Raw genomic sequence first — 57,671 nt, forward strand, 5'->3', positions numbered from 1 at the left:
CGGCGGTCCGACTCCGCGTAGCCGACTACGACAGCTGGATCGGCGAGAGGCTCGACGCCAACATGTCGAGCGTGATGGGACGCCCGACCGTCGCGGACCCGGCCGGGTTCTCGGCGACGTTCGACGCGTGGACGGACTCCGTGGTCGCGGACGCGCTCGACATGGCGTCGGGAGGCTCGGTCGGTGCCGCGTACACCGCGCTGCTGGCGGGGATCGACAGCGCGGCCGGCCCGCAGCACGCCTTGAGCGGAGTCGCCTATCAGGTGGTGGATGTCGCGCGTGAGATCGAGGGGCGTGCCGACGGCGGGGGAGGCCATGTGGCCCAAGCCTCGCCGGCCGTGGGCGCGCCCACTGCGACCACATCAACCGCATCGTCCCTGGATCACGAGGAGGTGCCCGCATGACCGCGACCCTGGAGATGACGGTCCCCGCAGGCTGGCACCTCGTCGAGCCAGGCGACGGGCCGCGCTCGGCGGACGTCGCCTCGGTCGAGCTGACGAGAGCGGTGCCCGCGGCCGAGCGCGAGCGGTGGCGGCGGACCGTCGCCGGCGCGCTCAGCGAGGGGTTCGCCGCCGCGGACGGCGAGGATGTCGAGCTGCTGTCGATGCTCGTCCCCGGCGGGGCGATCGGCCTCGCGCTGCCGATGACCGTGGCGGTGCTGCGCCTCGGGATGTCCACGGACTCCGCTCACGACGCGAACGCGGCGCTCGCGGGCCTCGTGGCTCACGACGCGACCGCACGCCTGCTCGCGACGGACGCCGGACCCGTCCTGCGGACGCATGTGAGCGCCCGGCTCGGTCCAGCGCACGCCTCGAGGCTCGGACTGCGGCCGCAGGAGGTTCCCGAGGCCGAGTCTCTGCGCGTGCGCTACCTGCTGCCGCCCCGGGGGCGGGGACGGTGGCTCGCGCTGGTGCACAGCATCCCGGTGGTCGATGAGGTCAGCGTCGAAGCGTGGCTGGAGCTGTGCGACGCGCTCGTCGTCGCGGTCCGATGGAGGCGCGAGGAGTGAGGCGTGCTCAGCCCACGAACCTGTACCCCACGCCGCGCACCGTCTCGATCGCCTCGGCCCCGAGCCGTCCCCGCAGGTAGCGGATGTACACGTCCAGGACGTTCTCCTTGGACGCCGACCCCCAGACGTGCTCGAGCGCCTCCGCGCGGCTCACCACCTCGCCGTGATGCGACATCAGCAGCGCGGCGAGCTGGAACTCGCGCGGGCTCAGCTCCACGGGCTCGCCGTCGCACTCGAGCTCACGCGCACCCATGTCCAGCAGGCAGCGGCCGACGCGGATCACGGCGTCCTCCGCCGCATCGTCACGACGCCGGGCGCGCAGCCGGATCCGCGCGAGCAGCTCGTCGAAGCTGAAGGGCTTCGGCATGTAGTCGTCCGCGCCCCGCTCCAGCCCCCGCACCGTGTCCTCGGCAGAGGTCCTGGCCGTGAGGATGATCACCGGGAGGTCGGAGCCGCTCGAGCGCAGCCTGCGCAGGACGGTGAACCCCTCCATGTCGGGAAGCCCGATGTCGAGCACCATGATGTCGAAGTCGCCCTCGCCCGCCCGCGCGAGCGCGTCGCGCCCGGTGCCGACGCGCGCGACCTCGATGTCCGCGGCGCGCAGGCCGTCGGACAGCGAGCTCGCCAGTCGGTCCTCATCCTCGACGAGCAGCAGCCTGGTCATGCCCCATTCTCCGGCGCGGCCGGCGCGGCCGGCGCGGACGGCGCGAAGGGTGACGCCGGCGACGGCCCGTCACCGCGCGGAGCGTAGGCGGGCACGACGATCGTGAAGCTCGACCCCTCGCCTGGCGCCGACTCGATGTCGAGGCGCCCCTCGTGGGCCTCCGCGATCGCGGTGACGATCGGGACGCCGAGGCCCGAGCCCTCGCCGCCGACCTCGACGCGCCCGAACCTCGCGCGGATCCTGGCGATGTCCTCCGGGGCGATCCCGACGCCCTCGTCCCTGACCCACAGCCGGAACTCGGCGCGCGCGTCGTCCGTGACGCTGATCGCGCTGCCGAGCGAGATCGTCGACTCCGGCGCGGAGAACCTCACGGCGTTCGCGCACAGCTGGAGCCACGCCTGCGTGAGGCGCTCGGCGTCAGCCTCGACCTCGCCCTCGGCGACGGCCTCGAGCACCCAGCGGCGCGGCCCGAGCGGCTCGGCCCTGATCAGCGCGAGCTCGGTGAGCTCGGACAGATCCACGGGCCCCAGGCGGAGGAACTCGGGACGGTCGGCCTTCGCGAGCGTCGTGAGGTCCTCGACGAGGCGCGTCATCCGTGAGACCTCGTCGAGCAGATCGTCGCGGGTGGCCATCACCGCGTCGGAGTCGCGCGGCTCGACGAGCTCGAGGCGCGTCCGCATGATCGTGAGGGGGGTGCGCAGCTCGTGCGACGCATCGTCCAGCATGCGGCTCTGCTCGGAGAACGCGCGCTCGATCCGATCGAGCATCTGGTTGACGGTCTCGGACAGCCGCGCGAGGTCGTCGTCGCCGACGATGGGGATCCGCTCCGACAGATCCGTCGTCGAGATCCTGCGCGCGGTCGTGTCGAGCAGCCTGATGGGCTCGAGCAGCCTGCTGACCGTGACCCAGCCGAAGCCTCCGATCGCGAGCAGCGAGAGGACCGCGACGACCGCGTAGACCTGGAAGCTGTCGGCGAGCGCGGCGATGGTCGCGCCGCGGTCGACGGCGTACACGACCACGCCCTCCACGTCACCGTCGGCGTTCTGCACCGGCATCGCGACGTAGCGGTAGTCCGCCTGGTCGGTCGTGATCGCGCGGACCTCGGGGGACCCGCCCGCGGCCGCGAGCGCCGCCGTGAGGAGCTCGCCGTCCGACTCGATCGGCAGGATGTCCGTGCCGCCAGGGATGAACCGCGGCACCCCGTCCACGAGCGCGACCGCGCTCTCCGATGGGGTAGCGACGACGCGTCTGATGGCCTCGCGCATGATCGACTCGGTGTCCTCGAACGCCTCGCCCGTGGTCGGATCGCCCTCCTCGACGAACGCGACGAGGTCGTTGGCCTTGCGGGCGAGGTCGCTCTCGATGGACGCGTCGATGCGTCCCCTCTCGATCACGTACGCGGTCGTGCCCGCGACGGTCAGAGCGACGCCGGTGAGCACGGTGAGGTAGATGAGGACCCGCGCCCTCACGCTCACCCCGCCGCGCGGACGGGTCACCGCATCGCTCATGGGCGCGACCACCCTTCGTCGCCCCCACGCTATCGCCTTCGCCACGGTGGGCATCTCGCGCACCGTGGCGATCGCGTCGGAACGGACGATGCGGCCGGCCGTGTCCGACAGCGCTTGGCGGATGCCGCGCGTCCCGGAAGCGGGCAGCAGGGCCGTCATCGCTCCCGCGAGCAGCGTCGGCAGCTCCTCGATGAAGCGCGCCGTCTCGTGGATCACGCGCTCGACGGCGACGCGGGCCCGGCCCAGGGGCGTGGCGCTCAGCCGGGCGGTGCGGCGGCGTCCGGGTGCGCGAGAGGCCGCACGCTGCTCGCGTGCGGCCTCAAGCTCACGGATGGTCTGCGTGCTCACGGAGCGCCGAGGTCAGTCGTCCCAGCCGTGGTCGTCGCCGCGCTCGGAGCGGTTCTCGCGCGACTCGCGCTCGCGGGCGCTGTCGCTGTCGCTGTCGTCGTCCGAGTCCTCATCGTCCCAGCCGTCGCGGTCCTGGTCCTTGACCTGGTCGCGGTCCTGGTCGTCGTCGCAGTCCTCCTTGGTCGAGTCCTCGGTCGAGTCGTCCGTGGCCTCGACGGCCGCTGTGGCGGCCTTGTCGTCGTCCTTCTTCGCGGCCGAGTCGTCGGTCGTGTCGTCATCGCTGTCCTCGTTCGTGTCCGCGAGGTCGACGACCTCGTCCTCGACGACCTCGACCACGTCGGCCTTGACGGCCTTCTCGTCGGCCTGCGCGTCGTCGTCGTCCGTCGCGGAGACGCTGGGCGACGCGCTCACGGACTGGTGAGGGACGGCCACCGCGTCCTTGATCGCCTCCGTCTCGGAGGAGTGGGAGCCGCCGACCGCTGCTGCGGTGAGGCCCACGGCGATGAGGATGCCCGCGGTGGCGAGGAGGGTCAGGAGAAAACGCGAGGTCGTTGTCTGCATGCTCCCAGTGTTGTCCGCCAAGTCTGAGAGCCGTCTCAGGTGCGGGTCGGGGTCGGGGTCGGGGCCTGGGCAGGGCGGAGCGGGGCTGCCGCCGGCCCTGTGGGCTGCCGCTCTTCTTGCAGGACCCCGGTGCGCGTCGCGGGCCGTGAACCGGGACGGCCCGCGACGCGGGGGCGACGGCCGCTGAGCACCAGGGGGGGCGGTGCACGCGTCGCGCGTCGCGAGAGGGGCAGGACAGGGGCGGGCACGATGGCTGAGCCACCCCTGTCCTGCTTTCGGGGGCCCGAGCTGAGGGGGTGTCGGACCCACGAGTGTCCGCGGCACGGAGGAGCCGCGGTGGGCGGGGCATCGACCGTCCGTGGTCGCCCCGCTCCTCAAGAGTCGCAGGGCGACTCTGAGATCGTTCTCAGAATCGTGACGAACGTCACATTTCGCGCATCAGTTGTCGTCGTGCCGGGTCCAGCGAAAGGTCCTGACGGCGAGCACGAGCCCGATGATCACCCACGCCGCGAGCACGATCGCGCCGGTCGTGAGCTCCCAGCTGCCGCGCGCCTCGACGGCGGCGAAGTCCTCGGGCAGGAACACCGACCGCATCCCCTGCGCGAGCCACTTGAGCGGGAAGATCTCCGCGACGTGCTGGAGGAACGTCGGGATCTCCGTGTACACGAGGAACACGCCTGAGGTGAACTGTAGGAACAGGACGATCGGCGTGATCACGGCCGAGCCGGACTTGGCGTTGCGCAGCAGCGTCGACATGGCGATGCCGAGCGTGGTCGCGGCGGCCGTGCCGAGCAGGAACACCCACGCGAACGTCCACCAGTGGCCCGCGTCCGTCGGCAGCGTGACGTCGTAGAGGACCACCCCCATCGCGATCAGCAGCGACACCTGCACCGCGGACACGAGCAGCACCTGCGCGACCTTCGCGGCGAAGTACGACGTCGCGGGCAGCGGGGTGCCGTGGATGCGCTTGAGGACGTCCTCGTCGCGGTCGATCGAGATGGTCATCGCGAGCGACTGGAAGCCCGTGTTGAGGATGCCCGAGGCGACCATGCCCGCGAGGAAGTACTGCGCGAACGTCACGCCGGGCGCGATCTCCTCGCCGCCGAACACCGACCCGAACAGGAGCAGCAGCATCATCGGGAAGAAGAAGATGAACACCATCTGCTCGCGGCTGCGGAAGAACTCCTTGAGCTCGACGCTCAGCCGGGCCCGGGTCATCGACATCCACGTCGGCGTGGACGATGCGGTGGTGGCGGTCATGACGTCGCCTCCTCGGTCTCGTCGGGATCAGCGGAGGCGGCGCGCTGGGTGTCGCCGATGAGCTGCAGGTACACGTCCTCGAGCGAGGGATGGCGCACCTCGAGCGCCTCGATCTCCCCGGGGGTGCGGGAGAGCAGGTCGCGCAGGAAGGCGGAGGCGGTCGCGGTGTGCTCGACGCGATGCGCGCCGTCCTCGACCCAGCTGATCTGGGCGTCGCTCGCACGGGAGCGCAGGCCCTCGGGGGTGTCGAGCGCGACCAGGCGGCCCGAGGCGATGATGCCGATGCGGTCGGCCAGGTGGTCGGCCTCGTCGAGGTAGTGCGTGGTGAGCACCACGGTGGTGCCGTCCTCCCTGACGGACTCGATGAGGCCCCAGAACTGGCGGCGGGCCTCCGGGTCGAATCCCGTGGTCGGCTCGTCGAGGAACACCAGCTCGGGGCGCCCGATCAGCGCGAGGGCCACGTCGAGCCGCCGACGCTGACCGCCGGACAACGTGGCGGGCTTCGCGCCCGCCTTCTCGGTGAGCCCCACCGCGGCGAGCATCTCGTCCACGTCGAGGGCGTTCGGGTACAGGCGCGCGGCGTACTGAAGCGACTCGCGAGCGGTCAGGAGGCCTCGCTCGGAGGTGCCCTGGAGCATCACCCCGACGCGGTGTCGCCACTGCTTGGACGCGCTCTGTGGATCCGCGCCGAGCACCTCGACCTCGCCCGAGGTGCGCTTGCGGAAGCCCTCGAGGATCTCGACCGTCGTCGACTTGCCGGCCCCGTTGGGGCCGAGCAGGGCGAAGACCTCGCCCCGGGGGATCTCGAGGTCCAGGCCGTCGACGGCGTGCAGGTCGCCGTAGTGCTTGTGCAGATCCGTGACGCGGATCGCGGGTGCGCTCATGTGGTCGAGCCTAGCGAGACGGGCTGACGCGTCCATCGTCCCGTCGGAGGACTCGCTCCCCAGCGTGAGGCGACGGCCCCCGGACGCACGGAAGGGCCGCATCGTCCCTGTGAACGATGCGGCCCTTCCGGAAGAGGCGGGCCTACTCGGCCAGCAGCGACTGGATGCGGCCGACGCCCTCGGCGAGGTCCTCGTCCCCGAGCGCGTAGCTGAGGCGAAGGAAGCCCGAGGGGCCGAAGGCCTCTCCGGGCACCACGGCGACCTCGACCTCGTCGAGGATGACACCGGCGAGGTCGGCGGACGAGGTGATCTCCTTGCCGCGGACGGTGCGGCCGATGAGCCCCTCGACGGACGGGTACGCGTAGAACGCGCCCTTGGGGGTCGGGCACACGACGCCGTCGATCTCGCGCAGCATCGACATCATCGTGCGGCGGCGACGGTCGAACGCCGTGCGCATCTCGTGGACCGCCTCGAGGCCGCCGTCGAGCGCGGCGATCGCGGCGCGCTGCGAGACGTTCGCGACGTTCGACGTCAGGTGCGACTGGAAGTTCCCGGCCGCCTTGATGACGTCCATCGGGCCGACCATCCAGCCCACGCGCCATCCGGTCATCGCGTAGGTCTTGGCGACGCCGTTGAGGACGATGGTCTGGTCGGCCAGGTCCGGAACCAGCTTGAGGATGGGGGAGAAGACCGCGTCCTCGTACAGCAGGTGCTCGTAGATCTCGTCGGTGAGGACCCAGATGCCGTGCTCGAGCGCCCACTCGCCGATCGCCTTGGTCTGCTCGGGCGAGTAGACGGCGCCGGTCGGGTTGGACGGCGAGCAGAACAGCAGCGCCTTGGTGTTCTCGGTGCGCGCGGCCTCGAGCTGCTCGACCGTGACGAGGTAGTCCTGGTCGGCGCCCGCGAAGACCTCGACGGGCACGCCACCGGCGAGCGAGATCGCCTCGGGGTACGTGGTCCAGTACGGCGCGGGCAGGAGGACCTCGTCGCCCGGGTCCACGATCGCGGCGAACGCCTGGAACACGGCCTGCTTGCCGCCGTTGGTCACGAGCACGCTCGCGGGGTCGATCTCGTAGCCCGAGTCGCGCAGCGTCTTCGCGGCGATCGCCTGCTTGAGCTCGGGCAGGCCGCCCGCGGGGCTGTAGCGGTGGTTCCTCGGGTCCTTCGCGGCGGCGACCGCGGCCTCGACGATGTAGTCGGGCGTGGGGAAGTCCGGCTCACCGGCGCCGAAGCCGATGACGGGGCGGCCGGCGGCCTTGAGGGCCTTGGCCTTGGAGTCCACGGCGAGCGTGGCGGACGGCGCGATGGCGCCGAGGCGGGCAGAGACGCGGCGAGCGGGAGCAGTCATGGCACCATTGTTCCACCAACGGCGTTCGCGACGATGCGGGCGCCTGGGGACCGGGTTCGCATCTCGGACGGAGATCGCGTACTATGGCTCCTCGGCACTTGACAGTAGCCATGATGGTCCGCGCCCTGGTGCGGACAGGTGGTCAAGAGCCTCGGGGCCCAACCCCCGAAGGGCAGTGGCGCAATTGGTAGCGCATCGGTCTCCAAAACCGACGGTTGGGGGTTCGAGTCCCTCCTGCCCTGCGTTCAGCGGACGCGTCCTCCGCGACGCACCCTCCACACCACGCAAGCAAAGGAATTCTCGGTGAGCGAATCCGTCGTGACCGACACTGGAGATAAGGACCCGCGCCACGAGTCGCGCGAGGGCCGGAACATCTTCGGTCGCATCGCGCTGTTCGTGCGCCAGGTGGTCTCCCAGCTCCGCCTGGTCGTGACGCCCACGGTTCCCGAGTGGATCCGTCTCATCGGCGTGGTCCTGGGATTCGTCGCGGTGATGATGGCGCTCGCGTTCTCGCTCGACTTCGTGTTCGGGTGGGGCGCGTCATTGGTGTTCGGCGACTAGCCGAGTAGTGAAGGAGTCGAGAGACCGTGAGTGACGAGAAGATCGACGAGGCGCTGAGCGCCGTCGAGACCGTGGACGAGGACACCGTCCCCGCGGTCGACGAGGCCGACCTCGGCGACGCCCCGATCGACGCCATCGTGACCGGCGACGACGACACCGTGCCCGCGGAGCCCGAGGCCCCCGCCGAGGAGGCCGCCATGGCCGAGGAGGCCGAGCCCGCGATGGACGAGGACCTGCGCGCCTCGCTGCGCATGCAGGAGGGCGACTGGTTCGTCATCCACAGCTACTCGGGCCACGAGAAGCGCGTCAAGCAGGCGATCGAGCACCGTCGCGAGAGCCTCAACATGGAGGATCACATCTTCCAGGTCGAGGTGCCGATGGAGGAGGTCGCCGAGATCAAGAACGGCCAGCGCAAGAAGGTCACCCGCGTGCGGATGCCCGGATACGTGCTGGTCCGCATGTACCTCGACGACGAGTCGTGGGGCACCGTGCGCAACACGCCCGGCGTCACCGGCTTCGTCGGCCACGCGCACCAGCCCGTGCCGCTGACCATCGACGAGGTGTACAGCATGCTCGTCGGCCCCGAGACCGAGGCCGCTGGCACGTCCGACGAGAGCGGCGAGGCCGCCCCGTCGAAGCCGACCGTCGAGGTCGACTTCGAGGTCGGCGAGTCGATCACCGTCATCGACGGCCCCTTCGCGACCCTGCCGGGCACGATTTCCGAGATCAGCGTGGAGAGCCAGAAGCTCCACGTCCTCGTCTCCATCTTCGGCCGGGAGACCCCGGTCGAGCTGTCGTTCAACCAGGTGCAGAAGCTCTAGTCGAACGACGCACATGGCGGCGGCCAGCCGTCATTCAAGCAAGTAAAGGACCCGAAACAACATGGCAGCCCCTAAGAAGAAGGTTGCCGGCCTGATCAAGCTTCAGATCCAGGCCGGTGCCGCGAACCCTGCTCCGCCTGTCGGCCCCGCACTGGGCCAGCACGGCGTGAACATCATGGAGTTCTGCAAGGCCTACAACGCGGCCACCGAGTCGCAGCGTGGCAACATCATCCCCGTGGAGATCACGGTCTACGAGGACCGTTCCTTCACGTTCATCACGAAGACCCCTCCGGCCTCGCAGCTCATCAAGAAGGCTGCCGGCGTCGCCAAGGGCTCGGGCGTTCCGCACACGCAGAAGGTCGGCTCGCTGACCGACGCTCAGGTGCGCGAGATCGCGGAGATGAAGATGCAGGACCTCAACGCGAACGACATCGACGCCGCGGCGAAGATCATCGCCGGCACCGCCCGCTCCATGGGCATCACGGTCGAGTAAGACCGCATACAGACATCCAGTGGGAGGGCCGCGTTGGGCCCGCCACCACGACTGCAAAGGACAAGCAGATGACCACGCGCTCCAAGGCTTACCGCGACGCAGCCCAGCTCGTCGACCGTAGCCAGCTCTACACCCCCACCGAGGCCGTCGGCCTCGCGATCAAGACGGGCTCCAAGAACACCGACTCGACCATCGACGTCGTGTTCAAGCTCGGCGTCGACCCGCGTCACGCCGACCAGATGGTCCGTTCCACCGTCATCCTGCCTCACGGCACCGGCAAGACCGCTCGGGTCCTGGTCTTCGCCAATGGTGACAAGGCGGATGCCGCTCGCGAGGCGGGCGCCGACATCGTCGGCGGCGATGAGCTCATCGCCGAGGTGGCCGACGGCCGCCAGGACTTCGACGTCGTCGTCGCGACGCCGGACCTCATGGGCAAGGTCGGCCGACTGGGCAAGGTGCTCGGTCCCCGCGGCCTCATGCCGAACCCCAAGACCGGTACGGTCACCATGGACGTGGTGAAGGCCGTCACCGAGATCAAGGGCGGAAAGATCGAGTTCCGTGTCGACAAGCACGCGAACCTTCACACCATCCTCGGCAAGGCCTCGTTCGGTGAGCAGAAGCTCGCCGAGAACTTCCAGGCCGTGCTCGACGAGATCATGCGTGTGAAGCCGTCGGCCTCGAAGGGTCGCTACATCATCAAGACCGCGATCTCCGCGACGCAGGGCCCCGGCATCCCCGTGGACGCCCTCGCGAAGACCGAGGCGTAAGCCTCGCGCGTCTGACGCGATATCGGGCCCGACCCTTCAGGGGGTCGGGCCCGATTTGCGTTTGCTGGGGGCGTCACGTAGAGTTGCCACGCCCAAGACCGCGGGTTGTCGGATCTGGTTCGCCAGGAACGACCGAAGCTCCACTGAGGTGGGGACCGGCGCAGGTGAGAAAGTAGCACTCCGTGTGCGAACCCTTGGGCGGCCTTGCGGCCGCCTTTCGTGTGTTCGGCGCGTGTGAGCCACGGCCCCGCCTGCGCGGGGCCTTTCCTGTATGTGGGGCGGGCACCGGCGGTCACTTTCCCTGAAAGGACAACTATGGCGACGCCCGAGAAGGTGGCGGCAGTCAAGGAGCTCGCGGACCAGTTCCGTGCCTCCAACGCTGTCATGATCACCGAGTACCGCGGCCTCAGCGTCCCGCAGCTCGCCGAGCTGCGCGTGGCGCTCCGCGGAGAGGCGACCTACACGGTCGCCAAGAACACTCTCACGGCGCTCGCGGCCAAGGATGCAGGCGTGGAGGGTCTCGATGACCTCCTGTCCGGCCCCTCGGCCATTGCGTTCGTCACCGGTGACCCGGTGGCGGCTGCAAAGGGTCTGAAGGCTTTTGCCAAGGCGAACGACAAGCTCATCATCAAGGGCGGCGTTCTCGACGGCAATGCGATCTCGGCTGACGAGATCAACAAGCTGGCGGACCTCGAGTCCCGCGAGGTGCTCCTCGCCAAGGCAGCCGGCGCCATGAAGGCGTCGCTCTTTGGTGCTGCGTACCTGTTCCAGGCGCCGCTCGCTCAGGCAGCGCGCGCCGCAGACGCCCTGCGTGCGAAGCAGGAAGACGCGGCCTAAGGGCCGCACCCCACTACACACCTCTGCTTCACGCAGGCTGAAAGTTAGGAAGTCATCATGGCTAAGCTCACCACCGCCGAGCTCATCGACGCGTTCAAGGAGCTCACCCTCATCGAGCTGTCCGAGTTCGTGAAGGCGTTCGAGGAGACCTTCGAGGTCACCGCCGCCGCCCCGGCCGCCGTCGCCGTTGCCGCCGCCCCCGCGGGCGAGGCCGCTGCCGAGGTCGAGGAGAAGGACGAGTTCGACGTCATCCTCGCCGCCGTCGGCGACAAGAAGATCCAGGTCATCAAGGAGGTGCGCGCGCTCACGTCGCTCGGCCTCGGTGAGGCCAAGGCTCTTGTCGACGGTGCCCCGAAGGCCGTCCTTGAGGGCGCCAAGAAGGAGGACGCCGAGAAGGCCAAGGAGGCCCTCGAGGCCGCCGGCGCCACCGTCGAGCTCAAGTAATTCCCGCGGCGCCGCGCTGCGCGCGGCATAGCCGCTGCTTGACTCAAGGCCGGGTCACCCCTCGCGGGGTGGCCCGGCCTTCGTCTTCCCGCCAAGACCGTCCTTCTGACCGGACAGTCCTTCCGCCTGGACGATGCGAATCCTGCCCTCGCCAGAATCCTCACCCGGGCACGGCATCGTCCATGGAAGCGCTCCGGTGCGACCCGCATCGTCCCTGCTCCGCCGATCAGCGGCCGCATCGTCGCCGTGCGAGCGCCCTGCCGCCGGCATGTCGAACCAATCTCAACCGCGACACTCCCGCGACGCGCCGTGACGACCCTCGCCACGCTGGCGTGTCGGACCTGAGATTGGTTCAGACTGTCGGCGCGAGGCGGGGCGAGGTCCGTCCTCGCCGGCTGCCATGCACCCCGCACGGATCCGGATCCGACACCCCGTCGACACGCCGACGGATCGTGCGACACGCCCGCGCGTCGCACGGGAATCCGTGCGCAGCGCATGGGGGAGGGGCGCCTGGACGATGCGTCGCCGAGCGCGCGCTGATCAGGCCCGATACGGTGGGAGCCGTATCCACAAGCGATCGTGAACTTGGTGACACTTCTGCACCGACCCGCGCGGCACCCTTGACGAGCGGCGCAACGAGGTGGACAATCACTTGTTTCCGCGCTAGTCTAGCGACCGCGCTGTCTTTTGCCTTGCCCTCAGATGCCTACCCGGCGTGCGACCGTCACCCGACGGAAACGCCCCGGGATCCGGTGGAGCCGTGGCTGGACGACGTGTACACGCACGATCATCACAGGGAAGGACCCGCCCTTGGCTGCCTCGCGCACCCCTTCGGCAACCGCCATCTCCAACCGCTCCGCGTCTCGACGCATCTCCTTCGCTCAGCTTGCTGAGCCGATCGGGGTTCCCAACCTTATCGGTCTGCAGACCGAGTCCTTCGACTGGCTGCTCGGCAACCAGCTCTGGCAGGACCGCGTCGCAGCCGCCAAGGAAGCGGGCCGCAACGACGTCCCGGAGGTTGCCGGACTCCAGGAGATCTTCGAGGAGATCTCTCCGATCGAGGACTTCGCTCAGACCATGTCGCTGAGCTTCTCGGACCCGTACTTCGAGGAGCCGCGCCACACTCCCGAGGAGTGCAAGGAGAAGGACTTCACCTACTCCGCGCAGCTGTTCGTGACCGCGGAGTTCATGAACAACACCACGGGCGAGATCAAGTCGCAGACCGTCTTCATGGGCGACTTCCCGCTCATGAGCGAGCGCGGCACGTTCATCGTGAACGGCACGGAGCGCGTCGTCGTCTCCCAGCTGGTCCGCTCGCCCGGCGTGTACTTCGAGCGCACCCCCGACAAGACGTCCGACAAGGACATCTTCACCGCGAAGGTCATCCCCTCGCGCGGCGCATGGCTCGAGTTCGAGATCGACAAGCGTGACGCCGTCGGCGTCCGCGTCGACCGCAAGCGCAAGCAGCCCGTCACCCTGTTCCTCAAGGCGCTGGGCCTCACCGACGAGCAGATCGCCGAGGAGTTCGCTGACTTCCCGGCCGTCCTCGACACCCTGTCCAAGGACACCGTCCACGCGCAGGACGAGGCGCTCGTCGACCTGTACCGCAAGCTCCGTCCGGGCGAGCCCCCGACGGTCGAGGCTGGTCAGAACCTGCTCGACAACTTCTACTTCAACTCCAAGCGCTACGACCTCGCGAAGGTCGGCCGCTTCAAGCTGAACAAGAAGCTCGGCGTGGGCAAGGCCCTCGGCGACTCGACCCTCGGCGTCGACGACATCGTCGCGACCGTCAAGTACATCGCAGCGGCGCACGCGGGCATGAAGACGCTCACGATCGGTGAGACCGAGCTCCAGGTGGAGACGGACGACATCGACCACTTCGGCAACCGTCGCATCCGCGCGGTCGGCGAGCTGATCCAGAACCAGATCCGCACCGGCCTGTCGCGCATGGAGCGCGTGGTGCGCGAGCGCATGACGACGCAGGACGTCGAGGCCATCACGCCGCAGACGCTCATCAACACGCGTCCCGTCGTCGCCGCGATCCGCGAGTTCTTCGGCACGTCGCAGCTGTCGCAGTTCATGGACCAGAACAACCCGCTCGCGGGTCTGACCCACAAGCGCCGCCTCTCGGCGCTCGGCCCGGGCGGTCTCTCGCGCGACCGCGCCGGCATGGAGGTCCGTGACGTCCACCCGTCGCACTACGGCCGCATGTGCCCGATCGAGACCCCTGAGGGTCCGAACATCGGTCTGATCGGCTCGCTCGCGTCGTTCGGTCGCATCAACCCGCTCGGCTTCGTCGAGACCCCGTACCGCAAGGTCGTCAAGGGCCAGGTCACGGACCAGGTCGACTACCTCACGGCGGACGACGAGGACCACTTCGTGATCGCCCAGGCGAACGCCCCGCTCGACGAGAAGGGCTTCTTCGTCGAGGACCGCGTGCTGGTCCGTGGCCGCGGTGGTGACACCGAGGACGTCCCGAAGGACGGCGTGGACTACATGGACGTCTCGCCGCGCCAGATGGTGTCGGTCGCGACCGCCCTCATCCCGTTCCTCGAGCACGACGACGCGAACCGCGCCCTCATGGGTGCGAACATGCAGCGCCAGGCCGTGCCGCTGGTCCGCTCCGAGGCGCCGCTGGTCGGCACCGGCATGGAGCGTCGCGCGGCGGTCGACGCCGGTGACGTGGTCGTGGCGAGCAAGCCGGGCGTCGTCACCGAGGTGAACGCCGACCTGGTCACCGTCGCCAACGACGACGGCACCACCGGCTCGTACCGCGTGGCCAAGTTCGAGCGCTCGAACCAGGGCACCAGCTACAACCAGCGCGTCCTCGTCAACGAGGGCGACGTCCTGGTCCAGGGCTCGGTCATCGCCGATGGCCCCGCCACCGACGAGGGCGACCTCGCGCTCGGCCGCAACGTGCTCGTCGCGTTCATGTGCTGGGAAGGCCACAACTACGAGGACGCGATCATCCTCTCGCAGCGCATGGTGCAGGACGACGTCCTCTCCTCGATCCACATCGAGGAGCACGAGGTCGACGCCCGCGACACCAAGCTCGGCCCGGAGGAGATCACCCGCGACATCCCGAACGCCTCGGAGGAGGTGCTCGCCGACCTCGACGAGCGCGGCATCGTCCGCATCGGCGCCGAGGTCCGTGCCGGTGACGTCCTCGTCGGCAAGGTCACCCCGAAGGGTGAGACCGAGCTGACCCCGGAGGAGCGCCTGCTGCGCGCGATCTTCGGCGAGAAGGCCCGCGAGGTGCGCGACACGTCCCTCAAGGTCCCCCACGGCGAGTCCGGCACCGTCATCGGTGTCCGCGTCTTCACCGAGGAGGACGGCGACGACCTGCCCGCAGGCGTGAACCAGCTGGTCCGCGTCTACATCGCGCAGCGTCGCAAGATCATGGAGGGCGACAAGCTCGCCGGCCGCCACGGCAACAAGGGCGTCATCTCGACGATCCTGCCGCAGGAGGACATGCCGTTCCTCGCGGACGGCACGCCGGTCGACGTCATCCTGAACCCGCTGGGTGTCCCCGGCCGTATGAACGTCGGTCAGATCCTCGAGACGCACTCGGGCTGGCTCGCGAAGAACGGCTGGGACGCCACCGACGCCACGGGCGAGTGGACCGACCACCTGCCCGACGGCGCGCGCAAGGCGGAGCCGGGCAACCCGATCGCCACCCCGGTGTTCGACGGTCTGCACGAGGACGTCCTCAACGGTCTCCGTGAGCACATCAACCCGAACCGTGACGGTGACCGCCTGGTCAACGAGAACGGCAAGGCGCAGCTCTTCGACGGCCGCTCCGGCGAGCCGTTCCCCGAGCCGATCACGGTGGGCTACAAGTACATCCTGAAGCTTCACCACCTGGTGGACGACAAGATCCACGCCCGTTCCACCGGTCCGTACTCGATGATCACCCAGCAGCCGCTGGGCGGTAAGGCGCAGTTCGGCGGCCAGCGCTTCGGTGAGATGGAGGTGTGGGCGCTCGAGGCTTATGGCGCCGCGTACGCCCTCCAGGAGCTGCTGACCATCAAGTCCGACGACGTCACCGGTCGTGTCAAGGTCTACGAGGCCATCGTCAAGGGGCAGAACATCCCCGAGCCGGGCCTTCCGGAGTCCTTCCGCGTGCTGATGAAGGAGATGCAGTCCCTCTGCCTGAACGTCGAGGTCCTGAGCCATGACGGCTCCGTGATCGAGATGCGCGAGTCCGACGAGGACGCGTACCAGGCCGCCGAGTCGCTCGGCATCTCCCTGTCCAGCCGCCCCGACGCCTCGAGCGTCGACGAGATCTGATCTTTCGAGAGGTAAGGAATCGACAGTGCTCGACGTCAACGAGTTCGGCGACCTCCGCATCGGTCTGGCCAGCGCGGAGCAGATCCGCGAGTGGTCCCACGGCGAGGTCAAGAAGCCCGAGACCATCAACTACCGCACCCTGAAGCCTGAGAAGGACGGACTCTTCTGCGAGAAGATCTTCGGCCCGACCCGCGACTGGGAGTGCGGCTGCGGCAAGTACAAGCGTGTCCGCTACCGCGGCATCGTCTGTGAGCGATGCGGCGTGGAGGTCACCCGTTCCAAGGTGCGTCGCGAGCGCATGGGCCACATCGAGCTGGCCGCGCCCGTCACCCACATCTGGTACTTCAAGGGCGTCCCGTCGCGCCTCGGCTACCTGCTCGACCTCGCCCCGAAGGACCTGGAGAAGGTCATCTACTTCGCGGCGTACATGGTCACGTCGGTGGACGAGGACGGCCGCCACGAGGACCTTCCCCAGCTCCGCAACGAGCTGGAGAAGGAGAAGAAGTTCATCGCCAACCAGCGCGACGTGGACATCAACAACCGTGCCGAGAAGCTCGAGAAGGACATCGCCGAGCTCGAGGCCGAGGGTGCCAAGGCCGACGTGAAGCGCAAGGTCAAGGACGGCGCCGAGCGCGAGATGGCGAACCTGCGCAAGCGCGCGGACGCCGAGATCGAGCGCCTCGACGCGGTGTTCGACCGCTTCGCGTCCCTCAAGGTCCAGGACCTCGAGGGCGACGAGCTGCTCTACCGTGAGCTCTCGCGTCGCTACGGCTCGTACTTCAAGGGCTCCATGGGTGCCGAGGCCATTCAGCAGCGCCTGAAGGACTTCGACCTCGAGGCCGAGGCCGAGCTGCTGCGCGACATCATCGCCAACGGCAAGGGCCAGCGGAAGACCCGTGCGCTCAAGCGCCTCAAGGTGGTCAACGCGTTCCTCACGACGACCAACTCGCCCGTGGGCATGGTCCTGGACGCCGTCCCGGTCATCCCGCCGGACCTGCGTCCGATGGTGCAGCTGGACGGTGGCCGCTTCGCGACCTCCGACCTCAACGACCTGTACCGCCGCGTCATCAACCGCAACAACCGCCTCAAGCGTCTGCTCGACCTCGGTGCCCCCGAGATCATCGTGAACAACGAGAAGCGCATGCTGCAGGAGGCCGTTGACGCGCTGTTCGACAACGGCCGTCGTGGTCGCCCCGTCACGGGCCCCGGCAACCGTCCGCTGAAGTCGATCTCCGACATGCTCAAGGGCAAGCAGGGTCGCTTCCGTCAGAACCTGCTCGGCAAGCGCGTCGACTACTCGGGCCGTTCGGTCATCGTGGTCGGCCCGAAGCTCAAGCTGCACCAGTGCGGTCTGCCCAAGCAGATGGCGCTCGAGCTGTTCAAGCCGTTCGTGATGAAGCGCCTCGTGGAGCTCAACCACGCGCAGAACATCAAGTCGGCCAAGCGCATGGTCGAGCGTTCGCGTTCCGAGGTCTGGGACGTGCTCGAGGAGGTCATCCGCGAGCACCCGGTCCTGCTGAACCGTGCGCCCACCCTGCACCGTCTGGGCATCCAGGCGTTCGAGCCCCAGCTGGTCGAGGGCAAGGCCATCCACCTGCACCCGCTCGTCTGCGGCGCGTTCAACGCCGACTTCGACGGTGACCAGATGGCTGTGCACCTGCCCCTGTCGGCGGAGGCGCAGGCCGAGGCCCGCATCCTGATGCTGTCCTCGAACAACATCCTCAAGCCGTCGGACGGCCGTCCGGTGACCATGCCCTCGCAGGACATGATCATCGGTCTGTACCACCTGTCGCTGCTCAAGCCGGGCAGCAAGGGTGAGGGCCGCGTGTTCGGTACCGAGGCCGAGGCGATCATGGCGCTCGACGCCGGCGACATCACCCTCAACACGCAGATCCAGCTCCGCGTCGACGGTGACACCGTCCCGCCGCGCGGCTGGGTGGCGCCCGAGGGCTACGTCGAGGGCGAGCCGTTCATGCTCGAGACGACGCTGGGTCGGTCGCTGTTCAACGGCACCCTTCCCGTGTCCTACCCCTACGTGAACCGCAACGTCGACAAGAAGGTGCTGGGCGACATCGTCAACACCCTCGCGGAGCGGTACCCGAAGGTCGAGGTCGCCGCCTCGCTCGACGCGCTCAAGGAGGCCGGCTTCTACTGGGCGACCCGCTCGGGCGTCTCGATCGCCATCAGCGACGTCGCGACTCCCGCCAAGAAGCAGGAGATCCTGGCTCGCTACGAGGCTCAGGCCGAGAAGGTCCAGGACCAGTTCGACACCGGTCTGATCACCGACGACGAGCGCCGTCAGGAGCTCATCGAGATCTGGACGCAGGCGACGAACGAGGTCGACCGCGAGATGCGTGCCTCCTTCCCGGAGTACAACACCGTCCACACGATGGTCGGCTCGGGTGCCCGTGGTAACTGGATGCAGGTGCGTCAGATCGCCGGTATGCGCGGCCTGGTGGCGAACCCGAAGGGTGAGATCATCCCGCGTCCGATCAAGTCGAACTACCGCGAGGGCCTCTCGGTCCTCGAGTACTTCATCGCGACGCACGGCGCCCGCAAGGGTCTCGCGGACACGGCTCTCCGTACTGCGGACTCGGGCTACCTGACCCGTCGTCTGGTCGACGTGTCGCAGGACGTCATCGTCCGCGAGGAGGACTGCGGCACCGAGCGCGGCCTCAAGATGCCGATCGCCCAGGTGCTCGGCTCGGGCGAGCGCGTCAAGCACGAGCGCGTGGAGACCTCGGTCTTCGCCCGCACGCTGGCCACGGACGTCGAGGACGCTGACGGCAACGTCATCGGCAAGGCGGCGTCGGACATCGGCGACGTCATGCTCGACCAGCTCATCGCCGCCGGCATCGACGAGATCAAGGTGCGCTCCGTGCTCACCTGCGAGTCCGCCGTCGGTACCTGCGCGAAGTGCTACGGCCGCTCGCTCGCGACCCGCGAGCTGGTGGACATCGGCGAGGCCGTCGGCATCGTCGCGGCCCAGTCGATCGGTGAGCCCGGCACCCAGCTGACGATGCGTACGTTCCACACCGGTGGTGTGGCGTCCGCTGACGACATCACGCAGGGTCTGCCGCGTGTCCAGGAGCTCTTCGAGGCCCGCACCCCCAAGGGTGAGGCCCCGATCTCCGAGGTCGCCGGTGTGCTGCGCGTGGACGACTCGGAGGCGACCCGTCGTCTCATCGTCACGCCCGACAACGGTGACGAGCCGATCGAGTACCCGGTCACCAAGCGTTCGCGCCTGCTGGTCCAGGACGGCGAGTCCGTCGTGGTCGGCCAGCAGCTCGTCGCGGGTGCCGTGGACCCGAAGAACGTCCTGCGCATCCTCGGCCCGCGTGCGGCTCAGAAGCACCTGGTCGACGAGGTGCAGAACGTGTACCGCTCGCAGGGTGTGGAGATCCACGACAAGCACATCGAGGTCATCGTCCGTCAGATGCTCCGTCGCGTGACGGTGCTCGACTCGGGTGACGCCCCGCTGCTGCCGGGTGAGCTCGTCGAGCGCGCCCGCTTCGAGCAGGCGAACCGTGCGACCGTCGTCGCGGGCGGCAAGCCCGCCTCGGCCCGTCCGGAGCTCATGGGCATCACGAAGGCGTCGCTCGCGACCGACTCGTGGCTGTCCGCGGCCTCGTTCCAGGAGACGACGCGCGTCCTCACCGAGGCGGCGATGTCCGGCAAGTCGGACCCGCTGATCGGTCTGAAGGAGAACGTCATCCTCGGAAAGCTGATCCCCGCCGGTACGGGCCTCGCCCAGTACCGCACGGCGACGATCAACCCGACCGAGGAGGCCAAGTCCAACCTGTTCCCGTCCTTCGGGTACGAGGAGTGGGACGGCCAGTACTTCTCGGAGGGCACCGGCGAGGCCGTGCGCCTCGAGGAGTTCGACATCCCGCGCGACTAGTCGCTCGATCCACGCAGAGCCCGGTCACCGTCAGGTGGCCGGGCTCTCGTGCGTCTCGGGGCGGGCCCGCGGACGATGCGGGGGCTCAGGGACGATGCGGTGCCAGCGCGCTCGCGGCGCGCCACAGCGATGCCGCCCCGCACACCGTCACGACGACCTCGCTACCGCATCGTCCCCGTGCTCAGGCTGTGGACTTTCAGTCACGGCGCCCCCGGGTTCCTGTCGCCGGGCCGGTGGGAGCCGATGAGCGAGGTGAAGGCTCCAGCTGAGGGAAGGGGGTGCCGACATGAGTACGTTCCTCGTGTGGTGGACCGGGATGTCCATCGTGCTGTGCTCAGGCATCACCGCATGGGCGATGCACCGGGCGCGCTGGTAGGCGCCTGCGCGCCCCGCGTCAGCCGAGCACGATCGCGGCGACGACTCCGAGGGCGACCAGTCCGATGCCGGAGACGGCGCTGACGACGATCAGCGCGGCGATCGTCGCGCGTGCGCCGCGTCTGCTGCGTCGGGAGACCGAGCGCAGCTCGCTGGCCGCTGGACGGGCGCGCTGCGCCCGCATCTCAGGGGAGCCAGGCGACGGAGGACCCGCAGGAGCGTCGGCGATGGACGGTGGCGTGGTGGTCGCGGGCCTCGTCGCGGGCCCGGCTCCCTCATGCAGCGTGAGCGTCGGCGGCGGAGCGATGACGCGCCGACGGCCCGCCACCCTGTCGTCCCGCAGCACCGCACGGCGGCTGCCGGGGAGCGTGGCGTCCTGATCCTGCGGCGCCCTTCGCGGCGCCCTGACGACGAGAGGCTCCGGGGCGTCCGGCGTGGGCGCGGCGAAGCGCGAGGCGAGGACCGTCGCGTCATCGTCGTCTTGCCTGCCGCCGCCGCGGCGAGGCGACACGACCGTGCGGTCCACCTCCGCATCGTCCTGCTGGGCGGTCGGGAGGTCCGGCGAGGCCGCCGAGCCCGGGCCTCGCGGGGACACGATCGTCTCGTCGTCATCGGAGGGCGGCTCCGTCCGACCTTCGTCGGTCGTCACTTGCGGGTCCGCAGGGTGTCGGAGGTGACGTCGTCGGTGCTGGTCTCCCGTGCGCCGTCGGCGCCGGACAGCACGTCGACCACCACGACCGTGATGTTGTCGCGCCCGCCGCTCTCGTTCGCGAGCCCGACGAGGCGTCGCGCGGCGTCGTCGGGTCGGCCCGACATCGTCAGCACCGCCCTGATCGTCTCGTCCGCGACCTCCCCGTACAGACCGTCGGAGCACAGCAGGAGCCGCTCCCCGTTCATCGCGGGGACGAGCCACGCGTCGGCGGCGCTGTCGGTCGCGCCGATCGCGCGGGTGATGACGTTCCTGTGGGCGAAGGAGGCCAGCTCCTCCTCGCGCATCTCGCCCGCGTCGACGAGCTCCCTGCCGAGCGAGTGATCCACGGTGATCTGCTCGAGCTGAGTGCCGCGGTGGCGGTACACCCGCGAGTCGCCCACGTTGAGCACGAGCCAGGCGGGCTGTCCCTCATGCTCGGTCAGGACGATGCCGGTGACGGTGCTCCCGGCGCCGACCGTGGTCGCGGCGGCGACCTTGGCGACCCGGGCGTTCGCCTCCCTCAGCGCCGCCTCGACCTGGCCGTACGTGCCGTAGCCCGGGCCGGGCACGAGGTCGTGGAACGAGGCGACGACGGCGGCGCTGGCCTGGTCGCCCGCCTCGTAGCCGCCCATGCCGTCGGCGACGATGAACGCGGGACCGTCCGCCAGGTAGGAGTCCTCGTTCTGCGGGCGCACGAGCCCTGCGTCTGTCGCCGCACCGACGCTGAGCGTGACGGCGGCGAGGGAAAGGGTGGTCATCGAGCGGCTCCTCGTGGGTCAGTGCTGCGCATGCGTCCGCCTGCCGGTGTTGACGAGCGCGGGTACGGGCTGGGGTGCTGGCCGGGCACGGCGCAGCACGGAACGAAGGCTGAGAGTGGCGCGCAGGCGCCGCCACCGCGACCCGCGCCGGGCAAGATCCTGGCGCTCGGCGTCGACGAGGCGCCACGACTCGCGCGCGGCCTCCGACGTCGGGGCGTGGAGATCGAAGACGGCGCGGTCCGCCATGGCGGCGAGCACGAGAGCGCGGTCCCGTTCGAGGAGGTCCGCGAGCTCCCCGCGGGTGAGACGCTCGGGCACGTCGAGGCCCGCGTCGACGTACGCGTCGACCATCTCCTCCCAGGCGCCCACCACCGCGACCTCGGGCACCTTCGCGCGGCGGCGCCTGGACCGCCGGATCACCTTGGCCACCGGCAGGACGAGGAGCGGTGCGGCCAGGAGCGCGAGCGTCAGGGAGAGCGCGAGCCCCGCGAGCGCGATCCGCAGCGCGACCGGCTCATCCTCCTGCGCCGCCTCGTCGTCCGTGGCCGCGTCCGCGGTCTCGTCGCCCTGGACGGAGGGAGGCTCGATGACCTCGCTCGCCGGCATGTCCGCATCCGTCGCGTTCTGGGGCAGGCTCTCGCCCTGTCGGATGCGGGTCGGGGTGGACTCGAACTGCGGCGTCGCGTCGAGGACGGTCCAGGCGTCCGTCGAGTCGGCGCGGACCTCGACCCACGCGGTGACGTTCGCTCCGGTGCAGGTGCCGTCGCACGCCGGCACCCCATCGCTGGCATCCGCCTGCCCCAGGCGGATGCCGACGACGACGCGGGACTCGAAGCCGAGATAGCGGGCCAGCACCGCGGCGGAGGCCGCGAACTTCTCGTCGTCGCCGACGGCGGCGACCAGCAGCTCGTCGGACGGGTCGTCTCCTGCGCGCAGCTCCTGGTCGAGCAGGCTCTGGAAGAGCGCCTCGACGTGGGCGCTGGTGTGTCCCGCGCGCACGGGCTCGAAGACGTACGGGCCGCGCGAGGACAGGTCGGCGATCCAGGACTCGGCACCCGCCTCGCGCGCGGCGTGGCTCAGGTAGCCGCGCTCCCTCAGCCGCGACACGAGCTCGATCAGGTCGGCGCCGGTGCGACCCACGGACTGCTGGTCGACCCAGGCGGCAAGCGCCGGGTAGTCGTCCTCGCTCACGGTGGCGTCGCCGCCGGTGGCCGTGGCGAGCGTCGCCGTGCCGTCGTCCTCGGTGGCCGCGATCGTGTACGAGTCGCCGGCGACGAGGCCGAGCCCCGCGTCGACGGTGTCGAGCGCCAGCATCGCGGTGTCGAGGTCCTCGTCGGCGTAGTAGGCGTCGGCGAGCTCGCTCGCGCGCGCGCCGAGGAAGCGGGGCGCACCGCCCGACGCGGTGGCGACGGGCACCCACACGCCGGTGTACGCCGGGCCGATCGTGACGGTCAGGTCGGCCGACTGGACGGTGGGCCTGCGGGCGAAGGAGGCGGCGTCCGCATCGACGGTGAACGACTGCCCCTCGTACGAGTCGAGCGTCGCGATGCGCAGCCGCTGGCCGTCGAGCGCGCCCGAGACCGTGAGCAGCACGGCGTCGTAGGAGGCGTCCGTGAACCACGAGCGGTACGCGCTGAGCGGGCTCGGCTGCGCGGCGATCACGGAGGCGGGCACCACCTCGTCGCGCAGCGCCGTGCGGTCCTCGGAGGCGACGGTCGCGGGCGCGATGCCGAGGCCCACGTAGACGGCGGCGGCGATGAGGGCGGTGGAGACGAGCCGACGGCGCGCGGCCAGGCTCATGGAGCCTCCGCGCCGCCGCACGGTCGCGGCCTGGGACCGTGCGATGCGCAGCGCGTCCGAACGGTCCAGGCGGGCCCTGCCGAGCAGCCAGGCCGCGCAGACCGCGACGGCGGCGGCGACGATCGTCGCGCGCGTCGGCTCCGGCACGGTGAACGGGCCCCACTGCGCCGACGCCTCGGGAGTCGAGGAGCCGAACGCCATGCCGAACGCGGGCATCGCGAGGAGCGGCAGGACCGCGAGCGACGCAGTGCGGCCGCGCCCGGTCGCGAGGACGGTCGCGCCCCATGTGCATGCCGCGACGAGGGCGAGGAAGGGAACGAGCAGCGCCTGATAGTCGCCGACGGGGATGGTGATCGTGAGGAGGTGCTTCCAGCCGGTGACGACGGACGCGAGGGCCGCGACGAGCGCATCGGCGAGACCGCCAGGGTCGCTGAGCGATCCCGGCATCGTCGTGGGGACGACCGCCACCGCGAAGGCGGCGACGACGAGGCCCGATCCTGCCCACGTGCTCCATGAGCGCGCCCTCGTGAGCAGCGCGGGGCCGACCCCGATCACCGCGCCGACGCCCGCCACGATGACGAGCCGAGGCGTCTCGTACACGGGCCACGCCGACCACACGGCGAGCGCGACGCTCGCGGCGACGGCGGCGAGCGTCAGCGCGAGCGAACGGGGAGAGGGAAGCGGCATCACACGCTCGCTCTCAGAAGCAGGTGGCCGAGGTCCGGCAGCATGCCCACGGTCGCGATCCGCATCTCGCGCGCGGTCTTGAGGGACGGCTCCGCCCCGGTCTCGCAACGCGCCACGATGACCTGGACGTCGGCGGGGAACGACAGCGCGGCGCGCCTGAGGTCGGCCCAGGCGTGCTGTGCTCCCGTGACCAGGAACACGAGGGACAGCTCGGGCGCGGCCTGCAGAGTCATCGAGGCGACCTGGTCGAGCGGCATGACGTGGGCGTCGGACTCGAGCGGGCACATCGCGTCCAGGAGCGCGCGGGAGGAGACGGTCGGCAGGGTCGTGAGCGAGTGGATCCTGCCGCGGTCCTGGTCAGCGATCTCGCCGCTCGTCGCCACCACGACCTCGCGGCCGTCCCGGACGGCCTGCGAGCCGAGCGAGGCGACGACGGAGACGGCCATCTCGAAGTCGTCGTCAGAGGCGTAGGCGCCCGCGTGCAGGTCGAGGACCACGGCGATCCTGGAGCGCCTGGTCTCCTCGTACTGGCGGACCATCAGCCGCCCCGTGCGGGCCGTCGACTTCCAGTTCACGTGCCGGCGCGAGTCGCCAGGAAGGTACTCGCGGATCGCATGGAACGACAGGTCCGAGTCGACGATCGTGCGCGTCACCTGACCCTCGAGGTCGCGGATGAGCCCCGCGCTGGTCGAGGGGATGGACGTCGTCACGGGATGCACGTAGATGGTCTGCTCTCCCGGCCACGTGTGGTCGCGGCGCAGCACGCCGAGCGGGTCGCCCCGCCCGATCGTCATGGGCCCGACGCTGATGATGCCGCGTCGCGCTGCGCCGATGGTGAGGGTCTCCCGATGCGACGCGTGCGGACGCAGGAACGGCACCTGGGTCTCGACGAGGCCGTCGCCCACGGGCACGTCGAGGACCGCGGGCAGCGACGATCTGCGGCCGCGGTTGGTGATCTCGAGGGTCGCGCTCAGGTCGGTCCCGGCGACGACGCGATCGCGCTCGAGGTCCAGCTCGACGGCGTACGTGTGGGTGCCGAGCAGGAAGGGCACGCACACGAGCAGGAGCATCGCGGCGCCGGCGGCGACGATCGCGCCCTCCGACCAGTGCCAGGCGAGCGCCGCTCCGAGACCGGCGACGGCCGCGCCGAGCAGCAGCCAGCCGGCGGGGCTGACCGTGCCGTCCACCGCGTCCCAGGCCCGTCGCAGCGCCTCCGCGCCGCGGTCGATGGCCGTGCGACCGCGCTCGACGCCCGCAGCGAGGCCGCGGCGCTCGCTGTCGTACCGCGTCACGGTCGCGCCCGAGGAGGGCGTGCCGGTGGCGCGGTAGCTGTGGGAGCCGGTGCGGTCGGTCATGTCGGTCAGGCCTGCCCGTTCTCCGCGGGCGGGGGCACGTCGAGCAGGACCTGGCCGATGACGTCGGCAGCCCCGACGCCGTCGAACTCCGCCTCGGGCTCGAGGATGATGCGGTGCGACAGCGCGGGGATCGCGAGGTCGCGCACGTCATCCGGCGTGACGTAGGTGCGGCCGTGCGCGGCCGCCCACGTCATCGCGAGGCGGGACAGCGCGATCGCGCCGCGGACGGACACCCCGAGCCGCACCTCGGTCGCGCGCCGCGTCGCGTCGACGAGCCGGATCACGTAGTCGGACACGAGCGGGCTCACGTGCACGGTGAGGCCCATCTGGATCATGCTCGTCATCTGGTCAGGGGCGAGGACGGGAGCCGCCTCGCGCCGTCCCTCGGGGACGCCCTGCAGGATCCGCATCGTCGCCGCGTCGTCGGGGTAGCCGATCGAGGTCTTGACCATGAAGCGGTCCAGCTGCGCCTCGGGCAGCCGGTAGGTGCCTGCCTGCTCGACGGGGTTCTGCGTCGCGATCACGAGGAACGGGGACGCTGCGGGACGGGTCACGCCGTCCACGGTGACGTTGCCCTCCTCCATCACCTCGAGCAGCGCCGACTGCGTCTTGGGGCTCGCCCGGTTGATCTCGTCGGCGAGCACCACGTTCGCGAAGATCGGCCCTGGATGGAACTCGAACTCGCCCTGCTTCTGGTCGTAGACCGTGATGCCCGTGACGTCGCCGGGAAGCAGATCGGGCGTGAACTGGAGGCGCGAGGCGCTGCCGCTCTGCGATCGGGCGAGGGCGCGCGCGAGCGCGGTCTTGCCGGTTCCGGGCACGTCCTCGAGGAGCACGTGCCCGCCGCTGAGCTGGGTCGCGAGGACGAGCTCGATGACGTGGCGCTTGCCGAGGATCACCTGCTCGACGTTGTCGGCCACGGTCGCGAACGTCTGCGCGTACCACTGTGCCTGCTCGGTGGAGATCGTCATGGATTCCTCTCGTCGGGGGATCGCGTCATGAGCCCGTGCTCGCGCTCGGGGAGGGGTCGGGGGAGGGGTCGGGGACGATGCAGCGCTCGAGCGGGTAGCGGAGCTCGGGCAGGTCGGCGAACGCGGCGCGGAAGCGCACGACGTACTCGTCGTCCGCCTCGTCGATGCTCACGGTGGCCGCGCCCTGGGCGGCGCCGGAGATCGTCACGAGCGTCGCGGGGTCGTCGCCGTCGGAGTAGCACGCGGTGGGGAACTGCACCGTCACGGTGGTCGGCGGGGAGTCGTTCGCGGGCTCCACGTCCGTCTCCTCCCCGCACAGCGTCGTGTCCTCGGTGCGGCAGTAGGCGGCGGTGATGGTCTGAGTGGCTGCGGCGGACAGGGAGAAGCGGGTGCTCGGTGAGCCTCCGTCGTACGTGTAGACGACGGTGAAGCCCTCGAGCGCGTCCCACGTCGGCGCGGTGACGGTCGTGAACGACGCCTTCGCCCCCGCCCACGTCGGGGTCGTGCCGACCGCGTACTCGGTGTCGCCGGTCGGGGCAGACGGCGCGACCCACGTCAGGTACGTGTCCGCGGAGGCGAGCCACGCGGCTCCGAAGCCGTTGGAGACGCAGACGCCGACGTGGTACCTCTGATTCGCGGTCAGCCCGCTCACGGTGGCGCTGGTCGAGGTCGCCGAAGCGCCGGTGACGACCGCTTCGCCCGAGCCGTTCATGGCGCATGACGGGGTGCTCCCGAGCCAGGCGGCGGTGACGATGCTGAGGGATCGTGACGAGTAGTTCGCGTCGATGCTCGGGTGGGAGACCGTCAGCGACGTCCCAGAGGCCGTCGCGGTGACCGTCCCGGTGCCGAAGCGAGGCTTGCCCGCGACCGTGACGCTGACGGAGATCGTCTGCCCCTCGCTGCCGCCGGTGGTCGGCGGCGCGTAGCGGCTCACCGGGACCACCTGGATCTGCTGGGCGCCCACGGGGAGGACGATCTCGGCCTGCGTCGTCCCGCCGGTGCGCGTCACGGTCTCGTCGGTCGTGACGATCTGGAACTCCTCGACGTCCGCGGCCGCGACCATGGTCAGGGTGACGACGCCGTTGTCCACCGACGTGCTGCCGGCACGGTAGACGGTCTGCGCGGAGAGCTCGTCGATCAACGGCTGGTCGTAGGCCCAGGTCGTCACCCCGGAGGTGGACAGGGACTCGCCGACCTCGTTCACGGCCCTGGCCGTGTAGGTGTGCTGCTCCCCGTTGGCGAGCCCGCCGACGGTGCACAGGTAGGCGGTGGGCCCCGAGCGCACGCAGTCGGCCGGCACCTGCGTCGTCCCCTCGTACAGTGCGACCCCCGTGAGCGAGGGGTGCGACTGCGCGGCCTGGCCGAGCGACACCAGCAGCGTCACCCAGTCGGCGCCGTACGACTGGGTCGTCACGCTCGAGGGCGCCGCCGGGTAGCCGAGCACGTCGATGGTGAGCGTGCCGCGTCCCGTGCGGCCTTGAGCGTCGACGACGGTGAAGTCCACGACGCACTCGCCTCCGGAGGGCTTCGCGCTCGAGGGCCAGGTCACGGTGACCTGGCTGTCGCTAGAGACGTGCACGGTCGCGACGGCGCAGCGTGCCGAGGTGTCGGCCGAGGCGCCGACGCCGACGAGCTCGAGCCCGGCCCGTGGTGCGCCCTCGAAGGGGTCGTACTCGCCCTCGACCCCGACCACCGTGAGCGTGCAGGCGCCGTCAGAGACGTCGCACTGGCGGGTCAGCGTGGCGCCGATGGGGGCATCGGGCACGGCGGAGCCGACGACGAGCGTGATGGTCGAGGACAGCCCGCCGTAGGCGCGAGAGGTCACCGTGACGGTCTCACGGGTGCCGGGCCGCGCGTCGGCCTTCGCGGCGACCGTGAGCACGTCGCCCGACTGCGTGACCGTGAAGGCGGAGCCGGAATAGGAGGCGGCCAGGTCGAGCGAATCGATGTCGCCGACGCGGTCGCCCTCCCACGACACCATCTGGTCGAGCATCTGGATCGTCTCGGTGGTGCCGGGGACGACGGTGCGGCTGAGCGCGCCGAGGATCGCCTGGGGGTCGCTCGGCACGATGCTGAACGGGAGGGGCACGACCGACCACGTGGACTGGCCCGCGACGCGCACCACGAGCGAGCAGGTGTCGCTCCATGGCGCCTCGCGGCCCGCGGAGTACGTCACGGCGTCGTCGCCGACGGCGGTGCAGGACGCCGCGGATCTCTGCACGGCGAACGAGGAGCCCTGCTGCACCTCGATCTCGTCGTTCGCGCCGACGCCGAGCAGCTCGCGGACGGCGACCTCGACGCTGTCGTCCTCGCCGACCTCGATCGCGGACAGCCCGGTCGCGGTCTGGATGCGCATGTCGTCGAGCGCGGGGATGCGGAGGAAGCCGTAGCCGACGGCCTCGTTGCCAGCGAGGTCGGTGCCGGTGAGCACGAACGGGACGACGGTGGCCTCGTCCGGCAGCGAGCCGACGATCCTCGTGCCCTCGACGGTGAAGCCCTCGGGCGCGCCCTCCCACAGCGACAGCGTGAGGTTCGAGACGTCGCCGGTGACCCAGGACACCTGTCCGTCGACCACGTCGATCCCGTCGGTCTCGAGGCTCGCGCGGTTCTCGAGGGTGACCACGGTGTCGGACACGGCGATCGAGTCGGGCGCGGGGTCGTCGGCGACATCGACGACGATGAGCCCCTCGGAGGTGCTGAAGGACGACTGCGACTCGGCGGTGTAGACGTACGAGTGCGTGCCCTCGGAGTCGCCCGCGAGGAGCGCGACGACGCCGCTGTCGAGGTCGGTCGACGATGCGATGAGCGACTCGAGCCGGTCGTACTCGCTCGTGCCCGGCTCCGCGTTCGGCCGCAGATCCGTGATCACGAGCTCGCCCTGGAGCGGGTCGCGGTCGTTCGTGAGCGGCTGCACGGTGACCGGCGACGTGGAGCCGAGCGCGACGCTCACGTTGTCGCCGTAGGTGACAGGGGCGACGTCGGTGAGCTCGTCGGAGAGCACTCCGATGCGCAGCGTGGCCGTGCCCGTCTCGCCCTGGGCGTCGCGCACGCTGTAGGTCACCTCGATCTGGCCGCCGGTGACCCCGGACTCGGGGGCCTGGTAGATGATCGAGCGCCCGGTCGGTCCGATCGTCACGACGCCCTCGCCCGCGATGGGCTGGTAGACCGACGAGAGGGTCACGGCGTCGCCGTCGGGGTCGAGGCCCGCGGTGTCGATCGTGACCCGCACGCTCTGCCCTGCCAGCACGCGCGCCTCGAGATCGCGTGGCTGCGGCGCGGAGTTCGCTCCCTCGGCGATGACGGTGACGGTGATCGTCCCGGTGTCGAGCACGGTCGGGTCGCTCTGCAGGTAGGCCGAGTAGCGCACCGTGTAGACGCCGGGGGAGGTGGGGGCGACGTACCGCACGGAGGTGCCCGAGGCGAAGGCGAGCTCTCCCTCCGCGCCCGATCCTGTGATCTCGGGGTGGAGCATCAGCCGCTCGCCGCGTGGCGAGACGTCGTTGTCGAGCACCGGGATGTCGACCTGGGCGCCCGCCCGCACCGTCACCGCGTCGGGCGCGGCGATCGCGCCGACTCCGTGGGTGGCGGGGAGCAGGATCACGGTGAGCTGGGTGCGGACCGCGGCGCCGGTTCCGTCCGCGATGACCACGTCGGCCACGCCGAGGGTCCCGGTGTCCTCGGCCGCGGTGGTCGCGCTGACGCGCACATAGGTCTGGTCGACGACGCTGACGCTGAGGGCGGCGTCGCTCGTCGACGCCTCCTGGACCATGAGCACCCGCCCTCCGGTCGCGCTGACCGCGCCCAGGACGTCGACGGTCGTGTCCTCGCCCGGGCGCACGAATGCGGTGAGCGGCGCGGCCGCGAGCGCGCGCGCCGAGGCGCTCGCGGTCACGCGGATCACGGCGGTCTGGCGCGCGAGGGTCTCGGTGTCCTCAACCGTGTAGGTCGCGGTGAACGATCCCTCCTCGGCTGCGACCAGGTCGATCGTGCCGTCGGACGCGCTCGGCAGCACCGACAGCGTCTCCTCGAGGCCGGTCGAGGCGGCGGCGCCGACGAGCCGGTAGGAGCCTGAGCCTCCGCTGACCATCTCGGCGAGGTCGACCGTGGCCGTCTGGTCGACCCCGAGGCTGATCGCGGTCGGGCTCGCGACGAGGGTCGGCGTGGACGTCACGCGCACCGTGAGCGTGCGTTGCGCGGTGGCTCCGAGCGAGTCGGCGACGGTGACGGTGATCGCGATGTCCTCGTCGCTCGCGTTCTCGTCGAGGTGGCGCACGATGACCTTGCCATCCGAGGTCGGCACCACGGTGACGGGGGCGGACGAGTCCTCCGCGACGGCGTCCTGAAGCACCACGGGGTCGCCCTCGGGATCCACCCAGCCCGACAGCACGTCGACCGACACGTAGCCGCCCGGCGCGACCTGTGGGGTCGGCCACTCCTTCACGCAGCCGTCGGTGCCGCACCACACGGGGGCCGTCTCGGTGTCGTCGTCGACCACGGTGAGCGTCACGGTCGCCGGCTCAGAGGTGGCGCTGCCGTCCGTGACCGCGTACGTGAACGACGCGGTTCCCGAGTCCGCGGCCACGCGCACGACGGCGGCCTGGTCGTCCGCGATCAGCCCGACCTCGCCGAAGCCGTCATCGACCGTCGTGAGCGATGCCGGGTCGATCGTGAGCACGTCCTTGCTGTTCGGGTCGTGGTCGTTGAGCAGCAGCGGAAGCGACACGACCGCGCCCGCCCGGACCCCCAGCGCATCGTCCTCGGCGACGGGGGGCTCCTGCTCGACCACGTCGTCGACCTCGATCGTCCCCTCCTGCTCCTCGCTCTCGGCGAGCGGGTCCCACTCGTCGACGGGAAGGAGCGTGCCGTCGGACACGAGCCACACCATGCCCGTCGTCGTCTCGGTGAGCACGGCCCTGTCGCCGTTGCTGCGGAAGGCGGGCGAGGCCGCGCGCGTGTCGTCGAACTGGTCGGAGAGCACGTCGAGGTCGAGCACCTCGGCGCGTTCGCTCGACCACAGCGCTCCCGACGTGGTCGACACCCACGCGGCGTAGGCGACGCCGTCGACGATCACCGGCGCCGCGGGGGTTCCGGACGCCTCGGCGAGGCGCGTCGTCGTACCGTCGGCGAGCGCGACGGAGAGCAGCCCGGCGGAGTCGGCGAGCAGCACATCGTCCCTATCCGACGCACCGTCCTGGAGCACGAGACCGTCCGCGGCTCCCGTCGTGACCGGGGCCGAGAGGCCGCTGATCCACACCTCGCCCGTGGTGGAGGAGGAGAGCGTCCACGTCCCGGACACGAGCGCCATGGCCAGCCCGGCGTCGGCATCGGGCGCCGAGGGAACGGTCTCTGCGCCGGAGTCGAAGCCCACCCCCGCGCGGTACGTGCGGACGGCACCCTCGGAGGCGGAGTACATCGCGACGGTCCCGTCCTCGTCGATCGCGACCGCGTCGGCGACGTAGGTCGGTTCCTCGCCGTCCTCGCTCGCGAGGCCCGCGTAGGGGTCGAGCTCGTAGGGGCTCGCCGACAGGCCGTCCTCCTCGGGCAGCGTCCCGAGCAGCACCTCGCCCGCGTCCGTGAGGTAGACGATCGCGTCGCCCGCGGACGCGATGGCGTCCACTCCCGACGGGATGGACGCGGTGAGCGCGCCGCCCTCCTCCGCGTCGGTCTCCACGAGGTCGGCCGGGTCCGCCCCTGTGATCGCCCAGCCCTGGCCGTACGCCTGCGCGAAGACGATCCCGCGGGTCCCGGACTGGACCACGTCGCTCGGGTCCGAGACGTTGCGCACCGCGGAGAACTCGCCGAGGTCGGTGTCGACCTGCGCGTACTGGCCGTCGTCCCTCGTCACCCACACCGAGGTCTCGACCGATGGCGTCTCCTGCACCTCGTATCCCGGAGCGATGATCACGGCGCCGGCGAGAGCGCCCAGCGCGACGACGCCGATCGACGCGCGCAGCACCGGTCGCGATCGTCGTGGGGCGGCCGGCGCCTCGACCATCAGAGCGCCGCCAGGAGGATCGCGAGCGCCGCGACCGCGGCGGCCCCGATGGCGGCCCCGATGAGCATGGGCCTGCGCGAGGAGCCGGAGTTCGCGGCCGGCGCGGACTCGGCATCGCGTCGCTGCGTGGACGCGAGGTGCTGCGCGCGCGCAGCGCGCCGCGAGTCCTGCCTGACCGTGGAGGCGACGGGTGGCCGCGAGGGCTCGGCGGCTGTCGGCGAGGCCGCCGCCGCCCACTCGGAGGCCGCGACCTCGAGCGGGGTGGTCGGCAGCCCGAGCTCGTATTGAGCCCACCGGAGCTGCTCGCCGAGCTCGAGCATCGACGACGCGCGGCCAGCGGGATCCTTCGTGAGGGTCCTGACGAGCATCTGCGCGAAGCGCTCGCCCAGGTCCTCGCGCTCGAGCGGCTCGGGCTGTCCCCTGAGGATCCGCGCCTCGAGCTTGTGGCGCGGGAGCCGTCCCTGGCCCGCGGGCTCGAACGGAGGCCGCCCCGCGAGCAGCGTGTACAGCGTGGCCCCGAGCCCCCATACCTCCGACGCGACGGTCCCTGTGGTGTCGCCTCGGACCACCTCGGGCGCGCTCCAGGGCAGCGACAGCGCGACAGTGTCGCCGCCCTCGGAGCCCCGTGTGACGGCCGACGCGATGCCGAAGTCCGCGAGGACGGGCGTGCCGAGGGACGTGACGAGCAGGTTGGAGGGCTTGATGTCCCGATGGAGGATCCCGGCGCGGTGCGCGGTCTCGAGCGCTCCGGCCATCCGCACGCCGGCGTCGAGCGCCCGGTCGACCGGCAGCGGCGCCCGCCTCATCTCCGCGCGCAGCGTGTCGGGGCAGTACTCCATGACGAGGTACGGGCGGCCGTCCCCGGAGATCGACGCCTGGTGGACGGTGACGATCGAGGGGTGCGAGCTGAGCCGGGCGAGGGTGTCGGCCTCGGAGGTGAACGCCGACAGGACGGCGGGGTTGATCGCGTCGTCGATGAGCACCTTGACCGCGACCACGCGGCGCGGCATGTCCTGCTCGAACAGGAACACGTCGGCGAAGCCGCCCGTCCCGAGCGGGCGGATGTAGGTGTAGCCCGGCAGCACGGGCGGGGCTGAGGTCGTACGTCGCGCCACGGCCCTGCCTTCCACCTCCATGGTGCCCGGGCCGTTCCCGAGCGATCCCTGCCCGCTCCGGGCGGCATCGCCTCGCGACGCGGCGCGGGGCTCCTCCTAGGCCACGAGAATACGTCCGCCGTGGGGGCTGTCGGTAGCCGACACGGTGTGGGCCATGCGACTTCACGCGCGGTACCGTGGCGAGGTGCCTGCCGTCACCGTGCCCATCCCGCTGCGCTGGTCCGACTGCGACGCCTACGGTCACGTGAACAACGTGGCGATCGTGGGTCTGCTGGAGGAGGCGCGCGTGCGCGCGCTGTGGGATGACGACGACCCGATCATGCCTCCGCTCGGAGCCTCCTCGGACGTCTGGGTGCTGGTCGCGGACGTCACGACGAGGTACCGCCGGATCATCGACCACCGTGTGGCGCCGATCGACGCTGAGGTCTCGGTGTCGAGGTGCGTCGGCGCGAGCTTCGTCGTCGACTACCGCCTCCTCGTGGACGGCGAGGTGTGCGTCGAGGCCTCGACGACGCTCGCGATGGTCGACGCGGCGACCGGGCGCCCGACGCGCCTCACCCCCGAGCAGCGGGAGCGGCTCCTCGCGCTCGCCCCCGACGCGGGCTGACCCACGCGGGGGCGTCGCCCCCGACGCGCCGCAACGCGGGATCCAGGCTCACCCGAGCACGCGCAGGCGCGGCGCGAGGTCCCTCTCGAACAGGTTCATGAAGCGCCGCTGGTCGTGCCCGGGCGCGTGGAAGACCAGGTGGGTGAAGCCCATCTCGACGTACTCGCCGATCCTCGCCGCCACATCGTCCGGGTCCGTGCCGACGATCCACCGCGAGGCGATCGTCTCGATCGGCAGCGCGTCGGCCGCGTTCTCCATCTCGACGGGGTCGGTGATGTCGTGCTTGGCCTCGGCGGGCAGCGACAGCGGCGACCAGAACCGGGTGTTGTCGAGCGCCGCCTCCTCGGTCTCCTCGTAGGACAGCTTGATCTCGATCATGCGGTCCACGGACGCGGGGTCCTTGCCACCGGCCTCGGCGCCCGCGGCGACGGCCGGCAGCAGCTTGTCGACGTAGAGCTCGCGGCCCTTGCCCGACGTGCAGATGAAGCCGTCGCCTGCGCGGCCCGCGTACTTCGCGACCACGGGGCCGCCCGCGGCGATGTAGACGGGGATGCCGCCGTCGGGACGGTCGTAGATCGAGGCGTCGTGGGTCGAGTAGTACTCGCCGTCGAACGACACGCGGTCGCCCGCCCACAGCGCGCGCATGAGGCGCACAGACTCGCGCAGGCGCGCGAAGCGCTCCTTGAACTCGGGCCAGCGCTGCTCGCCGGCGCCGTCCCAGCCCGTGGCGATCTCGTTGAGCGCCTCTCCCGAGCCGACGCCCAGCCAGATCCGGTCGGGGTTGAGCATCCCCAGGGTCGCGAAGGCGTGCGCGAGCACGGCCGGGTTGTAGCGGAACGTGGGCGTGAGCACCGAGGTGCCGAGCGTGATGGTCGACGTGCGCTCGCCCGCCGCCGCGAGCCACGCGAGCGAGAAGGGCGCGTGGCCGCCCGTGTGGCGCCACGGCTGGAAGTGGTCGCTGATCGCGGCGGACTCGAAGCCGTGCCGCTCCGCCTCGACCGCGAGCTCCACCAGCTCGCGCGGGCCGAACTGCTCCGCCGAGGCCTTGTAGCCGAGCTTCAGGGTCATGAGTTCTCCTTGTCAGTGCCGGTCACCCCGGCGTCGCCTGCGGTGGCACTGGCCGCGGCGAGGCCCGCCGCGTACCCGTCGGCGTACGCCTCGCGGTGGCCCTGCCTGAACATGTCGCTCTCGGGGGGACGGACGATGCTGCGCGCGCCTGGGAGGTCCAGCGCGCCGACCGCGCGGCCCAGGCCGCGCACGATCGCGAAGGGGCGCCCGGAGGTCTTGCCCTTCACCAGGTCGGACGCCGCGGCGATCTCGTCGGCGAGGCACGGCCGCGTGGCGACGAGGGGGCGGCCGTTGCTGTCGACGGTTCCGGCCATCTCGTCGAACACGGTGACCCCCGCCGCTCCGATCGCCGTGTCGGTCTGGCCGTTCCGCCATGCGCGTCCGAGCGTGTCGGTGACGATCACGCCCACGGCGGCGCCCGTGGCCGCACGCAGCGACGCCGCGAGCGCCCGCGCCGACGCGTCGGGGTCGAGGGGGAGCAGGAGGACCGTGCCCGCGTCGGTGTTGGAGGCGTCCACGCCGGCCGCGGCGCACACCATGCCGAGCCGGTTCTCGACGATGCGCGTCGCGCCGTCGTCGTGCGCATGAGGGATCGACGCGACGAGCCGCACGGTCTCGGCGTCGATCGCCTCCTCGCGCGTGTCGGCGGCGACGATCCGTCCCTCGGCCTTGGAGACGACCTTGGAGGTGACGACGACGATGTCCCCGTCGCGCAGCGTCGGCCGACGCCCGAGCGCCGCGAGCAGCAGTGCCGCGAGGTCGTCGCCGGGACGCACCTCGGGAACCGGTCCTGGCGCCCACACGGTGAGCGCCGCATCGTCCATGGGGACGGCCCTCTCGGGCACGGGCTGGGCCTTGCCCAGGTGGAGGGGAGTCATGATCGACCCACCGTACGGGCATCGTGTGACACGGGTGTTGCGGCGACGGCCGGATCCGCGAGAGCGGCGAGCGCGCGCCTCGTCGCGGGACCGAGCCCGAGGTCGGCGGCGCGAGCGAGGTCCTCGAGCGTGTCCACGTCGGCGCGCACCCGGGTCGGCGCCGACGACTCCAGCGGCGCGTAGCCGGCGGCGAGGTGACGGGCGCGCGAGCCCGCGCCGAACGCGGGCGCGTGAGCGATGCCGGGGCCCGCGGTCAGCAGGGTCGTGCCGGTGCCCTCGGCGTCGGGGACGACGCCACGGTCCACCTCGGCCGCCGCGACGAGGACGACGTCGAGCGCCGCGCCGGTGAGCGCGGGAAGGTCGCCGAGCAGCACCGCGCGAGGCGCCGACGGCTCGCAGGCCCCGAGCCCCGCGGCGATCGCCCCGGACAGGGACGGCGGCTGGGGGTCGGTGATCACGCGGGCGCCCAGCCCCTCGAAGACGTCCCGCGCGGCCTCGGCGGTCACGACGACGACCTCGGTCACGCCCTCTGCCCTGAGCACCGCACGCACCGTGTCCCGCGCGAACGCGCGCGCGAGCCGTTCGCGGTCCTCGTCGGGCAGGGCGAGCCGACTCTTCGATGGCGCGGTGCCGCGCACGGGCACGACGACCTGCCATGCGGGCTCGGGGACTGCGGGCATACTCGCAGTCTAGGGACGCGGCAGCCGGTGCCCGTCCCGTGCGGAGGAGGCCCGGGTGAGAGAGATCGTCGTGCTGTCGGGCGGCGTCGGGGGCGCACGGTTCACGCGTGCGCTGAGAGACGCGCTCGCGGGCGAGGACGCCCGGATCCGCGTGATCGTCAACACCGCGGACGACATGTGGATGGCGGGCCTGAGGATCTGCCCCGATCTTGACTCCGTGACCTACACGCTCGCAGGCGTGAACGACGAGCAGCGCGGCTGGGGACGGATCGGCGAGAGCGAGCGGGTCTCTGCCGAGCTGCACGAGTGGGGGATCGGCTGGCCCTGGTTCACGCTCGGCGACCTGGACCTCGGGATGCACATCGCGAGGACGTCGCTGCTGCGCGAGGGGACGCCGCTGTCCTCCGTCGTCGCGCGCCTGACGGCCCGCTGGGATCTCGGAGCCCGGCTGCTGCCCATGACGGACGATGCGGTCGAGACCCACGTCGTGACGGACGGGGGGACGATGCACTTCCAGGAGTGGTGGACCAGGCACCGGGCCTCGGTGCCGGCGCGCGGCTTCGAGCTGAGGGGCGCGGACGATGCGGTGCCGGCTCCTGGGGTGGTCGAGGCCATCGCGGGTGCCGACGTGGTGCTTGTGGCGCCCTCGAACCCGATCGTGTCGATCGGGCCGATCATAGCCGTCGGGGGGATCCGCGACGCGCTCACGGCGACCCCCGCGCCCGTGGTCGGCGTCTCACCGATCATCGGCGGGTCGGTGGTGCGCGGCATGGCGGACGCGTGCCTGACGGCGGTCGGCACTGCCACGGACGCCGCGGCGGTGGGGCTGCGCTACGGCGCTCGAGCGGCCGGGGGAGTGATCGACGGCTGGCTCGTGGACGAGGTCGACGCGGACGCGGTCCCCGGTCTCGAGGCGGCGGGGATCGCCACGCGCTCCGTGCCCCTGTGGATGTCGGAGCCGGCCGCCGCGCAGACCCTCGCGCGGGACGCGCTCGCGCTCGCGGGCTCCGTGTAGGGCGCGGTGCCGTCCCACCTCGGCGGGGAGCGCGGGGCATGCTCCTCCCGGCGGGCGCGACTGGTGGACAAATGTGTGGCAGGGGCTTGCGATCGCCTTTTGTGTCTCATATCTTATTGAGGGACCTCATCCCCCGAACGAGGAGTCCCTCGCATGGCAAGAACAGTGATCAAGGGTGGCGTCGTGCTCACCCTCGACGACGCCGCCCCCTTCCACGCCGACGGCGCGGTGATCGTCGACGGCGACCGCATCGTCTGGGTCGGCCCGAGCTCCGAGCTTGTGCTCGAGCCGGGCGATGCGATCGTCGACGCGTCGCGCAAGGTCGTGATGCCCGGTCTTGTGAACCTCCACTACCACGTGGACCTGGGCCGCTCCTCGGGGGAGTTCTCCGACGACAAGCGCCCGATGTGGGACGTGCTGTTCGACGACTGGTACCCGTTCATCGGGCAGCTCACCCCGGACGAGGTGTACTGGGCCTCGATGGCGTGCTACGCCGAGGCGATCCGCTTCGGCAACACCACCGTCAACGACATGTACGTCCAGACCGAGGCGCGCGCCCGCGCGGCCGGGGCGATGGGCATCCGTGCGACCCTGTCCAACGAGATCGCGACCCCCGAGACGGGGATCGATACCGTCGAGCGGAACATCGCCGCGTTCAAGGAGGCCGACGGCACGCAGGACGGGCTCGTCACGGTCGCCTTCGGGATCGAATGGCTGCCGTGCGCGTCCGACACGATCCTTTCCGAGGTGCGCGCCGCCGCCACCGACCTCGGCGCCGGGATCCACATCCACCTCAACGAGGCGATGTCCGAGGTTGAGAACAGCCTCGAGCGCTACGGCAAGCGCCCCACCGAGCTCGCGTACGAGCTCGGCTTCCTGGGTCCTGACGTGGTCGCCGCGCACGCCGTCCACCTCGACGACCGCGAGATCCAGTGGGTCGCCGAGACCGGCACGCACATCTCCCACAACCCGGCGTCGAACTCGTTCCTCGGCAATGGCATCGCGCGCATGAACGACTTCCGCGCCGCCGGCATCAACGTGGGGCTCGGCACCGATGCCTCGTTCATGCAGGACATGTTCGAGGCGATGAGGTGGGCCACCTTCCTCCACCGCGCCAAGGCCGCGGACGTCTCCGTGCGCTCGTCGCCCGAGGCGCTCGCGATGGCGACGATCAACGGCTCCAAAGCGCTCGGCCAGGACACCGGCGTGCTCGCCCCGGGCAGGCTCGCGGACCTGATCCTGCTGGACGTCGACCAGATGAAGTTCGCGATGATGGACCGCGCCGATGTCGGCTCCGTCACCGAGTTCGTCACGAACCACGCGAACGGCAACGACGTCGCCTCGACGATGGTCGCGGGCGAGTTCGTGATGCTGAACCGTGAGCTCACGCGGGTCGACGAGGACGAGATCAAGGCGAACCTGAGCTCCTCCATGGCGGCCGCCTTCTCCCGCGCGTAGAGCCACGCGCGCGTCGGGGCCCTCGCGGATCGTCCGCGTGGGCCCCGACGTCTGCGCGGCGGCGCCGCGCCGTGGCACGGCCCATCCTCCACGTGGGCCGGGACGATGCTGGTGCCGGTGGGAGCGACGCGCTATCCTGACCGCGGAGTCACCGGGTGACGGCGCGCCATGCGTCGCCTGCCATCGGTGCTCCCGGCGCGTTCGGGGGAGCACGCCGCGAACAAGGGGCGGCCGCGCCTGGCGCGGCCATCGAGAGGGGTATCCATGAGTGCAGCACCGTCGGCACCTTCCACGTCCGAGGCGACGGCTCCGCTGCCGCGACTGCGGATGGCGACCGAGGCGCTCGTGCTCGGTATCGTCGCGTTGACGCTCGTCGTCGCGCCCGTCGGCGCCCTGCCGGGCGTGGAGTGGTTGAGCGTCCTCCTGCCCGCAGCCTGTCTCATCGTGACAATCGTCGCGATCACGACGGGGCATCACGCGCGGAGCCGCCTGCGCGGGCTCGAGCGTGACGGAGACCCGCACTCAGGTGCGGGCCGCGCGCTCGCGGGCCTCGTCCTCGGCTACGTCGCGCTCGGGTGGCTCGTCTTCACCACGCTCGCGTGGGCGCTCGTCATCAGCGCGATCTGACGCCGCGGGCCCGGGCCAGGCGCGGTGCGCACGGCCCGGGCCGGCGTCGACCTCAGGCCGGCCGGGCGACGCGGCGCTCCATCGTCGGAGCGGCGAGAGCCTCGAGCCGCTCCGCGACGTCGAGCACGAGCGCGTCTCGCGCCCAGCCGCCTACGACCTGCACGCCCACCGGCAGCCGCCCGGGTCCCAGGTCCACGGGCACTGTCGCGGCGGGCTGACCCGTGATGTTGAACGGGTACGTGTAGGGCGTCCACGTGATCCACGGCAGCTTGGCGTCCGCCTCCCCGCCCGCGGGGACCTCCTGGTCCGCATCGAAGGCCACGAGCGGCATCGTGGGCATGATCAGGACGTCGTACTGCTCGAGGATCGCGAACATCTCCGCGTTGAAGGCCCGGCGCAGCTGCAGGCCCTCGAGATAGTCGGCCACGTCGTACTCCCTCGCGAGCGGCAGCAGGCGCGCGAGGCCCGGGTCCATGACCTCGCCCTGCGACTCGATGAGGCCCGCGAACGTGAGCCCCCGCCCCGCGACCCAGAGACGCTCGAAGACCTCGCGCGGCGCCGCGGTCGGGAGGTCGAGCTCCTCGACCGCTGTCCCGTCCTGCGACCAAGCGCTGAGGCCCGCGAAGAGAGGCTCGAGACGGCTCGCCACCTCGTCCGTGGGCGCGATGCCGAAGGGGGCGCGCACGACGCCGACCCGCAGAGGGCCGGCCGATCGGGTTGAGGGCACGGCGAAGAAGGACTGCGGGTCACGGGGGTCAGGGCCCGCAGCGATGGCCATCACGGCGCGCGCGTCCGCGACCGACCGGGTGAGCGGGCCCGCGTGGGACAGCGACTCGTTCGCGGTGCCGGGCCACACAGGGATCGCGCTCAGCGTCGGCTTGATGCCGAACGCGCCGCAGAAGGCCGCAGGGATGCGGATCGAGCCGCCCGCGTCGGACCCGGTCGCGATCGGCACGGCGCCCGCGCCGACGGTGGAGCCGGAGCCGGCGGAGGAGCCGCCCGAGTTGCGCGTCGGATCCCACGGGTTGCGCGTCACCCCGGTCAGGGGTGAGATGCCGGTGCCCTTCCACCCGAACTCGGGGGTCGTGGTGCGTCCGATGATGACGGCGCCCGCCGCCTGGAGGCGCTCGACCATGGGGGCCGCATAGGTGGCGCTGCTCTCGGACGATGTGCGCGAGCCCTTGAAGCATTGCTCGCCCACGATCGGCATGTTGTCCTTGGAGGCGATCGGCACGCCGTGGAGCGCGCTGCGCGCCCTGCCGTCCTTGGCCTCCGCCTCGAGTCTCGTCGCCTCGGCGAGCGCGTTCTCCGTCCTGAGGGCGACGTACGCGTTGAGGTCGCCGTCGTCCCGCGCGGCGAGCTCGAGCGCGCACTCGGCGAGGTGCACCGGGGAGACCTCGCCCGTCGCGACGAGGCGCCCCATCTCGACGCCGGTGAGGGACTGGTACTCGGCCAGGCCGAGCTCGCGATAGGCGCTCATCGCGCGACCCCGTCCGCGATCGCGGTCCATGCCTCGCAGAACCGGTCCACCCACTCCTCGGGGACGGAGGTGGAGATCTTCACGAAACGCTCGCCGAAGTGCGGCGACTGATATGTGCCGGGACGGACGAACACATCGTGCTCGAGCATGCGCGCGCACACGTCCTCCGAGTGGAGGCCCGTGGCGGAGACGTCGACGGCGAGGAAGTTCGCCTGGGACGGAGAGACCACGACAGCCCCGAAGCCCGTGCGTGCCACGACGTCCTCGACGGCCCCGATGTTGCGGCGGTTGACGCCGCGCAGCATCTCGAGCCACTCGCCGCGGCCTTCGAGGCCCGCGATGGCGGCGCGCTGCGCCTGGATCGGAGCCCCCAGGGGGTTCGACGGCACCGCGGTGAGGCGTGCGAGCAGCTCGGGTGCGGCTACCACCGCGCCGAGCCGCAGGCCAGCGAGACCGAGCCACTTGGAGAAGCTGTAGGTGGTGAACGTCCGCTCCGGGTACAGCTCGGCGACCAGGCTGTGGCCCTCAGCGAAGTGTCGGTACGTGCAGTCGTGCACGATGTACGACTCGGTCTCGCGCGCGAGGGCGACGATCGCCTCGAGCTCGTCGCGCGAGTACAGGCTCCCGAGCGGGTTGAGCGGGTCGATCAGGTAGATGAGGCTGCGAGGCTCGATGACCTCGGCGATCTGCGCGGCCGACAGCTTCGCTCCCGGCTGCTCGTACACGTCGAGCACCGTCACGGGCTTGTCGCCGAGGCCGACGAAGCGCGCAGGCCACGGCCAGCCCGGGTCCGAGGTGATCAGCTGCGAGATCTCCGGAGCCAGCACGGTGCACACGTGGTAGAGGCCCCCGACGGCGCCGTCGGTGACCCAGGCATCGGCGTCGGGCAGGCCCAGGTCCTCGAGGATCAGCTCGCGCAGCCGCGTGAAGCCCAGCGGGGGAGCGTACAGCTGGAACTCGCGCGAGGCGACGCTCGCGGTCATCGCGTCGACGACCGCCGCGGGCGGCTCGAGGTGGGTGGTGTTCTGCCCCATCCACGCCAGCGTCGGGCGGTTCAGGAGGTCTTCGAACGAGGGTGCGGACATAGGGGGACTCCGATTCTTGAGCGGGAGCGAGGCGAGAAGGGGGAGGAGGGTGCGGCTCAGGGCTCGACGAGGTCGCCGCCGACGATCCGGGGTACGCCATCGAGGTGCACGGTCGCGTCCTGCATGACGCAGTCGAGGTGAGCGACGGCGTTCACGGTGCCGCCGTACGCGATCGAGTTGCCGAACGCGATGTGGGCGCTGCCCTTGGTCGACTCGGTCTCCATGGGCACCGCGCACACGGATCCCTGGGGGTTGAGGCCGACAGACACCTCGGCGAGGTTGCCCATGCGCGGATCGTCGCAGCGAGCGATCATCTCGAGCAGGCGGGCCGCCTCGTCGCCCTCGGTCGCGTGGAGAGTGCCCTCGCGGATGTCGAGTGCGACGGGGGACACGACGGGCCCGGGACCCATGAAGAGGAAGTCGCCATCGATCACGACGGTGCCGTCGCTCGAGAGCTCGACCGGCGCTGTGCCCGACTCGATGTCGGGCGGAGCCATGTACGCGCCGGGCTCCCGAGCGACGCCGGTGAGGGCGCGGCCCTTGCGCCCGCGCACCGAGCCGGCCAGGTCGGTGCCCGCCGGCGTGGTGATGCGGTAGGTGTCCGCCTCCTCCCACGCGCGCGCGAGCTTCATCACGGTGCTCGCGATCTCGTCGAAGTCCACGTCGTACGGGCCGCCGAGCCGGAACGTGTCGGCGATCACCGCGGGCATGCTGAGGTAGCGCGTGCCCTGGCGGCAGGCCTCCTGGCGGGCCCTGCTCGAGCCGATGAACGCGGAGGTGAGCTCGATCCCGGCCGCGGCGTTCGCAAGCTCCTCCGCGATCCTCGCGGGGGGCTCCGCCCCGGGCATCGGGATCTCGGCCAGCGTGCGGATGAGCGGGATGGCGCCGCGCTCCCTGAGGCCATCGGCCAGGCCTGCGACCACGGCGAGGTCGCTGCCGGGGTCCGACAGGAGCACGACGCGCTCGTCCTTGCGGATGCCGAGGCACGTGTCGAGCACGCGGGACACCGTGCGCTCGGGAAGCGGCGCGTCGAGACCCGTGCTCACGCCGCTCACTCCGCCTTGTAGGCGTCGACGCACTCCGCGAACGCCTCGATCGTGGCGGTGCGGGAATGGATGTCGCCGCCGATCGGGAAGAGGGTCATCGAGTCGACGCCGAGCGCGTCGAGCGTTGCCATCTTCTCGAGCACCGAGGCGCGGTCGCCGGCGAGCGCCATGCGGCGGACGAAGTCGTCGGGAAGCAGCCGCGCGACCTTGGCGGCCTCCTGGAACTCGCCGCCGCTGTACTCCTGTTGGACCCGGGAGATGAGCTCCTTGTCGAGGCCGGCGAGCTCGCAGTACATCGGCGCGGTCTGGGGGAACCATGCGGCGATGGTGCGCGCGGACTCGAGCGCGGCGTCCTCGTCCTCGTTGATCTCCCCATAGGCGAAGACCGAGATCTTGGGTCGCTCGCTACGACCTGCCTTCTCGACGCCGCGGTCGATGTGCTCGAGCGCGTACGTGAGGCCCACGGTGTCGAGGCCCGCGAGCAGGACCACGCCGTCGGCCACACGACCCGCCATCTCGAGCGTCTTGGGTCCCGAGGCGGAGACGTAGACGGGGATGTCGGCCGGCACGTCGAAGCGCATGTGCGCATCGACGAGCTCGAATCCCATGCCCTGGTACGTGACATGGTCGCCCGTCCACAGGGCGCGCATCGCGTGGATCGAGTCCTCGAGCTGGCGCAGGCGCGCGGGCTTGTGCCCGAGCGCGAGCAGGGGGCGATCTCCCGCCCCGATGCCCATGATGGCGCGCCCTCCGGAGATCTCGTCCAGTGTCGTCGCGGCCACTGCGGCGAGCGCCGGGTGGCGCGTGACCGGATTGGTCACGGCCGTGCCCAGCGTCATCCTGCTCGTCCGCATCGCCGCGATCGTGAGGTACATGTAGCTGTACCGCGAGTGCAGTGACGAGTCGGTGAGCCAGAACTCGTCGAAGCCGAGCGTCTCGATGCGCTCGACGAGGTCCCCGAACTGCGCGGACGGGTAGACCGGCTGGAGGGCGACTCCTGAGCGCATCAGTCCTCCGGGCTCAGCGCGAGCGCGGCGAACGCGGCGTAGACCTTGGTGGCCTCGACGATGTCCTCGATCGAGAGGTGCTCGTCGGGGCAGTAGACGGGCTCTCCGCCCGGGCCGAAGATGATGGTCGGGATGTCGCCACCGAAGCTCGCGGTGTCGCCGAGCCAGCCGGCGACCTGCAGCTGGGGCTCCTCTCCGCGCACCTCGCGGACGGCCTCGATCATGAGCGAGGTGACCTTCGCCTCGGGCTCTGCCAGGTAGCCGGACTTCACGTCCGCCAGCACCACCTCGGCTTCGAAGCGAGGCTCGCGCTCCTTGGCCTTGGCGAGGCAGCGGTCGATCTCCTCGCGGACCTGCTCGAGCGAGACGCCGGGCTGCGGGCGGCAGTCGACGCGGATGACGCACTCGTCGGGGATCATCGAGGGCCCGCCCGGCGGAAGGCCGCCGTACACGCGTCCGGGCGCCATGTAGGTCTCCGGGCCGAACAGGTCGGTCACCCACTCCTCCAGCTGCGGCTCGAGCTTGGACTGGTCCAGCTCGATGATCGCATGGGCGGCGAGCATGTTGGCGTTGACCGCGAGCGGCTTGTGGCACGTGTGGGCCGAGATGCCGCGCACGATGATGTCGTAGTAGTACCGGCCACGGTGGCCCAGGAAGATCTCGTTGTCGCTCAGCTCGCCGAGCACGCAGAGGTCGCCCGGGTGCTCCTTGAAGTAGGTGATCGCTCCGGTCTGGTCGCCCATGTGGTCGGAGACGGCGGCGAAGGAGACGCGGCCGTCGAGCTCGATGCCCGATGCGCGGAGCGCCTCCATGGCGATGATCTGGCACACGAGCGCGGCCTTCATGTCCATGATCCCGTGGCCGTAGATGCTGCCGTCGATGAGGTCGCCCGAGAACGGCTCGCTCAGCTCCCAGCCGTGGGACACGGGCTTGGTGTCCATGTGGCCGGTGAGCACGACGTTCGGTCCCTCGCCCGTCCCGAAGTCAAGGTGACCGATCGCGTTGGGGCGGTCGGCGATGACGGGCTGCAGGTCCACACCGGAGAAGCCGGACTCGCGCATCACGTCCGCGAGGTAGTTCGCGAGCGGGCCCTCGTCGCCAAGGACGCTGGGGATGCGGCACACCTCTTGCACGAGGCGCACGAGGCGCTCCTCGTCGATGTGCTGGGCGACGCGCGATGCGAGGCCTGCGGGGATCTCGGTGGTCATGTTCCATCCTCTCGGATTACGATCTTGTACATAAGATCTTATATACCGAGAGAGAGTCGTCAAGATGAATCGGGCGTCGGCGCTGTTAACTCTGTGTAACGCGCGCCGGTCGGGGCCTCAGCCCTCGGCGGCGGCCGCGGAGAGCTCGGCGATCTGGGCGTCGAGGACGCTCGCGAGGTGGCTGTCGAGGACCTCGATCGCGGCGTCGGCGCGGCCTGACGCGATCGCCTCGACGATTGCGGAGTGCTGGGCGAGCGAGTCCTCGAAGCGTCGCTGCCCTGCGCCGATCTTGCCGAGACGGCGCAGATGGAGGGAGAGGCGGTCGACGAGCTCGCCGAGCATGTGGTTGTCGAGCGCGGAGAACATGATGTCGTCGAACTCGTCGAGGCCGATGCCTGCGGCGGCAAGGTCTCCCGCGTCGAGCGCGGTGCGGGTCGCCTCGACGTTCTTGCGCAGCTGGTCGAGGCGTCCGTCCTGCGATGCCGCGACCATCCGCACGCACTCGCGCTCGAGGATCCCGCGGGCGGCGAACAGCTCGCGGGCGTCGCCGATCGAGTACACGCGGGCGCGAGCGCCGCGGTAGGGCGCGACCTCCACGAGCCCATCGTGCTCGAGCCGCACGAGAGCCTCGCGGATGGGAGTCTTGCTCACTCCATATCGCGCCGAGAGCGTGACCTCGCGCAGGGACGCGCCGGGAGGGAATTCGTGCTCGACGAGGGCGTCCCGCAGCTTGCGGTAGACGATCTCCTTGATCTGCAGCGGTTCGACTGCGTCGATGATCGTGCTCACGTGGGGTTCCTCCCTGGTGTTCCGTGGTCGAGCGACGGTGCTTTCCTGCGGGGAACGCTACTCCATCACAATAGAATATGGAATATCACCACTCCGGCATGGCTGCATGCACCGCTTCGGGGCTCGCGTTAAATCCATGTAACGAGTTGGCGATATGGCTTGGACCGATCGGGCGACCGGCTTAGGGTGCGATGTATTGCATATGAGATCTCATCCTAAATCGGAGGCGCAGTGACCGTCATCGCAACCACCCCCCTGCTGCCCGAGGTCGAGGACTTCCTCGCCAGGGACCATGGGCTGTTCATCAACGGCCGAAGCGTCCCGGCCTCGGACGGCGGCACGTTCCCCGTGCACAACCCGGCCACGGGTGCGCTGCTCGCGCGCGTCGCCGCGGGAACCGCATCGGACGTGGACGATGCGGTCGCCGCGGCTCGCGCCGCGCTCCCCGTGTGGAACGCGATGGCACCGGCGGCGCGCGCGGACCTCATGTGGCGGCTCGGCGACGAGCTCGAGCGCCGGGCCGACGAGTTCGGCCAGCTCGAGACGCTCGACAACGGCAAGCCCACCGGCGAGGCGGGCGGCCTCGACGTCCCCCTGTGCGCGCAGCTCTTCAAGTATTACGCCGGCTGGATCACCAAGATCGAGGGCGAGTCCATGGTTCCCTCGAGCGGCATGGACATGCACGTGTACACGCGCCGCGAGCCTGTCGGTGTCGTCGGCGCGATCATCCCGTGGAACTTCCCGCTCCTCATGTGCGGCTACAAGCTCGGCCCGTCTCTCGCTGCCGGCTGCACGATCGTCCTCAAGCCCGCCGAGCAGACGCCGCTGTCCGCGCTCCGGCTCGTGGGGCTGATGGACGAGATCGGCTTCCCCGCCGGGGTCGTCAACGTCGTCACGGGTGACGGTCCCGGCGCCGGTGCCCCGCTGTCCGCGCATATGGACGTCGACAAGATCACGTTCACGGGCGAGAACGCGACGGGCCAGAAGATCCTTGAGGCCTCCAAGGGGAACATGAAGCGCCTCTCCCTCGAGCTCGGCGGCAAGTCTCCGAGCCTCGTCTTCGAGGACGCCGACCTCGAGGCCGCGATCGAGGGCACCTTCGGCGCCGTGTACTTCAACCAGGGTCAGTGCTGCATCGCCGGCGCGCGCGTCTTCGTGCAGCGATCGGTGTACGAGCGATTCGTCGAGGGGCTCGCCGCGAAGGTCTCCGCGATCCGGCTGGGCGACGGCCTCGCGGACGGCACCACCATGGGCCCCGTCGTCAGCGCCGAGCAGCGCGACCGCGTCAACTCGCTCATCGCCTCGGGCGTCGCGCAGGGGGCGCGGCCCGTCGTCGGAGGCGGCACCGTCCAGTCGGCCGAGCTTGCGGACGGCTACTTCGTCCAGCCGACGCTCTTCACCGACATCACGCCCGACATGGAGATCATGCGCAAGGAGATCTTCGGCCCCGTCGGCATGGTCGGCGTCTTCGACACCGAGGAGGAGGCGGTGACGCTCGCGAACGACACGCAGTTCGGCCTCGCCTCCGGCGTGTGGACCTCGGACGTGAAGCGCGCGCACCGCGTCGCCGCGCAGATTCACGCGGGGGTCGTGTGGATCAACACCTACGGCATGTTCGACGTCGCGATCCCCTACGGCGGTTTCAAGGCCTCCGGCTACGGCAAGGAGCTCGGGCGCGAGGCGCTCGATCCCTACCTCCAGACGAAGACCGTCTGGGTGGACCTCGGGTGAGGCTCGTGCGCGACGACGAGAGTCAGGGTGCTGCTCCCGAGGTCGATGGGGTCCTGGGCTCCGACGGCCTGCCGCTGCCGGGCGTCGACGCGTCGAAGTGGCTCGGGGCGCCGACCCCCGACGGACTGAGGTCGGCGTTCGGGGCGTTCCCCTCGGGCGTGGCCGCGCTGTGCGCCGAGGTCGAGGGAGTGAAGCGCGGCCTCGCGGCGACCTCCTTCACGGTCGGCGTCTCGTTCGATCCGCCGCTCGTGGTGTGCAGCGTGCAGAACAGCTCGACGACGTGGCCGCACCTGCGAGACGCCGCCCGTATCGGCGTCTCGGTGCTCGGCTCCGGTCACGAGAGCGTGTGCCTCGAGCTCGCGCGCAGCGGCGAGGACAAGTTCGCCCACCTCACCGCGATCCCGGCTGCGGGGGCCCTGTTCATCGCCGGCGCCCCCGTCTGGCTCGAATGCTCGATCGTCACCGAGACCCCGGTCGGGGACCACACGCTCGTCGTGCTCGAGGTGGACGCGCTCAGCGTGCTGCCCGACGAGGACCCCCTCATCTACCACGCCAAGCAGTTCCGACGGCTCGCGGGCTGACGTCCGCCTCTGCGCCAACTCCCCGCGACGGGAAATCTCCGCGCAATCACTGATCAACACCTGTGCAACAGGTGTCCCACATACTCGAGCTCCCTACCGAGAAGGACATCCCCCATGACCGACTCACGTCCCCGCCTCATGCACCTCAACCTCTTCATGAGGATGTACGGCCACCATCCGTCAGCGTGGCGGCGCCCCTCTACCCTGCGTGACGAGGCCTTCGACCCGGAGTACTTCGCGAACCTCGCTCGGGCGTGCGAGCGGGGCCTGTTCGACGCGGTCTTCCTCGCCGACACGCAGATGCCCATGTGGGGGCGTGCCGACGTCTCGATGGGGCAGGTCTTCGAGCCGATGTCGCTCATCTCCTACATGTCCGCCAAGACGGACAGGATCGGCTTCATCGGCACGGTCTCGAGCACCCTCAACGACCCCGCGAACGCGGCTCGTCTGGTGGCGAGCGCGAACCTCATCTCGGGCGGGCGCGTCGGCATGAACCTTGTGACGTCGCAGAGCGACGCCGAGGCGCTGCTGCACGGCATGGACGCTCTTCCTGACCCCGAGAAGCGCTACGCGCGGGCCAAGGAGTTCGCCGAGGTGCTGTTCGGACTGTGGGACTCGTACCCGCGCGAGGCTGTGGTCTTCGACAAGGAGGCAGGCCTGGTGTTCGACGAGTCGGCGTTCACGCCGGTCGATCACGATGGGGAGTTCTACAGGGTCAAGGGTGCGCTGTCCGTGCCCGAGTCTGCGCAGGGCCGCCCGGTGCTCGTCCAGGCCGGCGCCTCTCCGGCGGGCCGCGACCTCGCCGCCCGGTACGCCGAGGTCATCTACGGCATCGGCTCGACGCTCGACGACGCCCAGGAGTACTACCGCGACATCAAGCGTCGCACCGTGGGCCACGGCCGCGACGCCGACGCGATCGCGGTGCTGCCCGGCGTCGTCACCGTCGTCGGCGACACCGAGGCCGAGGCGCAGGACAAGAAGGCCTACCTCGACTCGCTCAAGGAGCTGTCCAAGCAGCTCGACACGCTCGGCTCCTACATCGGCATGGATGTGTCGGGACTCACCCGTGACGACACGATGCCCGCGCTGCCTCCGATCGAGGAGTTCGAGGGCCCGAAGGGTCGCTACGTGATGATGCAGACGCTGTCGCGCGGCGCGGACGGCGAGCTCGTCACGGTCGGCGAGATGCTGTCCAGGATCTCGGCAGGCGGAGGTCACTTCACGGCGGTGGGCACGGCCTCGCAGATCGCGGACCAGCTCGAGGAGTGGTTCACGAACGAGGCCGCGGACGGCTTCAACGTCAACGCATCGACCCTGCCCGAAGGCATCGAGGAGTTCGTGGACCAGGTGGTGCCCGAGCTCCAGTCCCGTGGGCTGTTCCGCACCGAGTATGACGGGACGACGCTACGCGGCCACCTGGGGCAGAGGGGCGCGTGAGCGTGTCACTCGACACGTCCGCGGCCCTGCGGGAGCACGCGGGCGCGGCCTGGGGCGCGCTGCTCACGCACGAGTTCCCCGTCCGCCTCGCGGCGGCGACGCTGCCTGAGGCGAGCTTCCGCTTCTATGTCGCGCAGAACCTCCTCTACCTCCCGGAGTACGCGCGCGTGATCGCCTTCGCGGCGGCGCGGAGCGCGGACAGCGCCGGGCTCGGCGAGCACACCGAGTCGCTCATCAACATCGTGTCGACCGAGATCCCGCAGAACCGCCGTCTGCTCGAGGCGATCTCCGCGATCGCTGCCGAGCCGACCCCGGGCGAGGACGTCAAGGCGCCGGCCACCGTCGCCTACACGTCGTGGCTGCTCGCGGTCGCGGCCACGGGGTCGACCCTTGACATCGCCGCGGCGATCCTGCCGTGCGCGTGGAGCTACGGCGACATCGCCGCGGGGCTCGTGAGCGAAGCGTCCGATCATCCCGTGTACAGCGAGTGGCTCGGCTTCTTCGCCTCCGCCGAGTACCGGGCCGTGGTGGACAGGCAGCGCGCCGCCTTCGATGCGGAGCTCGCGGCGCAGGACGATGCGGGCCGCGCCCGCCTCGCCGACATCTTCCTCATGGGGTGCCGGCTCGAGAAGAGCTTCTGGGATCAGGGGCTCGCCATGCAGCACTGGGACGACGTCGCCGGCTGAGCCGGCGGGGGAAGGACACGACGAGACCCATGCAGATCGACGCGCACAACCACATCCTCTCGATGGGCACGGACGCCGAGTTCACGCTCGGCTACGGCCGCGAGGGGTCGCTGTGCATCTACCGGGCGCAGGACAAGCTGCCCACCCATCGGATGCCGACCGTAGGGGAGTGGGAGGAAATCGAGAAGGCCGACGGCAAGGACGGCTTCGGGGTGGTCGGGCCTGACGAGATCGTCGGCGCCCACCCGGGCTTCGACAAGTCCGTGATCCTCGCGGTGAGCCCCCAGTACCTGAACGGCCGACTGATGGGCACTGTCGACGTCTTCGACGTCACCGGTCTCGGGGGAGACCCGTCGCCGGAGCGATGCAACGAGTACATCGCGGGCTGCGTCGCGATGCAGCCCGACAAGCTCATCGGCTTCGCCTCGGTCAACCCCAAGCTGCGCGGGCCCAAGGCCGCCGTCGAGGAGCTCGGTTACGCGGTCGAGACCTTGGGCCTCAAGGGAGTGAAGCTCTACCCGATGTACCAGCACTGGTCGCCCGCCGACCGCGAGCTCGCCTTCCCGGTCTTCGAGGCCGCGAGGGACCTCGGGATCCCGGTCATGGTCCACCAGGCTGGGTCGACGCGGATCGATGCCAAGCTCGAGTACGCCCGTCCCGCGATGCTCGACGACGTCGGGCGCGAGTTCCGCGACCTCAGGGTGATCCTCGCGCACTGCGGGATCCCCTGGATCGACGAGGCGATGTTCATGCTCACCAAGCACCCGAACTTCTACACCGAGATCAGCTACCACATCGCGACGGTGACCCGGAGGGATCTGTTCCACTTCCTGCACCGCGCGGAGCCGTTCTTCGTGCCGCTCGAGAAGATCATGTTCGGCACCGACTTCCCCGGCTTCCTGTACGACCCCGTGGTGCTGCGCGAGAAGCTGCTCACGGTGAACGAGGAGGCGGCCCCGCTTGGCCTCCCCGAGATTCCCCAGCACAAGATCGACGGCGTCATGGGCGACAACTTCGCGCGTCTCGTGGGCCTGAAGGAGGACGCATGACCAAGCCTCGCATCGTCATCATCGGCGGCGGCAACGGTGGTCTGCTGTCGGCGCATCGTCTCGCCGACGTTGCCGACGTGACCATCCTCGAGGCCGGCATCGACCCTGGCGACCCCGTCCCGCACGAGTTCCTCCACGAGCACGCGTTCCCTGAGCACGACTGGGACTACACGAATGAGGACTCCGGACACCACCTGGTGCGCGGGCGTGTGCTCGGCGGCGGCTCAAGCGTCAATGCGGCCGCCGGCTCGCGTGGACAGCCCGCGGGATTCGAGGCCTGGGGCGAGGGCTGGCAGTGGGACGACCTGCAGCCGGCGATGCGCGCGCTCGAGACAGACGAGCAGTTCGGCTCCGAGCCGTACCACGGCGACACGGGCCCGATCAGGATCACGCGGCTCAAGCCCGGACCTCTCGATCTCGCGTTCTACGAGGCGTCGAAGGCCGCCGGTCACCCCGAGTGCCCTGATCACAACGCGCCCGGCACTCAGGGCTATGGGCCGTGGCCGACCAACCGTGTCGAGGGCGGTCGCTGGGGCGCTCTTGCGGCCGTCGCTCCGCTCGTGCGCGAGCGCGTGACCCTGCGCCCGTCGACCATGGTCGACCGCATTGTCGTGCAGGATGGCCGCGCCGTGGGCGTGGAGGTGAACGGCGGCGAGGAGGTCATCCCCGCCGACCTCGTAATCCTCTCCGCAGGCGCCTATGGGAGCCCCGAGGTGCTGTGGCGCTCGGGCATCGAGGCCCCTGAGATCGGCGAGGGTCTCCAGGATCACCCGTGGGTGATGATGAACGTGCTCGCGCGCGACGAGGACGACGTCATGGCGCGGCCCGTGAGCGGGTCCCTGCTGCGCGCCGGCGTCGCCGACGACCCGTCGGATGAGTTCCAGGTCTTCCCGTTCTCGACGTGGCTCTACGACCGCACCGCGCCAAGGAACAGCTACTCCGTCTCGGTTGCGCTCATGCAGCCCGAGAGCAGGGGGCGCGTGTACAGGGACGATGCGGGGGAGACCAGGATCAGCCTGGCCCACCTGAAGGACGCGTCGGACCTGGAGCGTATGGCCGTGGCGGTCCGGAGGACGGCCGCGATCATCGACGCGATGGCCGAGACGGGGATCGTGGCCGTGCCGGACGACGCGTGGTGGAAGCAGGACGACCTCACGTCTGCGCTACGTGAGCACGTCGAGACGTACAACCACCCGGTGGCCTCGTGCGGCATCGGGCGCACCGTCGACCGACGCCTGAACGTCGTCGGCGTCGAGGGGCTCAAGATCATCGACGCGTCCGTCATGCCTCGTATACCGGATGGCGGACCGAACCTTGTCACCATGGCGATCGGATGGATCGGGGGCGGGATCGTGCTCGAGGACCTCGGTCTCTGAGAGTCGCGTTTCGCCCACGTTACGGCGTGTAAACATCTCGCGACATGCCTTGTCGGTCGCCGCGAGCACCCCTAGGGTGATTGAAATATAAGATCTCAAATTTTCTATCCGGTACCTCAAATGTGCCGGAGACGAGGAGTCCGAGCATGGCAAGGACGCTGATCCGCCACGGCATGGTGCTCACACTCGACGCCGCCGGCACCTATCACGAGCAGGGCACCGTCGTGCTCGAGGACGACACGATCGTCGAGGTCGTCGCGGGTGACATCGCCCCCGCGATCGGGGAGACGAGCATCGACGCGACCGACATGATCGTCATGCCGGGGCTCGTCGACCTGCACTTCCACACCGCGCTGGGCAAGGGCTACAACGACCACATGCCGCTCTGGGAGTACCTGGACGAGTGCTGGTACCCGATGATCCGCGCGCTCGACCACGAGGCGGCGTACTGGGCAGCGCAGGCTTCTTACACCGAGGCCATCAAGAACGGCGTGACCACGGTCAACGACATGTACCGTCGGCTCGACGCGCTCGCCGACGCCGCGGACGAGATCGGCATCCGCGCGATCCTGTCCAACGACGTCGCGGACGATGAGTTCGACCTCGACACGCTCCAGGACAACGTCGACGCGTTCCACCGCGACCACGGCCGCGCGAACGATCGCATCCAGGTCCGCTTCGGCCTGGAATGGCTGCCGCTTGCCTCTCCCGAGCTCCTGCGGGACATGCGCGGCCTCGCCGACGAGCTCGGCATCGGGATCCACGCGCACCTCAACGAGTCGCTGTCCGAGGTCGAGAACTCGATCTCGCGGTTCGGCAAGCGCCCCACCGAGATGGCCTACGAGGCAGGCCTGCTCGGGCCGGACCTGGTCGCCGCGCACTGCGTGCACCTGAGCGATGACGAGATCCGCATGATGGCCGAGACCGGCACGCACATCTCCCACAACCCGAGCTCCAACGCGAAGCTGGGCAACGGCATCGCGAGGGTGCCCGAGTACCTCGCAGCGGGCATCAACGTCGGCCTCGGTCACGACGCCGTCGAGTGCAACAACAGCGGGGACATGTTCGAGGTGCTCAAGTACGCCTCGCTCATGCACCGCGCCAACCGCATCGACTCGTCGCTCATGCAGGCCGAGCAGGTGCTGCGCATGGCCACCAACAACGGCGCGAAGGCGCTTGGCGTCAAGGCCGGCAGCCTCGAGGCCGGCGCGAAGGCCGACGTGATCCTTGTCGACACGAACAGCGTCGAATTCACCCCGATGCTCCGCGACACCGCGACCCACCCGATGAGCCACCTGGTCTTCGCGGCCAACGGGTCCTCTGTCGACACCACCATCGTGGACGGGAAGGTGCTGATGCGTGGGCGTCAGCTCCTCACCGTCGACGAGGGCCGCGTGGTCTCCGAGGCCAACGCGGCCTTCCGCCGCACCATCGACCGCATGACGGTGGTCCGGCGCGAGCAGTAGCCCGCCCGCCAGCGCACCATCCCCAGGAAAGGTATGTCCCCATGATGCATCCCCGCCGCACCCACGCGACGGTCGGCCTCGCCGCGAGCTCGCTGCTCGTCCTCGCCGGCTGCTCGTCCACCGACGCCGCCGAGACCGACGCGTCGTCCGATGCCTCGACCGGCAGCGACTCCACGGAGCTGACCACGGTCCGTTTCACGCTCGACTGGACGCCGAACACCAACCACACCGGACTCTACGTCGCGATCGCGAACGGCTACTTCGAGGACGCGGGCATCGACGTCGAGGTGCTGCCCTACAACAGCTCCTCAGCCGAGACCCTCATCGACGCCGGCAGTGCCGAGTTCGGAATCACGGGCGAGGGGGGCCTGCTCTACGCGCACGCAGCCGGCGGCGACGTCGTCTCCGTCATGTCCGTCCTCCAGCACGAGGCGACCGCGCTCAGCGTGAGCGCGGACAGCGACTTCACGAGCCCGGCCGACCTCGACGGGACGACCTACGGCGGCTTCGGAACGGCGACCGAGGACGCGGTCAACGCGGCCGTCATCCAGGCGGCGGGTGGCACCGGCGACTACGACTCGGTGATCCTCGGCACGACGGCCTACGAGGCCCTCTACTCGGGCGACGTCGACTTCACCCAGGCGTTCGTGACCTGGGAGGGCATCGAGGCCGACCTTCAGGGCACCCCCATGAACTACTTCTACCCGACCGACTACGGCTTCCCGGATGAGTACTCGATCGTGGTCGCCGGATCCGAGTCATGGATCGAGGAGAACCCCGAGGCCGCGGCCGCGTTCGTGCAGGCGCTTCAGGAGGGTTACGAGTATGCCGCCGAGAACCCGGACGAGGCCGCGCAGATCCTCATCGACGCGAACCCCGACGTGCTCACGGAGGAGGACCTCGTGCTCCAGAGCCAGGAGATGATCTCGGCCGACTACCTGCTCGACGACAACGGCGAGGTCGGTACTCAGACCGAGGCCATGTGGGCAGACCTGGGCGCCTTCTACTACGAGAACGGCCTGCTCGCGGACGCGGACGGCAACGCCCTCACCGAGGAGCCCGACTGGACCGAGTTCTACGACGCCGACCTGGTCGACTGACCTGATCACCGCGAAGGTGCGGGGCGCCCGACCAGAGTCGTGCGCCCCGCACTTCAGCCTCACGACAAGGACGCTCGCATGCACGACACGCAGCCCCTCGCCACGCGGCTCAAGGCGCTCGTGGAGGAGGCCGCCGCCACCTGGCCCTCGCTGCCGCTGCTCACCGGCGTCGCGGCCGGCACGCTCGACACCGCGATCTTCCGCCACTACCTCGAGCAGGACTACCTCTACCTGCGCTACTACGCGCGGCTCTTCTCGCGCCTCGCCGCGTTCAGCCCCGACGAGGACCTCGAGCACTCGGTGCGGCTCGCCTACGGCATCTTCGCCGTGGAGCTCGACCGGCACATCGAGAATTCCGGGCCCTTCGAGTGTGACTTCGACTCGGCCACGCCGTCCCGCGAGACCGCGGCCTACATGGACTTCTACGACTCCCTGGCGCATGACAGGGACGCCACTCTCGTCGCGATGCTCCCGTGCCTGTACGGCTACACCGTCGCCCTGTCACGGGTGCGCGTCGAGGATCGCGAGAGCCCCTACGCCGCTTGGGTGGACGTCTACTCGAGCGGAGACTACGCGGACATGATCGACCGCCACTGCGCGATGATCGACCGCTCCGGGATCGACCCGGACCTCGCACGCAACGTGCTCGACCGAGGGCTCCAGCTCGAGATCGAGTTCTGGAACCAACTACCCGCACACCTGGAGGCCGCCTCATGACCGCAGTCCCCGCCCAGGACGAGAAGCCCATCCCCGAGACCGCGCATCTGCGCCGCGCGAGACGACCGCGCCTGCCGTCCTGGGTGGGCCTCGCGCTGCCGCCCCTGCTGATCTCCCTCGGGATCCTGGCCGCGTGGCAGATCATCGTCGACCACTTCGAGCTCCGAGCCCAGATCCTTCCGTCCCCGATCAGGATCGTCACCGCTGGCTGGTCCCAGGCCGACATCATCTGGGGCCATGCGCTCGCGACCCTCCAGGTCACCGCCGTCGGGTTCACCGCGGCGCTCGTGGTGGCGTGGATCATCGCCGTCGCGGTCGACTTCTCGCCGTGGCTGCGCCGCGGCATCATGCCGTTGCTCGTCGCGTCACAGACCATCCCGGTCATCGCCATCGCTCCGCTCATGATCATCTGGTTCGGCTTCGGACTGCTCCCCAAGGTCATCGTGGTCGCGCTCGTCACGTTCTTCCCGGTCACCGTCGGCCTCATCGAGGGGTTCGCCAAGACCGACCGCGAGGCCGGGGCCCTTCTCAGCTCGATGGGCGCCGGAAGGTGGAAGCTGTTCCGGTACGCGAGGCTCCCTTCCGCCCTCCCGTCGTTCTTCACCGCGCTGCGCATCTCGATCGTCTATGCCGTCACGGGCGCGATCTTCTCGGAGTACGTGGGCGCGAAGAGCGGCCTCGGCATCTACATGTCCATGCAGAAGAACGCGTTCCGCACCGACCTCGTCCTCGCGGCCGTCGCCGTCACGGCGGTCGTCAGCATCACCCTGTACCTGTCCACGTTCCTGGTCGAGCGGCTCGTGATCCCGTGGGCCTCCAAGGAGAGGAGGGCCCGCCGTGGCCATTGAAGCGAAGACCCCCAAGATCGAGATCGTCGACGTCCACAAGCAGTTCGCCGTCCCCGGCGGGGAGCGGCAGGTGGTCGACGGTGTGTCGTTCGAGGTGAATCGGGGCGAGTTCGTCGCGGTGATCGGACCCTCGGGCTGCGGCAAGTCCACGTTGTTCAACATCATGGCGGGCCTCGAGGAGCCCACGTCCGGCGAGCTGAAGGTCGACGGCGCGGACGCGATCGGTGTCCGGGAGAACGTCGCGTACATGCCGCAGAAGGACCTCCTGTTCCCGTGGCGCACGATCGCG

At 70.3% G+C, this 57,671-nt stretch carries 47 protein-coding genes and 1 tRNA gene (2 of these 48 cut by a window edge); 26 read left to right on the forward strand and 22 right to left on the reverse strand.

Annotation, left to right across the window (positions count from 1 at the left end; genetic code table 11):
- A protein-coding gene (locus AOP78_RS01290) for a hypothetical protein (RefSeq protein ID WP_062200706.1) crosses the window boundary here: on the forward strand, window positions 1-404 show its final stretch. It extends 1,030 nt beyond the left edge of the window; 404 of the gene's 1,434 nt are visible here — the last part of the coding sequence; its start codon lies beyond the left edge, outside the window; its stop codon occupies window positions 402-404.
- Window positions 401-1,009: a hypothetical protein gene (locus AOP78_RS01295; protein ID WP_062200707.1), complete on the forward strand. Its 609-nt coding sequence runs from the start codon at window positions 401-403 to the stop codon at window positions 1,007-1,009. Before AOP78_RS01290 ends, AOP78_RS01295 begins: the two co-directional genes overlap by 4 nt.
- 7 nt (window positions 1,010-1,016) lie before the next feature.
- On the opposite strand, the gene AOP78_RS01300 is transcribed toward AOP78_RS01295, so the two are convergent.
- From AOP78_RS01300 to AOP78_RS01325, 6 genes are all read right to left on the reverse strand, one after another.
- Window positions 1,017-1,673 carry a response regulator transcription factor gene (locus AOP78_RS01300; RefSeq protein ID WP_062200708.1) on the reverse strand — a complete coding sequence of 219 codons (657 nt, stop codon included), beginning with the start codon at window positions 1,671-1,673 and terminating at the stop codon, window positions 1,017-1,019.
- A complete protein-coding gene (locus AOP78_RS01305; protein WP_062200709.1) occupies window positions 1,670-3,529 on the reverse strand; it encodes a sensor histidine kinase in 1,860 nt (619 codons plus the stop codon). The genes AOP78_RS01300 and AOP78_RS01305 overlap by 4 nt, the downstream gene beginning before the upstream one ends.
- Before the next feature lie 12 nt (window positions 3,530-3,541).
- Entirely contained in the window at window positions 3,542-4,090 is a 549-nt protein-coding gene (locus AOP78_RS01310; protein WP_062200710.1) for a hypothetical protein, read from the reverse strand.
- Window positions 4,091-4,528: 438 nt separating this feature from the next.
- Window positions 4,529-5,350 (reverse strand): ABC transporter permease, encoded by an 822-nt coding sequence (locus AOP78_RS01315; RefSeq protein ID WP_083979667.1) that lies wholly within the window; start codon window positions 5,348-5,350, stop codon window positions 4,529-4,531.
- Entirely contained in the window at window positions 5,347-6,234 is an 888-nt protein-coding gene (locus AOP78_RS01320; protein ID WP_062200711.1) for an ABC transporter ATP-binding protein, read from the reverse strand. The genes AOP78_RS01315 and AOP78_RS01320 overlap by 4 nt, the downstream gene beginning before the upstream one ends.
- A gap of 142 nt (window positions 6,235-6,376) precedes the next feature.
- Window positions 6,377-7,582, reverse strand: a complete 1,206-nt coding sequence (locus AOP78_RS01325; protein WP_062200712.1) for a pyridoxal phosphate-dependent aminotransferase — start codon at window positions 7,580-7,582, stop codon at window positions 6,377-6,379.
- 169 nt (window positions 7,583-7,751) lie between these two features.
- Here AOP78_RS01325 and AOP78_RS01330 point away from each other — a divergent pair.
- The 9 genes from AOP78_RS01330 (at window position 7,752) to AOP78_RS01370 (ending at window position 19,696) form a co-directional block, all read left to right on the forward strand.
- A tRNA-Trp gene (locus AOP78_RS01330) sits at window positions 7,752-7,824 on the forward strand.
- 61 nt (window positions 7,825-7,885) lie between these two features.
- Window positions 7,886-8,143 (forward strand): preprotein translocase subunit SecE, encoded by a 258-nt coding sequence (gene secE / locus AOP78_RS01335; RefSeq protein ID WP_083979669.1) that lies wholly within the window; start codon window positions 7,886-7,888, stop codon window positions 8,141-8,143.
- 26 nt (window positions 8,144-8,169) lie between these two features.
- Complete coding sequence (nusG, locus tag AOP78_RS01340) at window positions 8,170-8,964, forward strand: transcription termination/antitermination protein NusG (RefSeq protein ID WP_062200713.1); 795 nt, start codon at window positions 8,170-8,172, stop codon at window positions 8,962-8,964.
- 61 nt (window positions 8,965-9,025) lie between these two features.
- Window positions 9,026-9,457: a 50S ribosomal protein L11 gene (rplK, locus tag AOP78_RS01345; RefSeq protein WP_062200714.1), complete on the forward strand. Its 432-nt coding sequence runs from the start codon at window positions 9,026-9,028 to the stop codon at window positions 9,455-9,457.
- 68 nt (window positions 9,458-9,525) lie between these two features.
- Window positions 9,526-10,224 carry a 50S ribosomal protein L1 gene (rplA, locus tag AOP78_RS01350; RefSeq protein ID WP_062200715.1) on the forward strand — a complete coding sequence of 233 codons (699 nt, stop codon included), beginning with the start codon at window positions 9,526-9,528 and terminating at the stop codon, window positions 10,222-10,224.
- 315 nt (window positions 10,225-10,539) lie between these two features.
- Window positions 10,540-11,061 (forward strand): 50S ribosomal protein L10, encoded by a 522-nt coding sequence (rplJ, locus tag AOP78_RS01355; protein WP_062200716.1) that lies wholly within the window; start codon window positions 10,540-10,542, stop codon window positions 11,059-11,061.
- Window positions 11,062-11,118: 57 nt separating this feature from the next.
- Window positions 11,119-11,505 carry a 50S ribosomal protein L7/L12 gene (rplL, locus tag AOP78_RS01360; RefSeq protein ID WP_062200717.1) on the forward strand — a complete coding sequence of 129 codons (387 nt, stop codon included), beginning with the start codon at window positions 11,119-11,121 and terminating at the stop codon, window positions 11,503-11,505.
- A gap of 810 nt (window positions 11,506-12,315) precedes the next feature.
- Window positions 12,316-15,795 carry a DNA-directed RNA polymerase subunit beta gene (rpoB, locus tag AOP78_RS01365; protein ID WP_062200718.1) on the forward strand — a complete coding sequence of 1,160 codons (3,480 nt, stop codon included), beginning with the start codon at window positions 12,316-12,318 and terminating at the stop codon, window positions 15,793-15,795.
- A gap of 25 nt (window positions 15,796-15,820) precedes the next feature.
- Entirely contained in the window at window positions 15,821-19,696 is a 3,876-nt protein-coding gene (locus AOP78_RS01370) for a DNA-directed RNA polymerase subunit beta' (RefSeq protein ID WP_062200719.1), read from the forward strand.
- 394 nt (window positions 19,697-20,090) lie between these two features.
- Here the strand turns inward: AOP78_RS01370 and AOP78_RS01375 are convergent, their stop codons facing one another.
- Genes AOP78_RS01375 through AOP78_RS01405 form a run of 7 tightly spaced genes read right to left on the reverse strand, consistent with a single transcriptional unit; the run spans window position 20,091 to window position 33,443 of the window.
- The gene (locus AOP78_RS01375; RefSeq protein WP_062200720.1) at window positions 20,091-20,720 is read right to left on the reverse strand and encodes a hypothetical protein; all 630 of its coding nucleotides are present in this window, start codon (window positions 20,718-20,720) and stop codon (window positions 20,091-20,093) included.
- Window positions 20,717-21,520: a PP2C family protein-serine/threonine phosphatase gene (locus AOP78_RS01380; RefSeq protein WP_062200721.1), complete on the reverse strand. Its 804-nt coding sequence runs from the start codon at window positions 21,518-21,520 to the stop codon at window positions 20,717-20,719. The genes AOP78_RS01375 and AOP78_RS01380 overlap by 4 nt, the downstream gene beginning before the upstream one ends.
- An 18-nt stretch (window positions 21,521-21,538) precedes the next feature.
- The gene (locus tag AOP78_RS01385; RefSeq protein ID WP_062200722.1) at window positions 21,539-24,007 is read right to left on the reverse strand and encodes a transglutaminase-like domain-containing protein; all 2,469 of its coding nucleotides are present in this window, start codon (window positions 24,005-24,007) and stop codon (window positions 21,539-21,541) included.
- On the reverse strand, window positions 24,007-25,362 hold the full coding sequence (locus AOP78_RS01390; protein WP_062200723.1) for a DUF58 domain-containing protein: 1,356 nt from the start codon (window positions 25,360-25,362) through the stop codon (window positions 24,007-24,009). Before AOP78_RS01390 ends, AOP78_RS01385 begins: the two co-directional genes overlap by 1 nt.
- A gap of 5 nt (window positions 25,363-25,367) precedes the next feature.
- Window positions 25,368-26,333 (reverse strand): AAA family ATPase, encoded by a 966-nt coding sequence (locus AOP78_RS01395; RefSeq protein ID WP_062200724.1) that lies wholly within the window; start codon window positions 26,331-26,333, stop codon window positions 25,368-25,370.
- A gap of 25 nt (window positions 26,334-26,358) precedes the next feature.
- On the reverse strand, window positions 26,359-32,328 hold the full coding sequence (locus AOP78_RS01400; protein ID WP_152659353.1) for an Ig-like domain-containing protein: 5,970 nt from the start codon (window positions 32,326-32,328) through the stop codon (window positions 26,359-26,361).
- A complete protein-coding gene (locus tag AOP78_RS01405; protein ID WP_062201645.1) occupies window positions 32,328-33,443 on the reverse strand; it encodes a serine/threonine-protein kinase in 1,116 nt (371 codons plus the stop codon). The genes AOP78_RS01400 and AOP78_RS01405 overlap by 1 nt, the downstream gene beginning before the upstream one ends.
- A gap of 184 nt (window positions 33,444-33,627) precedes the next feature.
- Here AOP78_RS01405 and AOP78_RS01410 point away from each other — a divergent pair, with 184 nt between their 5' ends.
- Window positions 33,628-34,050: an acyl-CoA thioesterase gene (locus tag AOP78_RS01410; protein WP_236685255.1), complete on the forward strand. Its 423-nt coding sequence runs from the start codon at window positions 33,628-33,630 to the stop codon at window positions 34,048-34,050.
- A 48-nt stretch (window positions 34,051-34,098) separates the two neighbouring features.
- Here AOP78_RS01410 and fgd read toward each other — a convergent pair whose 3' ends face one another.
- The 3 genes from fgd to cofC are packed head-to-tail and all read right to left on the reverse strand — an operon-like array spanning window position 34,099 to window position 36,676.
- Window positions 34,099-35,118: a glucose-6-phosphate dehydrogenase (coenzyme-F420) gene (gene fgd, locus AOP78_RS01415; RefSeq protein WP_062200727.1), complete on the reverse strand. Its 1,020-nt coding sequence runs from the start codon at window positions 35,116-35,118 to the stop codon at window positions 34,099-34,101.
- The gene (gene cofE, locus AOP78_RS01420) at window positions 35,115-35,942 is read right to left on the reverse strand and encodes a coenzyme F420-0:L-glutamate ligase (protein ID WP_062201647.1); all 828 of its coding nucleotides are present in this window, start codon (window positions 35,940-35,942) and stop codon (window positions 35,115-35,117) included. The genes fgd and cofE overlap by 4 nt, the downstream gene beginning before the upstream one ends.
- A 50-nt stretch (window positions 35,943-35,992) precedes the next feature.
- A complete protein-coding gene (gene cofC / locus AOP78_RS01425; protein WP_062200728.1) occupies window positions 35,993-36,676 on the reverse strand; it encodes a 2-phospho-L-lactate guanylyltransferase in 684 nt (227 codons plus the stop codon).
- A gap of 55 nt (window positions 36,677-36,731) precedes the next feature.
- Here cofC and cofD point away from each other — a divergent pair, with 55 nt between their 5' ends.
- From cofD to AOP78_RS01440, 3 genes are all read left to right on the forward strand, one after another.
- Window positions 36,732-37,691 carry a 2-phospho-L-lactate transferase gene (cofD, locus tag AOP78_RS01430; RefSeq protein ID WP_236685256.1) on the forward strand — a complete coding sequence of 320 codons (960 nt, stop codon included), beginning with the start codon at window positions 36,732-36,734 and terminating at the stop codon, window positions 37,689-37,691.
- A gap of 153 nt (window positions 37,692-37,844) precedes the next feature.
- A complete protein-coding gene (locus tag AOP78_RS01435; RefSeq protein ID WP_083979671.1) occupies window positions 37,845-39,149 on the forward strand; it encodes an amidohydrolase family protein in 1,305 nt (434 codons plus the stop codon).
- A gap of 264 nt (window positions 39,150-39,413) precedes the next feature.
- Window positions 39,414-39,776 (forward strand): hypothetical protein, encoded by a 363-nt coding sequence (locus tag AOP78_RS01440; protein WP_152659355.1) that lies wholly within the window; start codon window positions 39,414-39,416, stop codon window positions 39,774-39,776.
- A 52-nt stretch (window positions 39,777-39,828) separates the two neighbouring features.
- Here AOP78_RS01440 and AOP78_RS01445 read toward each other — a convergent pair whose 3' ends face one another.
- The 6 genes from AOP78_RS01445 to AOP78_RS01470 form a co-directional block, all read right to left on the reverse strand.
- On the reverse strand, window positions 39,829-41,256 hold the full coding sequence (locus AOP78_RS01445) for an amidase (protein WP_160297580.1): 1,428 nt from the start codon (window positions 41,254-41,256) through the stop codon (window positions 39,829-39,831).
- Entirely contained in the window at window positions 41,253-42,341 is a 1,089-nt protein-coding gene (locus tag AOP78_RS01450; protein ID WP_062200732.1) for a pyridoxal phosphate-dependent aminotransferase, read from the reverse strand. The genes AOP78_RS01445 and AOP78_RS01450 overlap by 4 nt, the downstream gene beginning before the upstream one ends.
- A gap of 56 nt (window positions 42,342-42,397) precedes the next feature.
- Window positions 42,398-43,387, reverse strand: a complete 990-nt coding sequence (locus tag AOP78_RS01455) for a 2,5-dihydroxypyridine 5,6-dioxygenase NicX family protein (RefSeq protein ID WP_062200733.1) — start codon at window positions 43,385-43,387, stop codon at window positions 42,398-42,400.
- 5 nt (window positions 43,388-43,392) lie between these two features.
- Window positions 43,393-44,394: an LLM class flavin-dependent oxidoreductase gene (locus AOP78_RS01460; protein ID WP_062200734.1), complete on the reverse strand. Its 1,002-nt coding sequence runs from the start codon at window positions 44,392-44,394 to the stop codon at window positions 43,393-43,395.
- On the reverse strand, window positions 44,394-45,602 hold the full coding sequence (locus AOP78_RS01465; protein WP_062200735.1) for a M20 family metallopeptidase: 1,209 nt from the start codon (window positions 45,600-45,602) through the stop codon (window positions 44,394-44,396). The genes AOP78_RS01460 and AOP78_RS01465 overlap by 1 nt, the downstream gene beginning before the upstream one ends.
- Window positions 45,603-45,719: 117 nt before the next feature.
- A complete protein-coding gene (locus AOP78_RS01470) occupies window positions 45,720-46,391 on the reverse strand; it encodes a GntR family transcriptional regulator (protein WP_062200736.1) in 672 nt (223 codons plus the stop codon).
- A 231-nt stretch (window positions 46,392-46,622) separates the two neighbouring features.
- Between AOP78_RS01470 and AOP78_RS01475 the strand changes: the two genes are divergently transcribed.
- The 11 genes from AOP78_RS01475 to AOP78_RS01525 form a co-directional block, all read left to right on the forward strand.
- Window positions 46,623-48,122, forward strand: coding sequence for an aldehyde dehydrogenase family protein (locus AOP78_RS01475; protein WP_062200737.1), 1,500 nt, complete (start codon window positions 46,623-46,625; stop codon window positions 48,120-48,122).
- Window positions 48,119-48,703: a flavin reductase family protein gene (locus tag AOP78_RS01480; protein WP_236685258.1), complete on the forward strand. Its 585-nt coding sequence runs from the start codon at window positions 48,119-48,121 to the stop codon at window positions 48,701-48,703. The genes AOP78_RS01475 and AOP78_RS01480 overlap by 4 nt, the downstream gene beginning before the upstream one ends.
- A gap of 114 nt (window positions 48,704-48,817) precedes the next feature.
- Entirely contained in the window at window positions 48,818-50,140 is a 1,323-nt protein-coding gene (locus tag AOP78_RS01485; protein WP_062200738.1) for an LLM class flavin-dependent oxidoreductase, read from the forward strand.
- Window positions 50,137-50,826: a thiaminase II gene (tenA, locus tag AOP78_RS01490; RefSeq protein ID WP_062200739.1), complete on the forward strand. Its 690-nt coding sequence runs from the start codon at window positions 50,137-50,139 to the stop codon at window positions 50,824-50,826. The genes AOP78_RS01485 and tenA overlap by 4 nt, the downstream gene beginning before the upstream one ends.
- 29 nt (window positions 50,827-50,855) lie before the next feature.
- Window positions 50,856-51,875 carry an amidohydrolase family protein gene (locus AOP78_RS01495; RefSeq protein WP_062200740.1) on the forward strand — a complete coding sequence of 340 codons (1,020 nt, stop codon included), beginning with the start codon at window positions 50,856-50,858 and terminating at the stop codon, window positions 51,873-51,875.
- A complete protein-coding gene (locus AOP78_RS01500; RefSeq protein ID WP_062200741.1) occupies window positions 51,872-53,251 on the forward strand; it encodes a GMC family oxidoreductase in 1,380 nt (459 codons plus the stop codon). Before AOP78_RS01495 ends, AOP78_RS01500 begins: the two co-directional genes overlap by 4 nt.
- 146 nt (window positions 53,252-53,397) lie before the next feature.
- A complete protein-coding gene (locus AOP78_RS01505; RefSeq protein ID WP_083979673.1) occupies window positions 53,398-54,717 on the forward strand; it encodes an amidohydrolase family protein in 1,320 nt (439 codons plus the stop codon).
- 41 nt (window positions 54,718-54,758) lie between these two features.
- Window positions 54,759-55,817 (forward strand): ABC transporter substrate-binding protein, encoded by a 1,059-nt coding sequence (locus AOP78_RS01510; RefSeq protein ID WP_083979675.1) that lies wholly within the window; start codon window positions 54,759-54,761, stop codon window positions 55,815-55,817.
- A 78-nt stretch (window positions 55,818-55,895) separates the two neighbouring features.
- Window positions 55,896-56,534 carry a thiaminase II/PqqC family protein gene (locus tag AOP78_RS01515; RefSeq protein ID WP_062200742.1) on the forward strand — a complete coding sequence of 213 codons (639 nt, stop codon included), beginning with the start codon at window positions 55,896-55,898 and terminating at the stop codon, window positions 56,532-56,534.
- Complete coding sequence (locus AOP78_RS01520) at window positions 56,531-57,382, forward strand: ABC transporter permease (RefSeq protein ID WP_083979677.1); 852 nt, start codon at window positions 56,531-56,533, stop codon at window positions 57,380-57,382. Before AOP78_RS01515 ends, AOP78_RS01520 begins: the two co-directional genes overlap by 4 nt.
- Window positions 57,372-57,671, forward strand: partial view of an ABC transporter ATP-binding protein gene (locus AOP78_RS01525; RefSeq protein ID WP_083979679.1) — the 5' end (the start) only. Its footprint extends 510 nt past the window's final position; only the first 300 of its 810 coding nucleotides appear in the window; it begins with the start codon at window positions 57,372-57,374; its stop codon lies beyond the right edge, outside the window. The genes AOP78_RS01520 and AOP78_RS01525 overlap by 11 nt, the downstream gene beginning before the upstream one ends.

This window comes from Demequina salsinemoris, from assembly GCF_000974805.1.
Classification (GTDB): Bacteria; Actinomycetota; Actinomycetes; order Actinomycetales; family Demequinaceae; genus Demequina; species Demequina salsinemoris.

Coding starts and splice junctions, on each gene's coding strand:
- AOP78_RS01500 (WP_062200741.1), top strand. CDS start 51,872: ATGACCAAGCCTCGCATCGTCATCATCGGCGGCGGCAACGGTGGTCTG.
- AOP78_RS01485 (WP_062200738.1), top strand. CDS start 48,818: ATGACCGACTCACGTCCCCGCCTCATGCACCTCAACCTCTTCATGAGG.
- AOP78_RS01390 (WP_062200723.1), bottom strand. CDS start 25,362: ATGACCGACCGCACCGGCTCCCACAGCTACCGCGCCACCGGCACGCCC.
- rplK (WP_062200714.1), top strand. CDS start 9,026: ATGGCAGCCCCTAAGAAGAAGGTTGCCGGCCTGATCAAGCTTCAGATC.
- AOP78_RS01325 (WP_062200712.1), bottom strand. CDS start 7,582: ATGACTGCTCCCGCTCGCCGCGTCTCTGCCCGCCTCGGCGCCATCGCG.
- AOP78_RS01320 (WP_062200711.1), bottom strand. CDS start 6,234: ATGAGCGCACCCGCGATCCGCGTCACGGATCTGCACAAGCACTACGGC.
- AOP78_RS01515 (WP_062200742.1), top strand. CDS start 55,896: ATGCACGACACGCAGCCCCTCGCCACGCGGCTCAAGGCGCTCGTGGAG.
- AOP78_RS01440 (WP_152659355.1), top strand. CDS start 39,414: ATGAGTGCAGCACCGTCGGCACCTTCCACGTCCGAGGCGACGGCTCCG.
- AOP78_RS01505 (WP_083979673.1), top strand. CDS start 53,398: ATGGCAAGGACGCTGATCCGCCACGGCATGGTGCTCACACTCGACGCC.
- AOP78_RS01300 (WP_062200708.1), bottom strand. CDS start 1,673: ATGACCAGGCTGCTGCTCGTCGAGGATGAGGACCGACTGGCGAGCTCG.
- AOP78_RS01400 (WP_152659353.1), bottom strand. CDS start 32,328: ATGGTCGAGGCGCCGGCCGCCCCACGACGATCGCGACCGGTGCTGCGC.
- cofE (WP_062201647.1), bottom strand. CDS start 35,942: ATGGACGATGCGGCGCTCACCGTGTGGGCGCCAGGACCGGTTCCCGAG.
- AOP78_RS01445 (WP_160297580.1), bottom strand. CDS start 41,256: ATGAGCGCCTATCGCGAGCTCGGCCTGGCCGAGTACCAGTCCCTCACC.
- fgd (WP_062200727.1), bottom strand. CDS start 35,118: ATGACCCTGAAGCTCGGCTACAAGGCCTCGGCGGAGCAGTTCGGCCCG.
- AOP78_RS01510 (WP_083979675.1), top strand. CDS start 54,759: ATGATGCATCCCCGCCGCACCCACGCGACGGTCGGCCTCGCCGCGAGC.
- rplL (WP_062200717.1), top strand. CDS start 11,119: ATGGCTAAGCTCACCACCGCCGAGCTCATCGACGCGTTCAAGGAGCTC.
- rplJ (WP_062200716.1), top strand. CDS start 10,540: ATGGCGACGCCCGAGAAGGTGGCGGCAGTCAAGGAGCTCGCGGACCAG.
- AOP78_RS01495 (WP_062200740.1), top strand. CDS start 50,856: ATGCAGATCGACGCGCACAACCACATCCTCTCGATGGGCACGGACGCC.
- AOP78_RS01310 (WP_062200710.1), bottom strand. CDS start 4,090: ATGCAGACAACGACCTCGCGTTTTCTCCTGACCCTCCTCGCCACCGCG.
- AOP78_RS01465 (WP_062200735.1), bottom strand. CDS start 45,602: ATGACCACCGAGATCCCCGCAGGCCTCGCATCGCGCGTCGCCCAGCAC.
- AOP78_RS01380 (WP_062200721.1), bottom strand. CDS start 21,520: ATGACCACCCTTTCCCTCGCCGCCGTCACGCTCAGCGTCGGTGCGGCG.
- AOP78_RS01385 (WP_062200722.1), bottom strand. CDS start 24,007: ATGCCGCTTCCCTCTCCCCGTTCGCTCGCGCTGACGCTCGCCGCCGTC.
- AOP78_RS01315 (WP_083979667.1), bottom strand. CDS start 5,350: ATGACCGCCACCACCGCATCGTCCACGCCGACGTGGATGTCGATGACC.
- AOP78_RS01520 (WP_083979677.1), top strand. CDS start 56,531: ATGACCGCAGTCCCCGCCCAGGACGAGAAGCCCATCCCCGAGACCGCG.
- AOP78_RS01295 (WP_062200707.1), top strand. CDS start 401: ATGACCGCGACCCTGGAGATGACGGTCCCCGCAGGCTGGCACCTCGTC.
- AOP78_RS01435 (WP_083979671.1), top strand. CDS start 37,845: ATGGCAAGAACAGTGATCAAGGGTGGCGTCGTGCTCACCCTCGACGAC.
- rplA (WP_062200715.1), top strand. CDS start 9,526: ATGACCACGCGCTCCAAGGCTTACCGCGACGCAGCCCAGCTCGTCGAC.
- cofC (WP_062200728.1), bottom strand. CDS start 36,676: ATGCCCGCAGTCCCCGAGCCCGCATGGCAGGTCGTCGTGCCCGTGCGC.
- AOP78_RS01460 (WP_062200734.1), bottom strand. CDS start 44,394: ATGCGCTCAGGAGTCGCCCTCCAGCCGGTCTACCCGTCCGCGCAGTTC.
- AOP78_RS01395 (WP_062200724.1), bottom strand. CDS start 26,333: ATGACGATCTCCACCGAGCAGGCACAGTGGTACGCGCAGACGTTCGCG.
- AOP78_RS01450 (WP_062200732.1), bottom strand. CDS start 42,341: ATGTCCGCACCCTCGTTCGAAGACCTCCTGAACCGCCCGACGCTGGCG.